This window comes from Streptomyces europaeiscabiei (assembly GCF_036346855.1).
Classification (GTDB): domain Bacteria; phylum Actinomycetota; class Actinomycetes; order Streptomycetales; family Streptomycetaceae; genus Streptomyces; species Streptomyces europaeiscabiei.
Genome location: NZ_CP107841.1, coordinates 6946014 through 7001794 on the forward strand (window position 1 = coordinate 6946014; position 55781 = coordinate 7001794).

The window sequence follows — 55781 nt, forward strand, 5'->3', positions numbered from 1 at the left end:
GATCGACTCGGTCGGCAGACCACCGGGCGTCACGTCCCACGGCTCGACCCGGCCGACATCGCGGACGTCGACCTCGCCGACGCCGGCCGCCGAGAGCAGGGAGGCGAGCACCGCCCCCACCCGGCCCGCGCCCCGTACCTGCACTCTCAGTGACCGGCGGGCGGCCAGGCGCTGCATGGCGTCGCCCGGCTCGGGCTCGATCAGAGAAAGCGCGGCAGCGTCTGGGCGCAGGCGGTCCAGGACCTCGGGTTTGGCGCGCAGGTCGTCCGCGGCCGGACCGCCGCCCGTCGCGTCGTCCAGCAGGCCGGATCGGGAGAGGCGGTCCACCAGACCGTCCACATGGCCGTCCGGCAGGCCCATGCGGCGGCCCTCGTCGCGCAGGAGCGGCAGTCCGCGTGTGCCGTCGAGCAAGGCGAGAAAACTGCCTGTCGCCGTGTCCATCGGGCCCAGCACCATGGCATGTGCCGGTGCCAGACCGAACTGCACGGTGTTGAGATCCCGCCAGCCGCGCCGAAGCGCGGGCTTCACCATCGGATGCATGATCGGCCCCCGTAGCCAGAGATAGGTCCCCGTGTGCCGACGGTGCGAGTGCCTGATCCGCCGACGAGTGCCAGCATGCACGGACTGCGACGACGCCTGTCGAGAGTTGTCCACAGGTGACGGCATCCGTAGTACAAATCAGGCGCTCGGGGTGCGGATCGATATCGAACCGTCCCGGAGGAGGGACTTTCCCCGTGTGCAGCGGGTAACGTCGGGGCGTGCCCGCCGACCCCCTGCACCGCGCCGGAAAGCCACAGCGCAGCACGACGAGCCAGCCGCCAAGCGGCTCGCGGGCTAGCGCGATCGAAGTCCGCAGGAGCGCGCGACGGCGCAGAACGGTCTCCGCGTACCGCGAGGGCGATCGCACCGTCGTGCTCATCCCCGCTCGGATGTCCGAGGCGGAGGAGCAGCGCTGGGTGACCGTCATGCTCGACAAGCTGGCCGCGCAGGAAAGCAAACGACGCCTCGGCGACGCCGAACTGGCGGAGCGCGCCGCGCGGCTCTCGGACCAGTACTTCGGCGGTCGTGCCCGTCCCACCACGGTCCGCTGGGTCACCAACCAGAACACCCGCTGGGGCTCGTGCACCCCCGCCGAGGGCAGCATCCGCCTTTCGCACCGGCTGCAGGGCATGCCCGAGTACGTCGTCGACTACGTTCTCCTCCACGAACTCGCCCACCTGCTCGTACCAGGTCACGGGCCCCGTTTCTGGCAGCTGCTGGAGGCCTATCCCCGCACCGAGCGTGCGCGCGGCTACCTCGAAGGGGTGGTCGCCGCCGACCGGCTGCCGCATCTGCCGGTCGGCGGGGACGAGTGACACCGCCACGCGGCCGCTCGGCGGAACGCGGTTCGCGAACTGCGGCCTGAAGGCGGGGCACGGCCTCCGCCCCGAGAACGAGCGATGCGGAACGGGTGTCCCACGCGCGCGTGTGCGGTTGTGAGGCCCATGGCCGAAGTCGCGCTTTTGTACCGGATCTGTACCAGCCTCGTACGTCTCAGGACTTTGCGGTTAGCCTGGCGCGACGCACTCGCAGGCGCACGCACTTTCGGGATGGGGGACGGTCGTTACGCATGGCCAGGGAATTCCAACGCGGCCACAAGGCCAAGATCAGTGACCTCACCGCGGGTACGGACCTGTACGTAGGTGTACAGATCTCCGGCCCCGGGCTGAGCTTCGACATCAGCTGCTTCGGTCTGGACGCCGACGAACGGCTCTCGGACGACCGCTACTTCATCTTCTTCAACCAGCCGAAGTCCCCCGAGGAGTCGATCCAGCTCCTGGGTACCCAGTCGGGTGACACGGAGTCCTTCCGCGTCACTCTCGACAAGATTCCGCCCGGGATCCAGAAGCTGTCCTTCACGGCGACGATCGACGGCAACGGGCAGATGTCGCAGATCGCCCCCGGCTACGTCCGAATCGTCGCGGGTGGCGAGGAGGTGGCCCGGTACCCGTTCGACGGCTCGGAGTTCTCCACCGAGCGTGCCGTGATGCTGGGCGACTTCTACCTGAAGGACGTGTGGCGGTTCGCGGCCGTCGGGCAGGGCTTCGACGGCGGCCTCGACGCGCTGCTGAAGAACTTCGGCGGCGAGGTCGCCGAGGAGGAGCCCGCCGCCGCACCGCAGCAGCCGCAGGCCGACGCGGCGCCCGGCTTCGCTCCGCCCGCGTTCGGTGCCCCGGCCGCTCCGGCCCCGGCGCCCACGCAGGGATTCGCGCCGCCGGCGCCCTCACCCTCCGTGCACGCAGCTCCGACCATCGCTGCGCCTTTGCACACGCCGCCCGGCGGCTCCGTTCCGCCCCCGGCCGCGCCCCCGCAGGGCGGCCCCTTCACCCCGCCCGGCGCGCCGCCTCAGGGCGGGCCCTTCACCCCTCCGGGTGCCGCGCCTCAGGGCGGGCCCTTCACCCCTCCTGGCGCAGCTCCGCAAGGCGGCCCGTTCACGCCCCCCGGGGCTCCCGGGGCATTCCCGGGGCAGGCTCAGCCCTTCGGCGGCGGTACGCAGCTCGCGCCGGTGCCACCGGAGGCGGGGCTGCGGGTAGTTCTGACGAAGTATTCCGAGGCACCCGTCGGAGACCGCTGGACCGAGCAGAACCCGCAGCTGGTGCGGACGACGCTCACCAAGGGCGCCAACATCCTGGCCAAGCAGGGCAGCATGGTCGCCTACCAGGGCGACATCGACTTCGCCCACAAGGGTTCCGGCCTTCTCGGCAAGTTGACGGGCCAGCTGACCGGCCAGGGCATGGCCCTGATGCGCTGCTCCGGGGACGGTGAGGTGTTCCTCGCGGACGAGGGCAGCCACCTCTTCGTCATCCGCCTGGAGAACGAACAGCTCTACACCAGCGCACGCGGAGTCCTCGCCTTCGACGAGGCGCTGGACACCGAGATCCGCCGTATCGAGGGCGCTGGCCTGCCCGGGGGTGGCCTGTTCAGCATGCTCTTCTCCGGCACGGGAGCGGTCGTCGTCAAGACGCGCGGCGTTCCCGTCGTCCTGCCCGTCGGCCCGGCCACCTACGTCGACGGCAACGCCGTCATCGCCTGGTCCGCCGGCGCACAGGCCGTCACCACGACCTCGCTCAGGCTGCGCCGCTCCGGGTACGCCCGGCAGACCCAGGAGGCCGTCAACCTCCAGTTCCGCGGTGCCCCCGGCAACTTCGTCGTCGTCCAGCCCTTCGAGGTGTGAGGCAGAGCATGGACCTCCAGACACTCAACGCGCACCGCTCCACCTCCACCGGCGTCCGTATGAGCGTGCACAGCTCCAAGACGCTCAAGGTCACCATGGTCAGCGGCCAGGACCTCCTGGCCAAGGCCGGCTCGATGATCGCGTACGACGGCTACGTACAGTTCGACGGCCCACCCGCCACGCTGCGGCGCAGCGCGGAGGAGATGGTCAGCGGCGAGGGCGGCAAGCTGATGCTCTGCCGGGGCGACGGGGACCTGTACCTCGCCGACTACGGCGGTGACGTCCTCATTCTCCACCTGAACAACGAGGCGCTGTCCGTCAACGGTCCCACCCTGCTCGCCTGCGACGCCTCGCTCCAGCTCACCATCGAGCCGGTCAAGGGCCTGGCCAAGCTCTCCGGCTCGGGCCTCACCAACCTCGTGATCCGTGGCACCGGATGGGTCGCACTGGTCAGCCGGGGCGTGCCGATCTCCCTCGACTGCGCCGAACGGGAGACGTACGTCGACCCGGACGCGCTGATCGCCTGGACCGACGGCCTCGACATGAAGGCCCGCCGCACCATCAAGGCCAGTGCGCTCATCGGCCGGGGCAGCGGGGAGGCCTTCCAGATCGGTTTCAAGGGGCGGGGCTTCGTGGTCGTCCAGCCCAGCGAGGACACCGGCGACCGTTTCAAGATCCGTGGCTGACCGGGGCTGAGAGGAGAACAGCACACCATGCACAGCACACTCTTCGCGCACATCCCGGTGAACCACACCGAGCGCTACACACTGCAGAACCCACAGCTGCTCAAGACCGACGTCACCATCGGCAGCAGTCCCGTCCTGGCCCGCCAGGGCGCGATGGTCGCCTTCGAGGGGCAGGTCGACTTCGACAGCCAGTACCGCAACCGCAGCTGGCGCAACGCCGAGCGGATGACCGGTGAGCGGCTCGAACTCATGCGCTGCAAGGGCAACGGGATCGTGTATCTCGCCAACTTCGCGCAGTACCTGCACATCATGGAGGTCGGCCGCGGCATCACCGTCGACTCCTCCGCCGTGCTCGCCTTCGACGGCTCCCTGAACGTCGGCATCGTCGCGGTGGACAGCGCCGTCGAGGTGGCCTCGGCCGGGGCGTACAACCTGGAGCTGTCCGGTGGCGGCAAGGTCGTCCTGATGACCTCGGGTGCGCCGCTCGCTCTGGAAGTGACGCCCGAGAAGAACATCTGCGTCGACTCGGACGCCGTCATCGCCTGGTCCACCTCGCTGCGTACACAGCTCCAGGCACCGACCTCCACCTCCGCCGTGTGGCGCCGCAGGGGCTCCACCGGTGAGGGCTGGGAGATGCACTTCGGTGGCCAAGGACATGTCCTGGTGCAGCCGAGCGAGCTGCTGCCGCCGCAGCACCTGCGTACGTCCGGGGTGCTCGGACAGTTCGGCATGGGTGGCGGTGGACTGAGCGGAAACTCCCTCGGGGGCAGCCGCAACTGATCAGTGGGTGCAGGGGTAAGGGGCGTCCGTCATTGCGGACGCCCCTTACCGCGTCCGTCCCCCCGGCGGGGGCCTTCCCACAGCCCGTCGGCGGCACACCGTGGGACCGCCGACTCCACGCGAAAGAGCGAGGTCAGAGCCGTGCACGCGCGGCGTCCAGCAGGCGTACGACCGAGTCGTCGGCCACGGCCGGCACCTCGTCGTAGGCGTACCAGCGCAGGTCGAGGGACTCGTCGCTGATCGCTTCGACTGCTCCGACGGGGGCAAGGGCCGCGTACTGGACGTCGAGGTGCCAGGCGCACGGGGTGTGATGGCGGTCGAGGCGGACCGGGCCGCCCGGCAGGAGCGTCAGACCTGCGATGCCGGACTCCTCCGTGGCCTCGCGGAGGGCGGAACCCGCCAGGGTGGTGTCCTCGGGCTCGCAGTGGCCGCCCATCTGAAGCCACATGCGCAGCTTCCTGTGGAGAGTGAGCAGCACCCGGCCGCGCTCGGGATCGATCACCAGGCCGCTCGCCGTGATGTGCCCGGCGCCGCACGCCTTCCACATGCCGTCCGGATGGGCCGCCAGGTGGTCGAGGTACGCCTGGCGCAGCTCGGACTGGTCCTCGTAGCTCTTCAGTACGAGGACCGTGTCGTCGTGCAGGGTCACTCTGTGTCGTCGTCCTTCTTCTTGAGGTCCGGCTTCTCGGTGGAGCCGCCCGCGGCCTCGCCGAGCATCTTGTCCAGCTCGGAGAAGTCCATCTGCTCGCGGTGGACGAAGCCGTCCGGGTCGTCCAGGTCGGACGCGGTCGGCAGCATGTCGGGGTGGGCCCACAGGGCGTCGCGGCCGTCGACACCCCGTGCGTCCGTGAGGGACGCCCACAGGCGGGAGGCGTCGCGCAGACGGCGGGGGCGCAGCTCCAGGCCGATGAGCGTCGCGAAGGTCTGCTCGGCCGGGCCACCCGTGGCGCGACGGCGGCGCAGCGTCTCGCGCAGCGCGTCCGCGGACGACAGGCGCGGCTTCGCGGCGGCGTGCACCACCGCGTCCACCCAACCCTCCACCAGCGCCAGAGCGGTCTCCAGACGGGCCAGGGCGGCCTTCTGCGCCGGAGTGTCCTCAGGCTGGAACATGCCCTGCTGGAGTGCCTGCTGCAGCTCTTCCGGGTTCTGCGGGTCGAACTGGCCGACCACGTCCTCCAGCTTGGCCGTGTCGACCTTGATCCCGCGCGCGTAGCCCTCGACCGCGCCGAACAGGTGCGAGCGCAGCCAGGGCACATGGGCGAAGAGACGCTGGTGGGCGGCCTCGCGCAGGGCCAGGTAGAGCCGCACCTCGTCCTTGCCGATGCCCAGGTCCTTGCCGAACGCCTCCACGTTCAGCGGCAGCAGCGCGGCCTTGCCGGCCGGGCCGAGCGGCAGGCCGACGTCGGTGGAGCCCACGACCTCGCCCGCGAGCACGCCCACGGCCTGCCCGATCTGCTGGCCGAACATGGCGCCGCCCATCGACTTCATCATGCCGATCAGCGGGCCGGCCATGGCCTGCATCTCCTCCGGCAGGATGTCGCCCATGGCGCCGCCGACCCGCTCGGCCACCGGGTCGACGAGCTCCTTCCACGCTGGCAGGGTGGCTTCGACCCACTCCGCGCGACTCCACGCCACGGCGGAGCCCGCGCCGGACGGCAGGGAGGTCACGTCGTCGAGCCACAGGTCGGCCAGGCGGACGGCCTCCTCCACGGCGGTGCGCTCCGCGGGGCCGATGCTGGCGTCCTTCGTGCCGTCGGCGGTCCCCTGGGATACCGTCTGGCGGGCGATCTGCTTGGCCATGTCCCAGTTCACCGGGCCGCCCTCGTACGAGAGCATCTGGCCCAGCTGCTGGAAGGCGGCGCCCAGGTCGGTGGGGTTCATGGAACCGAACATCGCGGCGAACGGATTGTCGGCGCCGGCGCCGGGGCCGCCGGCTCCGGGGAACCCGAAGCCGAACGGGTTGGCCGGTCCCTGACCACCACCGCTCTCCTGGTCCTTCTTCTTGCCCTCGTCGCCGTCGTCCGGCTCCTCCGGCGGAAGGCCGAATCCGAATGGGGTGTCACTCACGGGATTCCTCGGCTGATAGGGCCATCGGTTTTCTCCGACGGCACGGCTGCCCGAACACCACCCAGCGTAGACACCACGGCGGGTTAAGGCCTCGGTGCTCCGCCGACCGAAGGCCTGCGGCAGGATGGATGCCACCTGGTACGTGCGCGGTCACCCGCGTTCGTACTGAAGACAACCGCTGGAGACGCCCGGTGAGTTCCCCAGATCCACAGGTTCGCGCAGCGCGAAACCACTCAACCAGTCCCGCCGCGCGCGGGCCCGTCGTCGCGGTCACCGGTGCCGCGTCCGGCGTAGGAGCGCTGCTCACCGAGCGGCTCGCCGCGTCCGACGAGATCCGGCAGGTCATCGCCATCGACGAGCGGCGCGGCGAGTGCGCGGCCGCGCAATGGCACATCCTGGACGTGCGGGACCCGGCGATCGCCGAGAAGCTGCGCGGGGCGGACGTCGTGGTGCACCTCGCCGTCGACCTCGACCTGGGCACCGACTCGGCGGCACGCAGCGCGTACAACGTACGCGGCACGCAGACCGTGCTCACGGCGGCCGCGGCGGCCGGGGTGCACCGGGTCGTGCTGTGCACGTCGGCGATGGTCTACGGGGCGCTGCCCGACAACGAGCTGCCGCTCTCGGAGGATGCCGAGTTGCGGGCGACTGCCGAGGCCACCGGGGTCGGCGATCTGCTGGAGATCGAGCGGCTCGCACGCCGGGCACCGCGCGCCCATCCGGGCCTCAATGTCACCGTCGTGCGCCCGGCAACCCTCATCGGAGGGACGGACACGGCGCTGACCAGGTACTTCGAGTCGCCCCGGCTGCTGGTGGTGGCCGGGTCGCGGCCCGCCTGGCAGTTCTGTCACGTCGAGGATCTGTGCGGCGCGCTGGAGTACGCCGTGCTGGAGAAGGTCGACGGGGAGCTGGCCGTCGGGTGCGAGGGGTGGCTGGAGCAGGAGGAGGTCGAGGAGCTCAGCGGGATCCGGCGTATGGAGCTGCCTTCCGCGGTCGCGCTCGGGGCCGCTGCCCGGCTCCACCGGATCGGGCTGACGCCGTCGCCGGCCGGGGACCTGGCGTACACGATGTATCCGTGGGTCGTGAGCGGGAGTCGCCTGCACGACGCCGGTTGGCGACCGCTGTGGACGAACGAGGAAGTGCTCGCGGAGCTGCTGGAGGAGGTCGCCGGGCGGCACACCGTGGCCGGGCGGCGGCTCGGGCGCAAGGACGCGACCGCCGCGGGTGCGGCGGGGGCGACGGTCGCGCTGCTGGGTACGGCGGCGTTGGTGCGGCGGGCCCGGAAGGCTCGGGGGCGGCGCTGAGAAGCGGCATGGGGCGCGCGTCGGAGATTCCGCCCCCCGCCGCCTTTACCCGTTCAGTCCCGTAGCCCGTAACTGTTCCTCTTGCGGCCCCATCTGCCATCGGCCACCGCCTCGACCTCGAACGCCGGACGGGCTGAGCACTTGAATCTCCCGCCTGTAGGAGGATCCAAGCCACCACGCGCGCGTGACAGCGGTTTCGACCATGCCGGGTCGGGGGCGGGTGGGGCACGATGGGGGTATGGCACTGAATGATGATCATCCCGGTGAGCAGGGGGCTGCGGAGCCCATCAGACTGATCGGGATTCGAGAGACGGCGCTCTCCGTCGACGAGGTGTTCCGGGCGGTCGGGGAGGACGCGGCCGGGGGGACCGCGCTGTTCGTGGGGACCGTGCGGAACCATGACGGGGGAGCCGATGTCGACGGGCTCGGCTATTCGTGTCACCCGACGGCCGAGGCGGAGATGCGGCGGATCGCGGAGAAGGTGGTCGCCGACTATCCGGTGCGGGCGCTCGCGGCCGTGCACCGGGTGGGAGACCTTCAGGTCGGGGACCTGGCCGTGGTGGTCGCCGTGTCGTGTCCACACCGGGGCGAGGCCTTCGAGGCGTGCCGCAGACTGATCGACGACCTGAAGCACGAAGTCCCCATCTGGAAGCATCAGAAGTTCTCCGACGGCACCGATGAATGGGTCGGCGCATAGCGCCGTCGGTGAGGGGTGGCGGTCGGGCGGAGGGAGAGCTGGTGGGAGCCTTTTGAAGCCGTGACCGGAACGCGCTCGTGCGCGTTCCGGTTGCGTAACCTGCCCCCCGGCGCGAGCGTTGACAAAGCGGACGGATAATCTGCTGATCAGTCAGTTGTGGTTGCTTGATAGGGGTTGGGAGGCCGGCATGGCGGCGCTCGCCTGGTTGCTGATTCCACTTGTGGCCGCGATCGGTGCCGGACTGTGGGGCGGCTGGGCCAGCCGGAACCGCAGGAGCATCGAGGACGGCAGCGAGCTCGCGGGGTACTCGCGCTTCCGCGAGGCCATGGAGCGGTCCCACTCCGGCGGCTAGTGCCGCGGCACTGGCGGCCTGCTTCGCCCCAGCCCCGGACGGACGGCCCCGACAGTGCACCGACAGGCCTGTCCCGTACTGTCGTTCCATGCCACGCCGCACCGCGACGATGCTCGCCTCCACCCTGATGCTGATCGCGCTCCTGTGCGCAGGTGTGATCATTCCCGTGCCCTACTCGGAGATGTCACCGGGACCGACGGTGAACACGCTCGGGGAGCACGGCGGCGAGCCGGTGCTGCAGATCTCGGGACGCAAGACGTACGCGACGACCGGCCACCTCAACATGACCACGGTCCGTGTGACCAGCGCCGACTACCGGATGAACCTCGTCGAGGCCGTGTACGGCTGGCTGGCACACGACAACAAGGTCGTGCCGCACGACACGCTCTATCCGGACGGCAAGACCGAGGAGCAGTCGACCCAGGAGAACGCCGAGGAGTTCAGCCAGTCCCAGGAGAGCGCCAAGGTCGCGGCCCTGGAACAGCTGGACATCCCGGTGAAGTCCTGGGTGATCGTCTCCACCGTCCTCAAGGACTCCCCGGCCGAGGGCGAGCTGCACGCCGGTGACGTGATCAAGTCCGTCGACGGTACGGCGGTCAAGGCGCCCGAGGACGTCGCGAAACTGGTCACCAAGCACAAGCCCGGCGAGGACGTCGACTTCCTCATCGTGCCCGCCAAGGCGCAGGCCGCCGCGGAGAAGGCGAACCGGACGGCGACCGAGACCGAGAAGGTCACGATCACCACGGCGAGGTCCGACGACACGGGCGAGGAGCGGGCGATCGTCGGCATCTCCGCCGGAACCGACCACACCTTCCCGTTCACCATCGACATCAAGCTCGCCGACGTCGGCGGCCCGAGCGCCGGACTGATGTTCGCCCTCGGCATCTACGACAAGCTCACGCCGGGCAATCTGACGGGCGGCAAGTTCGTGGCCGGCACCGGCACGATCGACGACGAGGGCAAGGTCGGCCCCATCGGGGGCATCGAGATGAAGACGGTCGGTGCGCATGACAAGGGTGCCGAGTACTTCCTGACGCCCAAGGACAACTGCGCCGCGGCCGCCAAGGACACCCCCGACGGCCTCACCCTCGTCAAGGTGGACACCATCGAGGACGCGCTGGGAGCGCTGAAGGACATCCGCTCCGGCGACACCGCCGACCTGCCGAAGTGCACCACCAAGGGCTGACGGGGACGGACGTACACGCGCGTGGGGGCGCTCCCGAGGACCGGGGGCGCCCCCACCGCCGTACAGCAGCCGGAGATCAGTCCACGAAGGTCGCGGACAGGGCCTCCGCCAGGCCCGGTACCAGTTCGGGGCCGGTGAGGACCTCGGTCGGGGTGTCCTTCTCACGCAGGCGCAGAGCGGAGTCGCGGGAGCCGTCACGGAGGACGGCGACCGTCATACGGACCTCCTGGCGGTCCGGGTGGGAAGCGACCCACTCGGAGAGGCGGGTGTCGTCGAGGTTCTCGGGGACGGATGCCTCGGCGGACGGCGGCAGCATCAGCCGCTCCACGGTCAGCGCGCAGCCGACCACCGCGTCGGGCCAGGCGATGGTGCCGAGGAACTCGTCCAGGGCCTTGCCTGCGGGGATCTCTTCCTGCTCGATCGGGGTGAGACCGACGGTCTCGGACTCGTTCTGCAGACCGAGCTGGGCCGCGAGGGCGGGTTCCTGGGACCGCAGACGCGCGGTATCCACGAGGGCGAAGAGGCGAGCGGGCTGGTCCCAGCCCAGGCCCGAGGTGTACTCGTCGATCTCGAGCACGGCCCGGGTGAGGGGGTTCGCTGCCATGGGAGTGTTGGACATGGTCACAATCCTGCCTCGTTCGTTCCCGGAAGCGGGAACCGAGTAAAGCGTGAGTAAGTTGCATAGGTGAGGCCCCTGCGATCACGGGGCCCGCTGGAGGGTCCGTAGACGCGGGCCTGACGTATCGACAGCGAACTTCGAGGTGCGCACCTTGGCTTTCCAGATGCCGGACCGCGGCGGAGGCCCGACGGGGCCGCGGATCAGAGTGGGCCGACCGTCCCGACGTGTCCGGACGCTGCTCATGACCTTGGGCGTCCTTGCCGTCCTCGGCATGGCGTTCGTCATGTTCGCGGGATTCTGGACGGACTGGCTCTGGTACCGGTCGGTGAGGTATTCGTCCGTCTTCACCACCACACTCTGGACGAAGATCGGGCTCTTCTTCGTCTTCGGTCTGCTCATGTCGGCCTCGGTCGGATTCAACATCTGGCTGGCGCACCGGCTGCGGCCACCGCTGAGCGCCATGTCGATGGAGCAGCAGAGCCTCGACAGGTACCGCATGGGCATCGCGCCCTACAAGAAGTGGCTGCTCCTCGGGATCACCTCCCTGGTGGGCCTCATCGCCGGCGCCTCCGCCTCCGGGCAGTGGCGCACCTGGCTGATGTGGGTCAACGGAGTGTCGTTCGGCCAGAAGGACCCCCAGTTCGGTCTGGACGTCTCCTTCTATGCCTTCGACCTGCCCTGGTACCGCTTCCTGCTCGGCTTCGGCTTCGCCGCCGCCGTGCTCTCGGTGATCGCCGCCGCGCTCACGCACTACCTGTACGGCGGCCTCAGGGTCACCTCCCCGGGCGCGCGTGCCACGGCAGCGGCCACCGGGCACCTGTCGGTGCTCCTGGGTATCTTCGTCACCCTGAAGGCGGTCGCGTACTGGCTCGACCGGTACGGGCTCGCGGTGAAGTCCAGCGACTTCAAGGCGACGGGCAACTGGACGGGCCTCAGGTACGTCGACGCGAACGCGTACCTGCCGGCCAAGACGATCCTGTTCTGCATCGCCGCCATCTGCGCGCTGCTGTTCTTCGCCACCATCTGGCGGCGCACCTGGCAGCTGCCCGTCATCGGCTTCGGCCTGATGGTGCTCTCCGCGATCCTCATCGGCGGGCTGTACCCGGCGATCGTCCAGAAGTTCCAGGTCCAGCCGAACGAGCAGGCCAAGGAAGCGCCGTACGTCGAGAAGAACCTCTCGGCGACCCGGCAGGCCTACGGCATCGACGGGACCGAGGTCGAGGAGTACTCCGGTGTGAGCGACACCACGGACAAGGCCAAGCTCCGTGCCGACGCCGACACCACGGCGAGCATCCGCATGCTCGACCCGAACATCGTCTCGCCGACGTTCCAGCAGCTCCAGCAGATGAGGAACTACTACGCGTTCCCCACGAACCTGGACGTCGACCGGTACGCCAACGAGGACGGTGCGGAGCAGGACACCGTCATCGGCCTGCGCGAGCTGAACCTCGCCGGCATCCCGAAGAACAACTGGATCAACGACCACTTCCGCTACACCCACGGCTACGGCGTGGTCGCGGCCAAGGGCACCGAGGCCACCTCCGGCGGCCGTCCGGTGTTCACGGAGTCCGACCTGCCGTCCAAGGGCGACCTCGGCAAGTACCAGCAGCGGGTCTACTACGGCGAGAAGACCACCCAGTACTCGATCGTCGGCGGTCCCCAGGACGAGATCGACTACTCCGACGACAGCGGTGAGAAGACCACCAGCTACAAGGGCAACAGCGGGATCAACCTCTCCAGCCCGGTCAACCGGGCCGCATACGCGGTGGCGTTCAACGAGCCGCAGATCCTCTACTCCGGTGCCATCGGCGAGGGTTCGCGGATCCTGTACAACCGCACGCCCAAGGAGCGCGTCGAGGCGGTCGCCCCCTGGCTGACCATCGACGGCGACGCCTACCCGGCCGTCGTCGACGGGAAGATCCAGTGGATCGTCGACGCGTACACCACCACCAACGGCTACCCGTACGCCTCCCGCACCACCCTGGGCGACACGACGGCCGACTCGCTGACCGCGGACAACAGCCAGCGGGCGGTGGTGGCCCAGCAGAACCAGGTCAACTACATCCGCAACTCGGTGAAGGCGACCGTCGACGCGTACACCGGCGAGGTCAAGCTCTTCCAGTGGGACACCCAGGACCCGGTCCTGAAGACCTGGATGAAGGCGTTCCCGGGCACGGTGGAGCCGAAGGAGGACATCTCCGACTCGCTCCTGGCCCATCTGCGGTACCCGCAGGACCTCTTCAAGGTCCAGCGCGAGCTGTTGACCCGCTACCACGTGAAGGACGCCGAGACGTTCCTCAGCGGCAGCGAGGTGTGGCAGGTCCCGGACGACCCGACCAACACCTCGGGCAACGCGGTGCCGCCGTACTACCTGAGCATGAAGCTGCCGGGCCAGACGGAACAAGCGTTCTCGCTGACCACCACGCTCACGCCGAACGGCCGGGACAACCTCAGCGCCTTCGTGTCGGTCAACGCCGAGGCGGGCACCGAGGACTACGGCAAGATCAGAATTCTGAAACTGCCGACCAGTGAACCGATTGACGGACCGAAACAGGTCCAGAGCCAGTTCAACTCCGAACAGGACATCGCCGAGACCATCAGCCTCCTCAAGAGAGGTGACTCGCAGGTCGAGTACGGCAACCTCCTGACGGTCCCGCTCGACGGCGGACTGCTCTACGTGGAGCCGGTCTATGTGCGAGGCGGCGGGCTCAAGTACCCGCTGCTGCGCAAGGTCCTGGTCACCTACGGCGGCAACACGGCCTTCGAGGACACGCTCGACGCCGCGCTCAACAAGGTGTTCGAGACCGAGGGTTCGCCCACCGAGCCACCCGTGGACGACGGCGACGAGGGCACCGACGAGCCGCCGCCGTCCGGCGATCCGACCGTCCAACAGGCCCTGGAGGAAGCCCAGAAGGCGTTCGACGAGGGCCAGCAGGCGCTCAAGGACGGCGACTGGGAGAAGTACGGCCGCGCCCAACAGGACCTGGAAGACGCGCTGAAGCGGGCCGAGGACGCACAGTCCAAGACCGACGGGACCGGCGGCAGCGGCAGTGGGAACAGCGACCAGAGCGACGACGGAGGCTCCGGAAACGGCTGATGCAAAGCTCCACCCCGCACCGTGGTACGGTTGCAACGCAACGGCGCGGGGTGGAGCAGCTCGGTAGCTCGCTGGGCTCATAACCCAGAGGTCGCAGGTTCAAATCCTGTCCCCGCTACTGAAGTTGAAGGCCCGGATCCTCTAAAGGATCCGGGCCTTCGACGTGTTGTCGGGAGCAGCTGGGAAATCTGTGTTTGACTTGTCGCTCTGTGGGCATGTCGACAAAACGCTGTAGTGACCTCAATGGCTGCGGTATACCAGGTGTACCCAGGTTGCAGGTGGTGCGACGATGGACGTTATGGGGGACAAGGCAACTCTGTTGGAGACAGGGCGGTTTGCGCAGCCTGCCGACTTTGTGCTGCCCGCCGGGTCCGCTTCGTCGGCCGAGTCCGTGCAGGCGGCGGACGAGGACGAGGCGGGGGGCGCCGTAGAGGAGGCGCGTCAGCGGCTCGCCGCCGAAGCCGGAGACGCCGAGGCGATGAGCGTCCTCGGGGCCATGCTGCTGCGCCGCGGCGACCTCGACGCAGCCGAGCCCCATCTGCGGGGCGCCACCGCCGCGGGGGACCGCGCGGCCGCCAACAACCTCGGTGTCCTGCTGCATCAGCGCGGGTACGCGGACGAGGCCGCCAGCTGGTGGCGGATCGCGGCCGTAGCAGGTTCCGCCGCGGCCGCGCACGCGCTCGGCCGGCACCACCGTGAGCGCGGCGACGAACCGGCCGCCGAGTACTGGCTGCGCCAGTCCGCCGAGCAGGGGCACGCCTTGGGTGCGTACGCCCTCGCCGACCTGCTGGAGCACCGCAGTGACGCCTCCGCCGAGCGGTGGATGCGGGTCGCCGCCGAGCGTGGGCACCGTGAGGCCGCGTACCGGCTCGCGCGGGCGCTCGGCGAACTCGCCGAGCAGGAGGAGCGCGCGGCCGTGCGCGAGGGGCGCAGAATCGCGCGCGCGGCGTTCGAGATCGGAAGCGCGAGCCGTGAGGCCTCCCGCGAGGGCCGTCCCGTCGTACGGGAAGGTCGTGCCGCCGCGCGGGTGGGGGAGCCCGGCGTCGACAACGGTGTCGGGGGAGCCGCCGCCGAGGAGGCCGAGCAGTGGTACCGCCAGGCCGCCGCGCGCGGCCACCGTCGGGCCGCCCTGCACCTCGGGGCGATCCTGGAGCGGCGCGGCGAGCTCAAGGAGGCCGGCCGCTGGTACCTGACCTCCGCCAAGGACGGCGAGCCGCGCGCCGCGTGCGCGCTCGGGTTCCTGCTGCGGGACGCGGGCGACACCGAGAGCGCGGCCGTGTGGTGGCTGCGGGCAGCCCAGGACGGCGACGGCAACGCCGCCAACGCCCTGGGCGCGCTGCACGCCGAGCGTGGTGAGACGCAGACCGCCGAGCGGTGGTACCGGGCCGCGATGGACGCCGGTGATGTCAACGGGGCGTACAACCTCGGGCTGCTCTGCGCCGAGCAGGGGCGGACCGCTCAGGCCGAGCAGTGGTACCGGCGGGCCGCGTACGCCGGACACCGGGAGGCGGCGAACGCGCTGGCCATCCTGCTGCTGCAGGTCGGTGACGCGTCCGGGGCCGAGCCGTGGTTCTCCAAGGCCGCGGAGGCCGGCAGCGTGGACGCAGCCTTCAACCTGGGCATCCTGTTCGCCGGACGGGGCGACGACGTGAAGGCGCTCGTCTGGTACGAGCGGGCGGCAGCCGCCGGGCACACCGAGGCGGCGCTCCAGGTCGCCATCGCGCGGCTGCGGGACGGCGACGAGCGGGCCGCCGAGCGGCATCTTCGGTGTGCCGCCGGCGGGGGCAGCGCGGAGGCCGCGTACCGGCTGGCCGCGGTGCTCGACGCGCGTCGGCCGCCCGCGCCCGCACATGAGCTGGGGGAGCCGGTGCGGGAGAAGAACGAGTGCGAGGAGTGGTACGAGAGGGCCGCGTCGCAGGGGCATCGGCGGGCGCAGGTGCGGGTCGGGATGCTGGCCGCGGGGCGGGGGGACGTCGTGGAGGCGGCGCGGTGGTACCGGGTCGCGGCGGAGTCCGGGTCGCGGAACGGGGCGTTCAATCTGGGGCTCCTGCTCGCCCGTGAGGGGAGTGAGCCGGAGGCCGCGTTGTGGTGGGCTCGGGCCGCCGACGCGGGGCATGGGCGGGCGGCGTTGCGGCTTGCGCTCGTCTACGCGCGTCGGGGTGAGCTGGTGGAGGGGAAGCGGTGGGCCGACCGGGCCGTCGCGCTCGGGCCGGCGGAGGTCGCGGAGCGGGCCGCGCGGTTGCGGGATGCGTTGCGGGACGAGATGTCGGCGTAGCCGTTCTCGGCCGGGGCGGCTGTGCGGGCCGGTGGCGTGACGGTGCCCCGGGGGCGGTGCTGTGCGGGATGGGTGTCGCTCACCGGCGCTCACCGGGTGCCGTCGCGCCTCCCGTGGCGCCCACGGCGACACGACTGCGCGCACCGTGGCAGATGGGCGCGCGCCTGCCGCGGCCGGGCCGCTCTCAAGGGATTTGCGCTGGTCGGTGGCCGTGACGTAGTGTTCAGTCTGTCGACGCGGGGTGGAGCAGCTCGGTAGCTCGCTGGGCTCATAACCCAGAGGTCGCAGGTTCAAATCCTGTCCCCGCTACTGAAGACCTAGGGCCCGGAACCGATCAGGTTCCGGGCCCTAGGTGTATCGCTGTGGCGATGTGTCGATCAGTTGTCATGGCGGGCAGAGAGAAGCCCCCGGCGGTTCTGCTGCCGGGGGCTCTGTCGTGTGTCGGTGGGGCTATGCCGTCGTGCAGGTCGGGCAGACACCTCGGTAGGTGACCTCCACGTCCGAGACGGTGAAGCCGAAGCGCTCGGAGGAGGGCAGGTCGGCGAGAGGGTTCCCGGTGGGGTGGACGTCCCGGATCGTGCCGCACCGGGCGCAGACCAGGTGGTGGTGCGGGCGGTGCGCGTTGGGGTCGTACCGCTTGGCCCGCTTGTCCGTGGCCACCTCGAGCACCTCGCCGAGGACGACCAGTTCACCCAGGGTGTTGTAGACGGTCGCCCGGGAGATCTCGGGCAGCTTGGCGACAGCGCGTGTGTGCACCTCGTCGGCCGTCAGATGGACGTGTTCGCCGTCGAGGACCTCGGCCACGACGCGCCGCTGCGCGGTCATACGCCATCCGCGTCCGCGCAGCCGCTCCAGAAGGTCACTCATACCGGTCAGCGTAACAGCATGAGAGAACAGATCCCGAACAGATGTGACTTTAGAAGATGGATTGACTTGGATTTAGTCCAATGTGGGATCGGGCGTGATCGGTGGAGGCTTTCGATCGGTCAAGGCCTCGGCAGGCGCCTGGAGGCCGCCGTCCAGGCCCTGTGTGGCTGACCGGGGTTGGACCGCTTGTCGTCGAGGGCGGGCCGGGATCTCGTTGGAGGTTCCCGGCCCGTTCGTGTGTTCGGGGTCGGCTAGGCCGTCGCGTGCTGTCGGGCCGGGGTCCAGCAGCGGATGATGTCACGGACCGAGACGATGCCTATGGGGGCGCCCTGGTCGAGGACGATCAGGTGGCGGAAACCGCCGTGGGTCATCGCGCGGGCCGCTTCCTCCAAGGTCCAGGACGGCGTGGCGAACACGACGTCGGTGGTGGTGTGGGCGTGGGCCCGCTCGGCGTCGGGGCTCTGGCCCAGGCCGACGGAGTTGAGGACGTCGCGTTCGGTCAGTATCCCGAGTCCGCCGGCGTCCGGGTCGAGGACCACGGCCGCGCCGATCCGGCGGGCCGACATCAGGGCGGCGGCCTGCCGGAGGGTGTGATCGGGGCCGATGGTCAGGACCACTGTGCTCATGGCGTCGCGGACGAGCATGGAGTTCAGCCACCTCCTAGGGAATCCCGGCGAACGGATAGTTCAGGGATTCACAAGTTCACAAGTGGGGGGACTCTCAATGTGACAGGTAAAGCGGAGGTCAACAAGGGGGCGTGCGTGGTCAGTTCGGGGCGCCCTGGGATCACTCCGGGGTCCTGAACGCATCTGAAGGGGACGGGAGGTGACGGGAGGAGAGGAGGCGGGAGGAGGCGGAAGGAGACGGCGTGGCCGGTCAGTAGCGCTGATTCAGGTAGCCCAGCAACTCGTCGTGGAGCAGGCCGTTCGAGGCCGCCGCGTTGCCGCTGTGCGGGCCGGGGCGTCCGTCGAGTCCGGTGAAACTGCCGCCCGACTCGGTGACGATGATCGCGTTGGCGGCCATGTCCCAGAGGGAGAGCTCGGGCTCGGCGCAGATGTCCAGGGAGCCCTCGGCGACCATCATGTACGGCCAGAAGTCGCCGTACGCGCGTGTGCGCCACACCTCGCGGGTCAGGTCCAGGAAGCCGTTGAGGCTGCCGCGCTCCTCCCAGCCGCCGAGGGAGGAGTACGCGAAGGAGGCGTCCGACAACTCGGCGACGCCGGAGACGCGCAGGCGGGAGGCCGAGCTGAGGCTGCGGCCGGTGAAGGCGCCATGACCCTTCGCCGCCCACCAGCGGCGGCCCAGGGCGGGGGCGGAGACGACACCGACGACGGGCTGGTAGCCGCCCTCTGCCGCCTCCATCAGGGAGATCAGGGTGGCCCAGACGGGAACGCCCCGGACGTAGTTCTTGGTGCCGTCGATCGGGTCGACGACCCAGCGGCGGGGGCCGGTGCCGGCGAGGCCGAACTCCTCGCCGAGGATCGCGTCCCGGGGGCGCGCGCGCTGGAGTTGGCCGCGGATGAGTTCCTCGGCGGCCTTGTCCGCTTCGCTCACCGGGGTCATGTCCGGCTTCGTCTCGACCTTGAGGTCGAGGGCCTTGAAGCGGGCCATGGTGGTCGCGTCGGCGGCGTCCGCGAGGACGTGGGCGAAGCGGAGGTCGTCGAGGTAGTCGGCCATGTGGCGAACGGTATCTGTCGAGGTCGGTGCGGGGCTACAGGGGGCCGGGGGTCGGTTGGGGGCGCTGGGGACGGGGCGGGGATCGATGGGCAGCAGGCGGCTTCGGCTGGGCGGGGGCGGGTTTCGCCCACCGGCGCTTGCCGGGTGCCGCTGCGCCCACCCGTGCCGCCCCAGCGGCACGATGGCCCGCAGTCGAGTACGGGCGGGGTCGGCGGGCGATGGCCCGCAGTCGAGTACGGGCGGGGCCGGCAGGCGATGGCCCGCAGGCGACGGCCCGCAGTCGAGTTACGCGCGGGGCCCGCAGGTGCGTATGAGGGGCGGCGCGAATGTCCCCAGTGGTCGTGGGCACACGAGTTGTGTCGCGTCGCTGCGTGGCGTTCGGCCGGGTGGCCGGGCGGGGTGGGGCCGGAGTGTGCCGCGCACATTGGCTGATGTGCGCCCCTGAGAGCCGCCGCGAACCCTTGACAGTGACTTGATGCGCGTCAAATCTGAGGGCCAGAGCCGCCCGCTCGCTTTTAGGGAGGCGATGATGCCTGCAGCGCGGGAATCCTTGTTGGACGCCGCTTACACGGCGCTGGTGCGTCGGCCGTGGTCCGCCGTGCGCATGGTGGACGTGGCGGCGGTGGCCGGAGTGTCACGTCAGACCTTGTACAACGAGTTCGGCAGCAAGGAGGGGCTCGCCAGGGCCCTGGTCCGGAGGGCGGCGGACGGCTATCTGGCGGGTGTCGACCGGGCGCTGGCCACCCCCGCGGACACCCGGGACCGGCTGGCGGCGACCGCCGAGTGGACCGTGGTGGCCTCCCGGAACAATGCACTTGTTCGGGCCATGCTCACCGGCTGCTGGAGCGAGCGCCTGCCCTCGCCGACACTCTCGGCGGTGCCCTCGTCCTCCGCCGTGCCCGCGCAGCGCCGCGCGGACGGACCGTTGCCCGCGCCCGCCGACTTCGTGGCCCTGGTGCGCGAGCGGGCCGTCGCCGTCCTGTCCGCGCCCGGTACCCCGAAGTCGGACACGATGGAGCTGGCCCGCTCCTGCGAACTCACCGTGCGGCTCGCCCTGTCCTGCGTGGCGGCCCCCCCGGGTGAGGGCGGAGTCACGGATCTCGTGCGCACCGCGCTGCCCCGCCAGCCCAACCGCTCCCTCAACCACCTGTAGACGACAGGCGACACCTGCCGGAGCGGGAACCCGCGCGAACTAGTGTGCCGAACCCGACAGTTGCAGGCCCACGACCCCCACGATCACCAGGCTGATCGAGACGATCTTCAGGATCGACACGATGTCGCCGAGGAAGATCATCCCGTAGATCGCGGTGCCGGCCGCGCCGATGCCCGTCCAGACGGCGTAGGCGGGACCGACGTCGAGCTTCTTCAGGGAGAGGGTCAGCAGGCCGAAACTGCCGAGCGCGAAAACGCAGAAGGCGACCGTGGGCCAGAGTCTGGTGAATCCGTGCGAGAGCTTCAGACAGACGGCGAATCCGGTCTCAAGAAGCCCCGCCACGACAACCAGCAGCCACGCCATGTCTCGTCCTCCCGTGTCCCCACGTTCCGTGACCGCTTCGTGTGCTCTCGTCTGGTCGGGCTCCGACTTGGTGCGATTATGCACTTACCGGGTGGGAGGGGGCGCAAACAACGCGGAGGTCAGTCGCCTTCCCGCCGTTCGCGCGTCGAGAGGAGCCGGCGCAGGGAGTAGAGCCGTGCCGGGTCCGCGTGCCCGTCCGCGACCCACTGGTCCAGCGCGCAGTCCTGTTCGTCGTGACTGCACGCACGCGGACAGCCTTCCGTGCCCGGCACCAGGTCCGGGAAGGCGTTGATGACCCGGGACGGGTCGACGTGGGCCAGCCCGAACGACCGTACGCCCGGGGTGTCCACCACCCAGCCGCCGCCTGAGTCTGCCAGGGGCAGGGCCAGCGCGGAGGTCGTGGTGTGCCGGCCGCGGCCCGTCACCGCGTTCACATGGCCCGTCGTGCGGCGGCGGTCCTCGGGGACGAGGGCGTTCACCAAGGTCGTCTTGCCCACACCGGAATGGCCGACGAACGCCGTGACCTTGCCGGCGAGGTGACCGCGTACGCGGTCGGCGGCGCCGCCCGTCTCCAGTTCCTCGCGGCTCGTCACGACGTACGGGATGTCGATGTCCCCGTAAAGCTCCAGGAGCTTGTCGGGGGAGGCCAAGTCCGACTTCGTGAGCACGAGGAGGGGAGACAGGCCGGCGGCGTACGCCGCCACCAGGCAGCGGTCGATCAGCCGGGGACGCGGTTCCGGGTCGGCGAGGGCCGTGACGATGGCGAGCTGGTCGGCGTTGGCGACGACGACGCGCTCGTACGGGTCGTCGTCGTCGGCCGTGCGCCGCAGCACCGACGTACGGTCGGCGATGCGGACGATCCGGGCGAGGGTGTCCTTCTTGCCGGAGAGGTCGCCGACGAGGGCGACCGTGTCGCCGACGACCGCGGCCTTGCGGCCCAGTTCGCGGGCCTTCATGGCGAAGACCACGCGGTCCTCGACGAGACAGGTCAGGCGGCCCCGGTCGACGGTGAGAACCATGCCCTCGGCGGCGTCCTCGTGCTTCGGACGGATGTGCGTACGGGGACGGTTGCCCTTGCGGTTCGGGCGGCTGGGGATGTCGTCCTCGTCGGTGTGCTTGCCGTAACGGCGCATGATCCCTGTCCGCCCGTCAGTTCTTCCCGAGCATCCCGGCCCACAGTTCGGGGAAGTCCGGCAGGGTCTTGGCCGTCGTCGCCACGTTCTCGATCCGTACGCCCTCCACGGCCAGGCCGATGATCGCACCGGCCGTGGCCATGCGGTGGTCGTCGTACGTGTGGAAGACACCGCCGTGCAGGGGGCGGGGGCGGATGTGGAGGCCGTCGGCGGTCTCGGTGACGTCGCCGCCGAGTTCGTTGATCTCCTTGGTGAGCGCGGCCAGGCGGTCCGTCTCGTGCAGGCGGAGGTGGGCGACGCCGCGCAGGGTCGAGGGGGAGTCGGCGAGGGCGGCGACCGCCGCGATGCCCGGGGTCAGTTCGCCGACCTCGCCCAGGTCCACGTCGATGCCGTGGATCGAACCCGAACCGCTGAACACCAGGCCGTACTCGGTCAGCTCGCAGGTGCCGCCCATCTCCGTGAAGATCTCGCGGAGTTGGTCACCGGGCTGGGTGGTGCGCGTGGGCCAGTCGGGGATGACGACCTTGCCGCCGGTCACCAGGGCCGCCGCCAGGAACGGCTGGGCGTTGGACAGGTCCGGCTCGATCGTCAGGTCGCGGCCGAGGAGCGCGCCCGGTGTGACCCGCCAGACGTTCGGCTCGCCGCCCGACTCCGGGGTGTCCACCTGCGCGCCGACCGAGCGCAGCATGTCGACGGTCATCCGGATGTGCGGCATGGAGGGCAGCGTCGAGCCGATGTGACGGACCTCGACGCCCTGGTTGAAGCGGGGGGCGGACAGCAGCAGCGCCGACACGAACTGTGACGACGATGACGCGTCGATCGCCACCGCGCCGCCGTCCAGCGCGCCGCTGCCGTGGACCGTCAGCGGGAGGGCGCCCCGGCCGTCGTCGTCGATCCGGGCGCCCAGGACGCGCAGGGCGTCGATCACGCCGTTCAGGGGACGCTCGTACGACCGGGGGTCTCCGTCGAAGCGGATGGGGCCGTCGGCGAGGGCGGCCACCGGGGGCAGGAAGCGCATGACCGTGCCCGCGTTGCCGACGTCCACCGTGGTCGGGCCGTGCAGGCCGGTGGGCAGGACGCGCCAGGCCTCTCCGGAGCCGCCCGCGACGGATGAGCTGGACGAGACGGTCTCCTCGATGCCGACGCCCATCGCGCGCAGCGCGGCCGCCATCAGGAGGGTGTCGCGGGAGCGCAGGGGGCGGCGCAGCCAGCCGGGCTCGCTCGCGAGGGCGGCGAGGACGAGGGCGCGGTTGGTGACCGACTTGGACCCCGGGACGTGGACCGTCGCGTCGACGGCTCCGCTCGCGTGGGGGGCGGGCCAGAGGGCGGGCTGTGCGTTCAGGGCCATGGGGCCCACTTTAGTGGGGGTTCGCTTCGCCGGGTTCAGCCGGTTGACGTGCGTCGCCTGCCGGGTCCGATGTCGTCGTGGCCGGTCGCGCGGTTCCCCGCGCCCCTTACGGGGCGCACCTCGGCCGCGGGTGAAAAGTTCGGGCATCAAAGAGTTTCACAGGCTCAGCAGCCAGCGGCCACCGCCGAGCAGAGCGCAGACCGACACCACGTGGAACATCACGAGCCATACCGTCGCCGGTACGTGGGTCAGGCGGGACAGTTGGTCCGCGTCCGAGTCGCCGGCGCCTCCCCGGCGGCGCTTCGCCTGGAGTTCGAACGCCGGGCGCACGCCCCCCAGCAGCAGGAACCAGACCACCGCGTAGGCGAAGGCGGCCTGGACCTGGGGGCCTGCCAGCCAGGAGACGACCACGAAGGTGCCGCCGGTGAGGACGACCGTGAGGGCGCCGTAGGCGTTGCGGATCATGACCAGCATGGCGATCAGCAGGATCGTGGCGAGCCAGAGGAGGAGGGTGATGCGGCCGGAGCCGAGTAGGGCGGCGCCGCCGAGGCCGAGGAGCGGGGGAGCGGTGTAGCCGGCGGCGGCGGTGAGGATCATGCCGAGGCCGGTGGGCTTGCCTCGGCTGACCGTGAGGCCGCTGGTGTCGGAGTGCAGCCGGATGCCGGTCAGGGTACGACCGGTGAGCAGCGCGATCAGACCGTGGCCGCCCTCGTGCGCGATGGTGATGGCGTTGCGCGAGAGCCGCCAGACGCCGTGCGGGACGATCGCCGCGAGCGCGGCGACGGCGGTGGCTATGACGACCCAGAGGTCGGGGTCCGGCTGAGTGCCGAAGACCTCGTCCCACAGGCTCGCCAGCGAGGTGACTGCGGTGCTTTCCATGTTCTGCGGTGACTCCTCGGGGTCGCGATCGACAGGGGTCGGCGCGGAGCGCCGTCGTCGGGGGGTGGTGGTCGGGTGACGGGTGGGCCTGGCAGTGTGGCACTTATGTGCGGACGGTATCTGAGACGCCGATGTAGCAGCGATCGTTCCTGGGGGCAAAAGGGCAGGTCACAGCAGGAGGTCCCCGGAATGATCCGCAGTTCTTGCTCTACCCGTGCTGACTGTGTGCTGACCTGGGGGCACCTGTGATCACCCCAGGAAACCTGTCCCGTGCTGGGCCGGTGCTGATCTCGTCTTCGAGTCGAGGAGGAACCTCTCACGGGATCCATGTGTCAAGCGGCTGCAATGAGGACGTGGGGAAGGCGACTCGTTCATCGAACAGGGTGCGAGTCTTGAGACGGTGGTGGAGCCCGCCGAGCATGCGGTTGAAGAGTTCCGGAGTGCGCCAGCATGCCAGCCACCGCTGTTCCCGGCACCGGTAGTGAGCGTTCGCTCCGCCGGACGCGGTTCCAGAGCCGAGAAGGCCAGAGGAATCCGGCATCATGCAGGCGGTTGTTCTTGAGCCGCCTTCTGCCGGCGTAGCGGCTGTTCTCGGACGCTCGGGTGATCGGTGCCGCTCCCGCGTACGCCTTCAGTCCTCGCGTGTCTGCGAACCGAGCTGGGTCGCCGCCAATTTCGGCGAGGATGCTGGCACCGAGTTGGAAGTCAGGCCCGGAAGGCTGAGCAGCACCTCAGCGTCGGGGTGCTGGCGGAACGCCTTCTCGGTCTCTTCGACCAACCTCGGGCAGCGGGCCTGCCGCTGCTGGAGGACCTCCAGCCAGCGTTCTGCCTGGGCCTTGACGCCGCGCACGCGGCCAGGCCGTCTTCAGGGACGCGCAGAACTTCCTGCGGGTCGCTGTGGCCGCTTTGGCCGGTGTCGGTGCCACCACCACGATCGCGCGGGCCTGCGGGCGGCACAGACTGTTTTGTCAGCCCGCCACGGCCGCCAAGGCTGGGCAGTACCTCCCGCAGCAGGCATCGGAGCCGGTCGGCCAGCTGCTGGCGTTTCCGGTGGCATCCTGCTGGGCCGATCTCCCGCAGTGGCGCGTTTCCTCTGTGATTCGCTGTACCAGGCCACCCACCACGTCTTCCTCGGGTTGATCGTGCCGGCTGTACTCGGGATCGGTGCGCAGCTGCTGCTGCTGCTGACGCCGCGGCGCGGCGAACCGCTCATTCTGGACTGACGGTCGGCGGTCCGCAGAAATCACTGACGAGCGAGCGGAACCACTGGTGAGCGGGGTGGTTGTGCAGCCGCTCGTGCCAAATGAGTTTGTAGCTCAGCTTCTCGGCTTCGAAGGGCAACGGGCGGATTTCCAACTCGTGCTGCTTGATGAGTGATTGGCCATGCCCGTCGATGAAACCGTTCGGCACACACGTCAACAGGTCGCTTTCCTCGACGATCCGCAAAGCGTCGGCGAAGTGGTTGACGACGGCCATGATCGTCCGGGTACGACCCTGCAGGCCGAGCCAGCCGTCGATCACACCCAGATCCATACCGGACGGTGTCACCAACACGTGGTCTGCCGAGGCAAACTGATCCAACGTCATGTCCCGCGCCAACAGGTGTCCGCGGCGCATCACGCACATGTAGTGCTCTGTGCGAAGAACCCGCACGTGGATGTCGCGAGGAAGCGCGGGAAACATCCCGACCGAGCAGTCCAATGTGCCGCGTTCGATCGCGTCCAGCGAGCTGGCGTTGGTGTGGAACGCGAAAGCGACGCGGGCATAGGGCGAGGTCTCCCTCAGTTTCAGCGTGATACCGCACACCGCTTCGGCCGCGAGGCTGTCCGTGACCGAGAGACGGAAACCGGTCGGATCCGTACGGGGATCGAAGTGCTGGGGCGCGATCGAGGACCTGATCGTCGCCAGTGAACGATGGAGCTCGGGCCAGATGGCCAGCATCCGCGACGTCGGCTGAACGCCGTCGGGGGCCCTGAGGAACAACTGGTCCTGCATCAGCTTGCGGGCACGCCGAAGCGCGTTGCTGACGGCCGGCTGGCTCATCGACAGGCTGTTCGCAGCGCGCGTCACGTTCCGCTCCAGCATCACGGCTTCGATGACCAGGAGCAGGTTGAGATCGAGGCGCATGTTATTCACCTGGGTTATGGCGATCCCCCCAGACTGTGAATTGGACCCATTCCGAGCATTGAGCCACGCTATCAGCACTAACGCGCCGGACTTGCCGGGCTGGGGTCGCCCGGATTCCAGTCAGCGACTGGCGTCCGAGATGCGAGACGTGGAAAGGATATTCGCCGAGATGATAGACGCTCCTCTCGGAGACGTGCTACCGAAGCTGACCGGAAAGATCAGTCCGGAGCGCATTCGTCTGATGCGCACCCCACGGCCGCCACAGGGCCTGATCGAGGGGTTCAAGCGCATCACCGACGCGACCAGCGTCGTCTCCGACATCATGGACGAGCTGGGGATCACCGGAGCGATCGGCACCTCGGTTCTCAGGCCGACCCTGCCGACCGCAAGCATCGTCGGACCGGCGCTCACGGTGCGCAACATCGTGCAGCGTGAGCCGGTTCATGAAACGGCGCCCGGCCATGTGAATCGCATGGCGGAGTTCGAGGCGCACAACCTGGCCCTGCCCGGCGACATCGTTGTGATCGACGGTGTCGCAGGCATCTCGAACATGGGCGGGATTTCGGCGCAGACCGGAAAGCGGCAAGGTGAAGCCGGCGCCGTCATCTCCGGCGGAATCCGCGATGTCGGCCATTCCCGGCGGGTGGACTATCCGATCTGGGCCACGGAGATCACCCCGGTGACGGGCAAGTGGCGCATCGAGACGGTGGAGATCAACGGCGACGTCGAGATCGCCGGTGTGCGCGTCTCGCCCGGTGACATCGTCATCGCGGACGAGACCGGTGTGTGTTTCATCCCGATCGCCAGGGCGGCGGAGGTGCTGGAGCGGGCTCTGGCGAAGGCCACCTTCGAGGAGCAGAAGTGCGCGGCGATCGACGCCGGCATGTCCGTAGCCGATCTCCCGACGAATGCGTGAGGCCATGACCGACTCCACCCGGAGACTGCGTGTCTCCGTCCTCGACGACTACCAGGACGTCGTCCGCACCCTCGACTGCTTCAGCAAGTTGCACGGCCATGACGTCATGATCTGGAACGACTCCGTGGCCGACGTGGACGTGCTGGCCGAGCGCCTGGCCGACGCCGACGTACTGGTCCTTCTGCGCGAGCGCACCAAGATCGACGAAGCGCTGCTCAGCCGTCTGCCGAACCTCAAGCTCATCAGCCAGAACGGCCACATCCCGCACATCGACCTCGACGCCTGCACGCGGCACGGCGTGGTCGTGGCCTCGGCCCTGACCTCCCGTCCGTCCTACCCCACCGTGGAGTTCACCTGGGGTCTGATCCTGGCCGGGATGCGCAACATCCCGCTGGAGAGCACAGCGCTGCGCGAGGGCCGCTGGCAGAGCACCGTCGGGCTGGGGCTGCGTGGCCGGACGCTGGGCATCTACGGCTTCGGTCGGCTCGGCTCGATGGTGGCGCGGATCGGTGTGGCGTTCGGGATGGAGCTGCTGGTCTGGGGCCGGGAGGGCTCCCTGGACCGGGCGAAGGCCGAGGGCTTCGCGGTCGCGGAGAGCAGGCAGGCCTTCTTCGCACAGTCGGATGTGCTCAGCCTGCACCTGCGCCTGAACGAGGCGACCACCGGCCTGATCGGTCCGCAGGACCTCGCCCTCATGAAGCCGACCGCGCTGTTGGTGAACACCAGCCGGGCGGAGCTGATCAAGCCCGGAGCGCTGGCCGAGGCGCTGCAAGCCGGCCGGCCCGGTAAGGCGGCGGTCGACGTGTTCGAGCGCGAGCCGCTGACCGACCCGAACGATCCCCTGCTTCGGCTCCCGAACGCCCTGTGCACGCCGCACCTCGGCTTCGTCGAGCGCGACAACTACGAGTTCGCCTACGGCAACGCCTTCGACCAGATCGTGGCGTTCGCCGAGGGCGCCCCGAGCAACGTCCACAACCCCGATGTGCTGAAAAAGGACCACGTGCGATGAACCTTGAGCTCGATGGAGAAGTCGTCCTGATCACCGGCGGGAGCAAGGGCATCGGCCTGGCCTGTGCCCGCGCCTTCGGCCGGGAGGGCGCCCGCGTGGTCATCGTGTCGCGCAGCAAGGACAACCTGTCCGCCGCCCGGGAAGTCCTCGCGGAGGACGGCATCGAGGTCACTACGTTCTCGGCCGATCTGTCCGATGCGGCGCCGGCACAACGGGCGGTCATCGCGACCGAGGAGCAGGTCGGACCGATCGGCGTGCTGGTCAACTCGGCCGGCGGCGCCAAGCGCGTGCCCCCGGCCGAGCTGACGCCGGAGAAGTGGCGCACCGCGATGGACGCGAAGTTCTTCACCTACATGAACGTCATGGACCACGTGCTGCCGCGCATGGTGGAGCGGAAGGCCGGCTCGGTCGTCAACATCATCGGCACCGGCGGGAAGGTCGCCTCGCCGATGCACGCCCCCGGGGGTGCGGCGAACGCGGCGCTGATGCTGGCTTCCGCGGCGCTGGCCGCGGCCTGGGGGCCCGCCGGTGTCCGCGTCAACGTCATCAACCCGGGAGCGACCATGACCGACCGGGTGCAGATGTCCCTGGACACGGAGTCGCGCATGACCGGAAAGCCGCCTGAGGAGCTGCTGCGCCGCAACCAGGAGCGCATCCCGCTCGGGCGGTACGCCGCTCCGGAGGAGGTCGCCGACGCGGTGCTGTTCCTCTCCAGCGCCCGTGCGTCCTACGTGACCGGCGCGTCGCTGACCATGGACGGCGCGCTTACGCCGCTCGTCGTGTGAACGACCGAGCCGAAAACACAATCCGACAATCGGAGGAACAACGATGTTCTCCTGGTACCGCGAGCTCACCAAACGGGAGCGCAACACATTCTGGGGATGCTTCGCCGGATGGGCGGTCGACGCGATGGACGCGCAGCTCTTCAGCTTCGTGCTCCCCGTGCTCATCACCGCCTGGGGCCTGACGACGGCGGAAGCCGGCTACCTGGCCACGGCGACGCTCCTGTCGGCGGCCATCGGCGGCTGGGCCTGTGGCTATCTGGCGGACCGCTGGGGCCGCGCCCGCGTCATGCAGTTCACGATCCTCTGGTTCGCGGTGTTCACGTTCATCGCGGGCTTCGCACAGAACTTCGAGCAGCTCATTGTCGTGCGTGTGCTGCAGGGGCTCGGCTTCGGCGGCGAGTGGGCCGCCGGCGCGGTGCTGATGGGCGAGATCATCCGTCCCGCCCACCGCGGTAAGGCGGTGGGCTCCGTCCAGAGCGGCTTCGGCATCGGCTGGAGCATGGCCTCGATCATCGCCGGTGTGGTCCTCGCCCACGTGCCGTCGGAGTACAACTGGCGGGTTCTGCTGATGATCGGGGTGCTGCCCGGCCTGCTGGTGCTGTGGCTGCGGCGCACCATCGAGGAGCCGGAGCTGTACAAGCAGACGCGCGCCGCCATCACGGCCGGAGGCCGCGGCCCCGGCCTCGGGGCGATCTTCAAACCGGGTGTGCGGGGCGTCACCATCAAGGCGTCGCTGCTGGCGTTCGGAGTGGTCGGCGTCGGCGGGGCGATCGTCAACTGGCTGCCGACGTTCATGAAGACGGTCCGCGAGCTGTCGCCCAGCGCGTCCGGCTACTACCTGTTCCTGGTGACCGGCGGTTCCTTCTTCGGCTTCCTGGCGAGCGCCTATCTCGCCGACGTCCTCGGCCGTCGACGTACGTTCCAGCTGTTCCTGGCCTGCTCCTGGCTGGTGACCATCGGTTACATGTTCCTGCCGCTGTCCGGGTGGGGGCTGGTCCTCATGGGTGTGCCGTTCGGCTTCTTCACGATCGGCAACTACGCCACGCTGGGCCCGTTCTTCACGGAGCTGTTCCCCACCGCGATCCGTGGCAGCGGGCAGAGCTTCGCCTACAACTTCGGCAAGGCGGCCGGCGCCCTCGCGGTCACCTGCATCGGCATCCTCGCCCAGTACATCACCCTGGCCGAGGCCATCGGACTGATCGCACTGCTCGGTTACAGCGTCGCGATCGTCATCACCCTGCTGCTCCCCGAGACGAAGGGCATGGACCTCAAACCGGGTGTCGATGCGATGCCCGCAAGCGCGACACCCAGCGAGTCCCCAGCCGTGTAGGACGGCCGATTCACCGCCTTCCCCACTCCGCTCCAACCGCAGACCGCGCTCTTGATGCTCGCGTCCCGGCTCATCGCCCTTGGGACCAGGCCCTTTTGAGGCCGTAATCCAGCACCGCGGTCGGTCAGGCCACAAGGCCTTCACCGAACGGTTCACCAGGCAGCGACCCCCTAGGGATCGTACGACCCGTCAACCGCTCGTTTCCGCACCACCGTTCAGCGAGGCGAACGCACCCGAAGCCTCGCCCTTCCCGACCAGGCACGCGCGGTCGATGACGCCTGCCCCAATCCCCTGACGGCAGCCCACGTCGCTGTCGGCCGCGCAGGTCGAGGAACGCACGCTTCCCCTCACCGACGCCGAGTGCCCGCCCCACCGAGCGGGCCCGGCGTCCCTCACACGACCGCCCCCGACTGACAAGGAACACAACATGGTCGCCCACATCACGCACTGGATCGGCGGACAGCCGTGGAGCGGCGCCGCCGAGCGCGCCGGGGACATCCATGACCCGGCGACCGGCAGGATCACTGGCCGTGTGGACTTCGCGTCGGCCGCCGAGGTCGACCAGTCCGTGGCCGCCGCCGTCGACGCGTTTCAGGACTGGCGCCGGACATCGGTCGCCAAGCGCGTACAAGTTCTATTCGCTTTCCGGGAGTTGCTCAACGCCCGGCGCGGCGAGCTGGCCGCGATCATCGTCGCCGAGCACGGCAAGGTGCATTCCGACGCGCTCGCCGAGGTGGCCCGCGGCATCGAGGTCGTCGAGTACGCCTGCGGCATCCCGCAGCTGCTCCAGGGCGGCTTCACCGAGCAGGCGTCCACCGGCGTCGACGTCCACTCCGTGCGCCAGCCGCTCGGCCCGGTCGTGATCATCTCGCCGTTCAACTTCCCCGTCATGGTGCCGATGTGGTTCTTCCCCCTCGCGATCGCTGCCGGCAACACCGTCGTCCTCAAGCCGTCGGAGAAGGACCCGTCGGCCGCCAACTGGCTGGCCGCCCTGTGGAAGGAGGCCGGACTGCCGGACGGTGTGTTCAACGTCGTACACGGCGACAAGGCGGCCGTCGACCGGCTGCTGGAACACCCCGGCATCAAGTCCGTGTCCTTCGTCGGCTCCACCCCCATTGCCCAGTACGTCTACGAGACAGGTACCCGGCACGGCAAGCGGGTGCAGGCCCTCGGTGGAGCCAAGAACCACATGCTGGTGCTCCCCGACGCGGACCTCGACCTGGCCGCCGACGCCGCCGTCAACGCGGGCTTCGGCGCGGCCGGCGAGCGCTGCATGGCCGTGTCCGTCCTGGTGGCCGTCGACCCGGTCGGCGACGAACTGGTCGCGAAGATCAAGGACCGGATGGCGGGACTGAGGGTCGGCCCCGGCTGCGCGCCCGCCTCCGAGATGGGCCCGCTGGTCACCGGCGCGCATCGGGACCGGGTGACGTCGTACCTGGAAGCGGGCGTGGCCGACGGCGCAGATCTGACGGTCGACGGCCGCGAGCACCCGATCGCAACCGAGGCCCCCGACGGCCGCAACACCGCGGACGGCTTCTGGCTGGGCCCCACGCTCTTCGACCACGTCAAGCCCGGCATGGCCGTCTACGACGACGAGATCTTCGGCCCGGTGCTGTCCGTCGTCCGGGTCGGCTCGTACGACGAGGGCATCGAGCTGATCAACGCCAATCCGTACGGCAACGGCACGGCGCTGTTCACCAACGACGGCGGCGCCGCCCGCCGCTTCCGGTACGAGGTCGAGGTCGGCATGGTCGGCATCAACGTGCCCATCCCGGTGCCGGTCGCCTACTACTCCTTCGGCGGCTGGAAGGCGTCGCTGTTCGGCGACACCCACGCCTACGGCGAGGACGGCGTGAAGTTCTTCACCCGTACCAAGGCTGTCACCCAGCGCTGGCTCGACCCGTCGCACAGGGGAATCAACCTCGGCTTTCCTACGAGCGATTGAGCACTCCCCACCGCGTATCCACTCGTATCCACAGGCATGGCTCAGCAATTCGGACAGGAACCGCAGGGCCGAACGCGAAGAGTGTGAGCACCGTTGGATGGACAAGCATACGTAACGCCGGGCGCACAGGCCCCACAGCAACATGTTCACGACGAGAGAGGAAGACCATGGCCGCTGCGGAAGCGGAACCGGAATCCCAGCGGATAGGCGTACCCGCCGAGTCCACCGCGGGGGAGACCAGGGTGGCGGCGACACCGGCCACAGTGAGCCGACTTGTCGCGCTGGGGTACCACGTGGTCGTCGAACCGGGAGCGGGCGAGTTCGCCCGCTTCTCCGACGCCGCCTATGAGGAGGCGGGAGCCCGGCTCGGCGACCCCTGGGCGGCCGAGATCGTCCTGAAGGTCAACGGCCCGTCGAGCGAGGAGATCGGCCGGCTGCGCGACGGCGCGACTCTGATCGCGCTCATCGGCCCCGCGCTGAACCCGGAACTGGTCGAGGAACTGGCGCGACGGCCGGTCACCGTGCTCGCCATGGACGCCGTCCCGCGCATCTCGCGCGCCCAGGCCCTGGACGTCCTCAGTTCGATGGCGAACATCGCCGGGTACCGGGCCGTGGTCGAGGCCGCCCACGCCTTCGGCCGCTTCTTCACCGGCCAGGTGACCGCCGCCGGCAAGGTGCCGCCCGCCAAGGTCCTGGTGGCCGGTGCCGGCGTGGCGGGGCTCGCGGCTATCGGCGCGGCGCGCAGCCTGGGCGCCGTGGTCCGCGCCACCGACCCCCGGCCGGAGGTCGCCGAGCAGGTGCGCTCCCTGGGCGGGGAGTTCCTCGCGGTGCGGCCCGAACAGGCCGAACAGGAGGCCGGCGGCGACGGTTACGCCAAGGCCACCTCGGACGACTACAACCGGCTCGCCGCGCGGCTCTACGCCGAACAAGCTGCCGACGTAGACATCGTCATCACCACCGCGCTCATCCCCGGCAGACCGGCTCCGAAGCTGTTCACCGCCGAGGACGTTGCGTGTATGAAGCCCGGCAGCGTGATCGTCGACATGGCGGCGGCGCAGGGCGGTAACGTCGAGGGAACGGTCGCCGGAAAGGCGGTCGTCACCGACAACGACGTGACGATCATCGGCTACACCGACCTGCCCGGCAGACTCCCGACCCAGGCGTCACAGCTGTACGGCACCAACCTCGTCAACCTGATGAAGCTGCTCACCCCCGCCAAGGACGGCCGACTCGTCCTCGACTTCGACGACGTGGTGCAGCGGTCGATGACCGTGGTCCGCGGCGGCGAGAAGACCTGGCCGCCGCCGCCCGTGCAGGTGTCCGCCACGCCCGCGGCCACCCCGGCCCAGGGCCCGGAACCCGCCGCGGTCGCCGCCCCGGCGAAGCCCGTACGCTCCGCGCGGTCGGGATACATCCTCGTCGGCGCGGGAGCGCTCGTGCTCTTCCTGGTGACCGCCTTCTCGCCGAGCGAACTCATCGGCCACTTCACGGTCTTCGTCCTGGCGATCGTCATCGGCTTCTACGTCATCGGCCAGGTGCACCACGCGCTGCACACCCCGTTGATGTCGGTCACCAACGCGATCTCCGGGATCGTCGTGGTCGGCGCGCTGCTGCAGATCGGGCACGGGAACACCGCTGTCACCGTGCTGTCGTTCGCCGCGATCCTGCTGGCGAGCATCAACATCTTCGGCGGATTCGCCGTCACCCGCCGCATGCTCGGCATGTTCTCGAAGGGCTGATCACGGATGACCACCACCACGGCTGCAGAGGCCGCCCATGTAGTCGCCGCGCTGCTGTTCATCCTCAGCCTCGCCGGACTCTCGCTACACCGCACCTCCCGCTCGGGAGTCGTCTGGGGCATCGCGGGCATGGTCATCGCGCTGACCGCCACCATCGGCCTCGCCTCCCGGAGCATCACCGCCCTCGGTCTCGTGCTGATCGCCGTCGCCACCGCCGTCGGCGCGGGCATCGGACTGTGGCGTGCCCGGGTGGTCGAGATGACCGGCATGCCGGAGCTGATCGCCATCATGCACAGCCTCGTCGGCCTCGCCGCCGCGTTCGTCGGCTGGAACGGCTACCTCGACGTCGAAGCCGGGGGCCACTCCGGGCAAGAGATCACCGGCTCGCTGCTGGGCATCCACCACGCCGAGGTCGTCATCGGCGTGTTCATCGGTGCCGTCACCTTCACCGGTTCGGTCGTCGCCTACCTGAAGCTGTCGGCGCGGATCGATTCCCGCCCGCTCGTGCTCCCCGGCAAGCACGTCCTCAACCTCGGCGCGCTGGCCGCGTTCGCCGTACTCACCGTCGCATTCGTCGCCCGCCCCCACACGGGACTGCTCATCGCGGTCACCGTGGTGGCGCTCGCCCTCGGCGCGCACCTGGTCGCCTCCATCGGCGGCGGGGACATGCCGGTGGTCGTCTCCATGCTCAACAGCTACTCCGGCTGGGCCGCCGCGGCCTCCGGTTTCCTCCTCGCCAACAACCTGCTCATCGTCACCGGCGCGCTGGTCGGCTCCTCCGGCGCCTACCTCTCATACATCATGTGCAAGGCGATGAACCGTTCCTTCCTCTCGGTGATCGCGGGCGGCTTCGGGGCCCAGGCGGTGGCGAGCGGCGACAGCGACCACGGTGAGCACCGGGAGATCAGCGCCGAGGACACGGCGGAACTGCTGCGCGACGCCTCCTCGGTGATCATCACGCCCGGCTACGGCATGGCGGTCGCCCAGGCCCAATACCCGGTCGCGGAGTTGGCGCGCAAGCTGCGCGAGCGCGGCATCGAGGTGCGCTTCGGCATCCACCCGGTCGCCGGACGGCTGCCCGGTCATATGAACGTGCTGCTCGCCGAGGCCAACGTGCCGTACGACGTCGTCCTGGAGATGGACGAGATCAACGACGACTTCGCCGCCACCTCGGTCGTCCTGGTCATCGGCGCCAACGACACCGTCAACCCGTCCGCCGCCGAGGACCCGGCCAGTCCCATCGCCGGGATGCCGGTGCTGCACGTGTGGGAGGCGGCGCAGATCGTCGTCTTCAAACGCTCCATGGCCGCCGGGTACGCGGGCGTGCAGAACCCGCTCTTCTTCCGGGAGAACAGTCAGATGCTCTTCGGTGACGCCAAGCAGCGAGTGGAGGACATCCTGCGCAGCCTCGACGCCACCGACGCGCCGGCCCCGGTCATGGTCGGTGCGAACCGCTGAGAAACCCCATCCCACCAAGAGGTACACAGTGACCACGCTGACCGTTCTGCACCCCGGCGCGATGGGAGCGGCCGTAGCCGCCGAGGCGTCCCGGTCGGGTCATCAGGTCCTGTGGGTGCCGGCTGACCGCAGCGCCGCGACGCGGGAACGGGCGGGGAAGGCCGGACTGACGGCGAGCCCCTCCCTCGCGGAGGCGCTCGACTCCAGCGAGGTCGTGTTGTCCCTCTGTTCTCCGCGCGCGGCCGAGGACGTCGCCGTGTCGGTCGCCGGGCACGGGTTCACGGGGCTGTACGTCGAGGCCAACGCCGTCAGCCCTCATCGCATGGAACGCATCGCGTACGAGGTTCGGCCCGCTTCCTCGATACTTGACGGTGCCGCCATCGGCCCACCGCCCGGCGACCAGCGCACGTGCGTCTCCATCTGGCGGGGGACGGGCAGTCGGTGGATCTGCTCCGCTCCATCTTCCGGGGCTCCCGCGTCCGGGTGGAAACGGCAGGGGACCAGGTCGGTGCGGCATCGGTGCTGAAGATGTCCTACGCGGGCTTCCAGAAAGCCGCCCGCACGCTCGCCGCCGTGTCACACGCCCTGGCGGTCAGCCACGGAGTCGCCGCTCTCCTCACCGCCGAGGCTCAGCGCATGCCGTCGGACTTCCTCTCCGATCCCGGCGCTCTCCCCGGCGTCGCCGCCCGAGCCTGGCGCTGGGCTCCCGAGATGCACGAGGTCGCCGAGACCCTGCGTGCCTCCGTGCTGCCGCCCCAGATGGCCGAAGCCGCGGCAGCGGTGATGCGCAGGTGGGAGCGGGACAAGGACCAGTACGACCTGCAACTCGCCGAGGTTCTCACACACTTGCGGGACATCTCGCACGCCGAGTGAGCAGGTGCACAACCCCTACAAGAATGCCGCCTACCGCAATGACCCATTGAGGAGAAACCGAGATGCCGGAAGTCCATGTGTTCATGGCCGCGGGCAAGACCGACGAGCAGAAGAAGAACATGATGAGCGACATCACTCACGCTTTGGTGGAGAACCTTGACTGCGCGCCGGATTCCGTCACGGTGCAGATCGTCGAGGCGCAGTGGAGCCACAAGATGAAGGGTGGTCGGACGTTCGAAGAGCGACGTACCGGCAAGCCGCCGTACGAGCATGGCCAGGTACTGCGAGGAGGCCGGCCCGACCTCACCCGACAGGGGCCGGGAACGCAGGCCGACCGCTCCTGACGCAGGGCACAGTGCGGTGGCTGCCCGTGCGGAGCACGGGCAGCCCGTGTGGCCTGCGCGTGGGAAGGACCAGGGGCGTGCGAGCGCCTTTCATACGCGCTGGCGTCCTGCGCGCTGCTCCATGACCCGTTCGAGCAGGTTCAGCGCCTCCACCACTCGGTCGCGGTCGGCGCCGAGACCCTTGAGCAGCGCTGCCTCGACCGCGAGCTGGCGGGGGAACATGGCATCGACCGCGTCGCGCCCTGCCGCCGTCACGGTGACCAGGGCGGCGCGACGGTCCGCAGGGCTCGGGCGGCGTTCGACGAACCCGCGTTTCTCCAGCTTCGCCAGCGTCTTGCTGACGGCTGCTCGGGAGCAGCGCATGTTCTCGGAGAGCCGCCGCGCGATCACCGGGCCCTCGGTGTGCCGGAGCTGCACCAGCACGTCGAGCTCCGGCGCGGTCAGTGGGGCACCCTCATACAGCGCTTCCACGGCGGTGGCGAGCAGCCGTTCGATGCGTTTGATGGGGCCTACGACTTCCATTGCGGAGGTGTCGAGGTCCGGGCGCGCGGCCGCCCACACCGCACGAGGGTCGACGGAAGTCGAGGAGTAGGTCATTGCCGCCACCTATTGTTAACCAGTAGACTAATTGTTACCGTTCTTGTTCATGGTATCCACACAGCGGACTTCTCACTCCGGTTCCTTGCCGGCGAACGTCTCCATCCCGTTGACGGATCCGCCGCGACGGGCCGTCGGCCTCATTGCCCTCCTCGGCGCGCTGACCGCCGTGGCGCCGCTCGCCACGGACATGTACGTGCCCGGCTTCCCGGAGATGGCCCGCACGCTGCACGTGAGCGACTCGGCCGTGCAGCTGTCCATGACCGCGTTCCTGGCCGGTCTCGTCATCGGCCAGTTCCTCGTTGGACCGCTCAGCGACCGCCTCGGACGCCGACGTCTCCTGATCACAGGAACCGTGCTGTTCGCCGTGCTGTCGCTGGCCTGTGCTGCCGCTCCCACCGTCCAGACACTGACCGTCGGCCGGTTCCTGCAGGGCGTCGCGGGAGCCGCCGGGATGGTGCTGGCGCGGGCGGTGCTCACCGACCGGTTCCACGGTCCCGAGCTACCGCACTACTTCTCACTGCTGTCCATGGTGCTGGGTGTGGCGCCGGTCGTGGCCCCGGTGATCGGCGGCGCGATCCTGTCGGTCGGAAACTGGCGGGGCATCTTCGTAGCGCTCGCTCTCTTCGGGGTGCTGCTCTTCCTGGCGGTCCTGCCGGGCGTCCCCGAGTCACTCCCAGCGGAGCGCCGCCACCAGGGAGGCATGGCCGGCGCCTTCCTGGCCATGGGCGGACTGCTCGGCCGTCGCTCCTTCCTCGGCTGCACCCTCACCCTGGCGTTCGCCGCCGCCGCACTCTTCGCCTACATCGCCGGGTCCAGCTTCGTCTTCCAGGACGTGTACGGGGCGTCCGCGACGCTGTACAGCCTGATCTTCGCGACAAACGCGTGCGGCATGCTGCTCGCCGGCGCGGTGTTCGGCAAGCTCTCACGGCGCCTGAGGTCAGGAACGCTGCTCAGCGCATCGGTTGCGGTCGCGTCGGCCGCAGCACTGTTCCAGGTGGTCCTTCTGCTCACGGTCGGCGGCAGCCTGACCGGCACCTGGGTCTGCCTGTTCTTCGTCGCCTTCGGTATCGGCGGCATCTTCCCGGCCAGTATGAGCCTCGGACAGTCTCTCGGACGGGAGACGTCCGGAGCCGCGTCCGCGCTGCTCGGCGGGACCCAGTTCCTCTTCGGCGCCCTCGCCTCACCGCTCGTCGGCGCGTTCGGCACCAGCAGTGCCATGCCCATGGCTGCCACCATGCTGGGCGCTCTTCTGTCGTCCGCTGTCTGTCTGGTCTTCCTCGTACGCCCGCGGCAGGAGCGGGACGCGCCGACCGGACGGCCCAGGTAGCAGCAGTCCAGCCCGCTCGCCGGATCGACGACGGCTGAGCCACCACCTCGGCGGTCGGCCTCTCGCACGCTGCCGCGTGAACGCCGCCCCCATCAGTGAACTGCCGGCGGAGTTCGAACGTGTGCGCCTCACGCGCGGCTGCCGGCGCACCTTCCGCGAGCAGGTGCTCGGGGTGCGCGAGCGTTACGGCTGATCGCCTCACGACCTGCGTCACTGGTCCGCCTCGACCGCGCTGAGCAGCGGTCTGCCACACTTGGACGTGCCTCGGTGGCCGGCACAAGAGCATTCGAGGAAACAGCGAAGACGTACGGGCACCTCACCCTGGACGCCACCGGCCGGGGCCAGAGTGATGAATGTGGCGCTGCCCCCCATCGCCGTGCTGACTGGTGCTGACTGAGGCGGCTTGAGCGGACGTTTCCGCAGGTCGGAGGGTAATTGCAATATGTGCGGACGGTATGCGTCGAGTCGTAGGCCCGAGGATCTCGCAGGAGTCTTTGAGATCGAGAAGTGGGAGCCGGAGGAGGCCTTGGAGCCGGATTACAACGTGGCTCCCACCAAGGAGGTCTACGCGGTTCTCGACCGCCCTTTGAAGGACGCCGACGACAAGAGGCCGGTTCGCCAGCTGCGGAAGCTGAAGTGGGGTCTGGTCCCGTCCTGGTCCAAGAGCCCCGAGGGCGCCGCCCGGATGATCAACGCCCGTGCGGAGACCGTGCACGAGAAGCCGTCGTTCCGCCGTGCCTTCGCCACCCGGCGCTGCATCCTGCCCGCCGACGGCTACTTCGAGTGGGTCACCGGTACGGGCGAGCGGGAGCTGGAGGTCGAGGGGAAGAAGAAGCGGCCGCGCAAGCAGCCGTACTTCGTGCTCCCGGCCGACGGTTCGGTCTTCGCGATGGCCGGGCTGTACGAGTTCTGGCGGGACAGGACGCTGCCGGACGATCATCCGCTGGCCTGGTGGGCGACCTGCTCGGTGATCACGACGGAGGCCGAGACGTCTCCGCTGGCCGTGGCCCCGCAGGACGGTCCGCACGCGTTGGCCGAGATCCACCCCCGGATGCCCCTGATGCTCACGCCCGACCGCTGGGACGGATGGCTCGATCCGGCCCGTACGGACCTGGACGACCTGCGCGGTCTGCTCGCACCGCCGCCCGCCGGGCTGATGCGCGCCTACCCCGTCTCCACGGCCGTCAGCAACGTCCGCAACAGCGGACCGGAGCTGCTGAAGGAGCTGGAGGGGCCCGAGGAGGGCACACTCTTCTGACGTGAGCGACAACAAGGCAGGGGACGAGAGCAGGGCAGTGGGAGAAGAGGTCGACACCGAGGCCGGTACGGCCCGCGTCACCTGGTGCGAGGCCGAGCGGCCGGAAATCGTCCTCGCGGTCGGTCACGGCGCGGGTGGTGGGATCGAGGCGCGTGATCTGCGGGCCCTCGCCGCCGTGCTCCCGGAGCACGGCGTGACCGTCGCCCTGGTGGAGCAGCCGTGGCGGGTGGCCGGAAAGAAGCTCGCGCCCGCACCGAAGACGCTGGATCTGGGCTGGCGGGGGCTGTGGCCCGCGCTGGCGAAGCCGGGGCTGCCGGTCATCGCGGGCGGGCGGAGCGCAGGGGCCCGGGTGGCCTGCCGTACGGCGACTGAGCTGGGCGCGGCGGCCGTACTGGCGCTGAGCTTTCCGCTGCACCCGCCGGGCAAGCCGGAGAAGTCACGGGCCGACGAGCTGCTCGGGGCCGGGGTGCCCACGCTCGTCGTCCAGGGCGGGAACGATCCGTTCGGGAGGCCGCAGGAGTTCCCGGAGGGCTCGTACGGGCTCGTGGAGGTGCCGTACGGCGATCACGGGTTCGCCGTACCGAAGCGGGCGCCCCTCGGGCAGGAGGAGGCGCTGAGGGCGCTCACCGACGGTGTCGTGGAGTGGATTGCGTCACTCGGATGACGGGTCGGGCGGTGGCTGGGAATGCTGAGCGGCGGACCTCTGTTGTGCGGATCAGACAGCGCGAAAGACCGTGCTGACCCGTCGTAGGAGAGGAAGTCCGCCGCATGGGTTCGACCTATTGCCCGAGCCGCAGCAGCCGCGCCGACCTGGACTGGACGGTGCTGCACGCGGCCAAGAGCGGCCCTGTTCGGGCGGCGGCGGGCATGGATCGTCGTCTATCCTCCGATTCTGGTGGTACCGGTTTCGGTATCGCACAGACGCTGGAGGAGGTGGGTCCGGTCACTGGGACCGACGCAGGGACCGAACGGGGCCAGGCGGAGCAGCCCGAGGGCACCGAGACCGCAGCGGAGCGCAGCGCCCGTTTCGAGCGGGACGCTCTGGAATTCCTCGACCAGATGTACTCGGCCGCGCTGCGCATGACGCGCAATCCGGCCGACGCCGAGGACCTGGTGCAGGAGACGTACGCGAAGGCGTACGCGTCCTTCCACCAGTTCCGTGAGGGCACCAACCTGAAGGCCTGGCTGTACCGCATCCTCACGAACACCTTCATCAACTCGTACCGCAAGAAGCAGCGCGAACCCCAGCGCTCCGCGGCCGAGGAGATCGAGGACTGGCAGCTGGCGCGCGCCGAGTCGCACATGTCGACCGGGCTGCGTTCCGCCGAGTCGCAGGCGCTCGATCACCTGCCCGACTCGGACGTGAAGTCCGCGCTGCAGGCGATCCCCGAGGAGTTCCGCATCGCCGTCTATCTCGCCGATGTCGAGGGCTTTGCGTACAAGGAGATCGCCGACATCATGGGGACACCCATCGGTACGGTGATGTCCCGGCTGCACCGGGGCCGCCGTCAACTGCGCGGCATGCTCGAGGACTACGCCCGTGACCGTGGGCTTGTCCCGGCCGGTGCCGGAGAGTCGAACGAAGTGAAAGGCTCGGGCTCATGAGCTGCGGAGAGCCGCATGAGACGGATTGCAGCGAAATCCTCGATCATCTCTACGAGTTCCTCGACCGGGAGATGCCCGACGCCGACTGCACCAAGTTCGAGCACCACTTCGAGGAGTGCTCGCCCTGCCTGGAGAAGTACGGGCTCGAACAGGCCGTCAAGAAGCTGGTCAAGCGGTGCTGCGGGCAGGACGACGTGCCCACCGACCTGCGTGCCAAGGTGATGGGCCGGATCGATCTGATCCGGTCGGGACAGACCGTGCCAGAGCACGATGTGACGGCCTCACCGGCCGCACCGCAGGAGACCTGATCACTGAGCCCGTTCCGGGAGCGGCCGTTCGGCCGTTCATGGAACGGGCTCAGTCGTCGGGTCGTGGTGGGGTGGAACGGGCTCAGACCTCGAGACCGTTCTCGATGCGCTTCAGGCCGTGGCGGGCCAGTGCCAGGTTGCTGCGGCCGCGGTCCAGCGCCAGGTAGAGGAAGAGCGAGCCCTTGCTGCTGGTCAGCGGGCGGATCAGGTGGTACTGCCGGCCCAGCGTGATCAGGATGTCCTCGATCACGTCGTTCATGTCCAGCGAGGCCAGCGTGCGCATCTTGGAGCGCACCACCTCGGTGTTTCCGGCCGCCGCGAGTTCCAGGTCGAGGTGCTGCCCGCCGCCGAGGGTGCCGAGCGACATACCGCTCTCGTAGTCGACCAGCGCGACACCGATCGCACCGTCGAGGGTCATGGCTTCCTTGAGCGCGGTCTCGATGTTCATCTTGCTGCCCCAATTCCTCAGTGCTGCTGACCGGTCACTGTCCGGCCAACTACGATCGAACGCGAGTGACCCTCTGGTCACAAACATCAACTTTTTTGTGTGTTACGGAAGTTGGCGTTCAAAATACTGTGCGGCGCGTGCACGTGGAGGGCGAATGGGGGAAAGGGTGACAGCGCTCCAGGCCTCCCTGAACCGGCTTCTCGACTCTCCCGGCGTCACCGGTGTCGCCCTCGTCGACGCGGTCACGGGTCTCACCTACGCCGCGGCGGGTGACGACACCCAGGCGGGGACGGGGGCGGAGTGCTCCGATCTCGCCACCCTCATCTCCGAGCGGCTCGGCGCGGCGGGGGCCGAGGGGGAGTTGGAAAGCGTGGTCATGACCAGCAGGAGACGCCATCAGGTGCTGCTCCGCGTGGACCGGTCGGCCGGCGACCCGCTGCTGCTGGCGGCCGGTCTCGACCGCGACCGGGCGAACGTGGCCCTGGCGCTGCGCAGCCTCGGCGACCGGGCCCGAGAGGTGCTGGCGTGAAGACTCCCTCGGCGCGCAACGTACCCGCGCTTCTGCAGGCACTGCACCAGGAGGGTCATACCGGCACGGTGCGGGTCTCCGGTGCCCCTGGTGGCACGATTCACCTGCGGAACGGCCTGATCGGCGCGATCGAGACACCGGGTGCGCCGACCGCGACGTCCACGCTCCTCGCCTCGGGCCGGATCGACGACGACGTCTGGCTGGCGGCCTCCGCGGCCGAACCCGATGCCGACCGGCTCGACCTGCACCTGGCGGCAGCCGGTCTGATCGGCGCCGCCGAACTGGAGGTCGTCTGCACGGCGGCCGTGTTCGACGGGGCCTTCGCGATGGCGCTCAGTCCCCCCGGCGGCTGGGAACTGACCGAACGGCAGCCCACCCTCCTCGCCCGGCCGGGCGTCGAGCCGCGGCCGCTGGCCGAGGAGACCACCCGCCGCATGGCGCTGCTGACCCGGCTGTGGGGCCCCGCGGGCGAACTGGCCCGCGCCCGGCCCGAACCGGTCACCGGCCGCGCCACCCCGGAACACGACGGCCGGCTGACCCGACGCCACCGCGACCTCGTCGAGAGCGTCAACGGCCGCCGCACGCCACGTGACATCGCCTTCGCCCGGGGGCGCGGCCTCTACGCGGTGATGCTGGACCTCGTCCGGCTGGAATCTCTCCAGGCCGTCCGATGGGAGACCAGGACCGAGCCCGACAGCCGGCCCAGCACCGCGCCCCGGATCCCACAGGGGCAGCCGCCGTCCGACGAGCCGTCACCGAGAGCCGGTCCCCTGCCCAGACGCAGGCCCGGCGGAGGCTCTCCCAGCGGAGACCTCGGAGCGAAGGACGGGCAGTGAGCCCCGACAAAGACCCGGCCCGCAAGCGCCGCATACGCAGCAAGGCCGCCCGCCTCCGACGGCGTTCGGCCCCGAGAACAGCCGCGGACGACCAGCCGGTCCCACCCCCCGAGATCCCACCGTCCGCCGCGCCCGTCCGCGCGACCGAGATCCCACCGTCCGCCGCGCCCGTCCCCACGGCAGTGGCACCACCGCCGTCCACCGAGCCCGGTGGCACGACGGCCGACCAGCCACCTTCCGTTCCGTCCGGCGTCGCTGCCGCACCACGGCCGTCGCGCGCCGAGCCCGGTGGCGCTGCCGCGGGACCGCCGCCGTTACCCGTCCGGGGCGCCGCACAGGTTCCCGCGAACGCCGGGGACGACACGCCGGACAACCCGGCCGTGCCGCCCTCCTTCCCACCCCTGTCCCTGCTGTCGGCCGAGGAACTGCTCGCCGACCGACCCTCCCTCGAAATGCTGCGGCGTGTCCGCCGCGGGCTGCGGGCTCTTCCCGAGTCCGACCGGCACATCTCCGACTGAGGGGGTGCTGTGAAAGTCCCGCACAGCACCTGCGGCGCCCGGCACGCACCCTCGCCGCACCGGCCAGGGGCCCGAGTAGCCCGGCTACGAGGACCTCGGTCCGGCACACCGAGGCCATCCGCCGGACACCGCGGGCAGCGCACAGGACTTTCACGCCACCCCCTGCCGCTCGGACCGCACACCCCACTGCAGACGTCTGGACCAAGGAGCACGTGCCCATGACCACACACGCATCGACCGAATCGCTGACCGGCATCCTGGCCTCGTTGCGTGACCGGGTCATGGGCGTCTCCGAGAGTGTCCTGTCCACCGTGGACGGGCTTCTCGTCGTCGCCGACGTCGACAAGGTTCACCCCGAGTCCGTCGCCGCGCTCGCCGCCGCCACCCTCGGCGTCAGCCGCCGCATGGCCGACCAGTCCGGCGTCGGCGCGCTCCGCGAGGTCGTCGTCCGGTGCGGTGCCGGGCACGTCATCGTCGTCGCCGTCGGCGAGCGCACCCTCCTGACCGTCATGGGTGACGACGGCCTCGACTTCGCCGCCTTCCAGCGAGAGTCCCCGGCGATTGTGGAGCAGCTCAACAAGGTGCTCGCGGCGGACGTGGCGCACTGAGCCGAGCGCTGTCGACGGTTTCGTGGACCGCCGGTGCGGTGCCGGCCGTCGGATCCCGTCGCCTGCGCGGTTCGTCGTGGGAGGACGGCGTAGCCGCTTTCGGAAGGGCCGTCAGGGGAACGTCATCGGACCGGAGCGCCGCTTCACCGACACGGTGCTTCACTCGAAAGAGCTAATCCGGCCGCGGTGGCTTCATGGATTCACCCGCAGGCGGCCCCTCCCGGTCCTGCTTGCCGTCGCGGTGTGGGCCGCCTCCCGGGCGCATGAGGCACCCGGTGGCCGGGACGCGGTCGCCGGCCCCGACTTCCCGTACGCGCCGCTGGCCGCCGGGCCGCGGCGCTGATGTTCCGCGCGGTACTCACCCTGCTCGACGGCGGCATCCTGGCCCTCAAGGCCGTGGGGGCACCTCCCACGCCCTTGAGGCAGTGGGGGAGGGCGCCGCTGCGGGGAGCCTGGAGGTTTCGGCCCGCTGTCGAGGACGAGCCGCGGACGCTGCCGGGGATCGGGTCGGGGCTGTACGACCGGGGTCGTCATGGCGCTCGCGGTCGGTGTCGGTGTCGGTGTCGGCACTGCCGGTCCTCGCCGTCCCTCTCCTGCCGGCCCCGGCCGTCGTCCCGGCGGTAGCGGCCGCGCTCAGCCCTGAGGTGGGGCGTGAGCCGGTGCTCGGTGAGCCCGAGCCGACCGTCCGCGACCGCGCGGCGCTGACGCACGGCAGCGGCCGGCTGAGCCTCCTCGACCCCGTGCCGGCCGGGCCGCCGCCGGGCTCCGGGCGGCCGCACGGCGCCGGATCGCGCTGCCGTGCGGCGCGGTCGTACGGCGGACCGGGGTGGACGCCGAGGTCGTCGCGGTGGTGGAGCGGCAGGCGGATCCGTACCGTGAGCAGCCGGGCGGCGCGCAGATCGCACGGGCTGTGAACGCATACGAGGGGAAGGTCCGGGAAGCAGGGCCCGGTGGGCCGCTCAGGTTGCTGGAGGAACTGCGGCCGGGGACGGCGCGGGACTGTCGCCCGGAGGTGGTGGAATCGCGCGCGAGGGTACTGTCGAAGGACTGTCTGACCCTGCCCACTGTGGGGTAACCCATGGGTAATGAGCGGCCCTCCGCGCGGTCGTGGTTGGATGCGAGGGAGAGGGTGTACCGGGGGGCGACGGCCAGCCCACTCCGACGGAACTGGCAGGCGGGAACCGTAACTGGCAGGCGGGAATCGTGAGGATCTTCGGCAAGGGACGGCATCGGCCCTCCGCCTCTTGGCGGCAGGCCACCGATCGTGCGTTCACGCTGATCGGCGACGGTCGGTACGAGGACGCGGGCGCGCTGCTGACACGTGCCGCGGACCTGGAGCCGTGGCTGTCCGAGTCCTGGTTCAACCTCGCCCTGCTGCACAAGTTCCGGCACGACTGGGAGCAGGCGCGGGCGGCGGGTCTCAGGGCCGTCGCACTACTGGACCGGGAGACCGGGGCGCCCGACTGGTGGAACGTGGGCATCGCCGCGACCGCCCTGCAGGACTGGCCGCTGGCCCGCCGCGCCTGGCAGGCGTACGGCCTGCGGGTGCCCGGCGGTGCCTCCCGGCCGAGGCCCGGGAGCGGCCCCGGCGACAACGGGGAGCCGGTGGGCATGGACCTCGGCAGCGCGGCCGTACGGCTCTCGCCGGAGGGCGAGGCCGAGGTCGTGTGGGGGCGGCGGCTCGACCCCGCCCGGATCGAGGTCCTCTCCATTCCGCTGCCGTCGTCCGGACGGCGCTGGGGCGAGGTAGTCCTGCACGACGGAGTGCCGCACGGGGAGCGGACCACGGCCGTGGGGCACGCCTATCCGGTGTTCGACGAGATCGAGCTGTGGGCGCCTTCTCCTGTCCCGACGTGGGTGGTGTTGCTGGAGGCCGCGACCGAGGCGGACCGGGACGCGCTGGAGCGGCTCGCGGCGGACGCCGGGTTCGCGGCGGAGGACTGGTCGTCGTCGGTGCGGTTGTTGTGCCGGCTGTGTTCCGAGTCGCGGATGCCGTCCGACGAGGGGGACGGGGAGCATCTCGATCCGCACGATCACAGTGAGCCGGGGCATCCCGGGCCGCTGGGGCATGTGACGGACGGGCAGTTGTGGGCGCCGGAGCGGGAGTGCGGGATCGCCGCGCCGGCTTCGTTGGTCCGGGGGTTGCTGGACGGGTGGGTCGCGGACAGTCCGGATTCCCGTGACTGGCGGGATCTGGAAGAGGTCTGTTAGGCGCTCGTCCGGGTGCGTGCCGCATGTGGCTGGTCGCGCAGCTCCCAGAGCCCCTTACAGAGCGCTACCTGACAGGGCGCCCCTCGACCGGCGCGCTCCCCGTACCCTGTAGCAGCATCACAACCCCCTGTTTTCTAGGAAGGCGTACGTCTGTCATGGCCCAGCAGGACACCGATCAGCAGCACGTGGGCGTGCTCCCCGTCGATGACGAGGGATTCGTCGTCGACACGGAGGACTGCGAGGAGCGCGAGCAGGCGTACCGGGAGCGTGGCACGTCGCTGCCGATCACCGTGGTCGGGAACCCGGTGCTGCACAAGGAGTGCAAGGACGTCACGGAGTTCGGCGACGAGCTGGCGAAGCTGGTGGACGACATGTTCGCCAGCCAGCGCACGGCGGAGGGTGTGGGCCTGGCCGCGAACCAGGTCGGCGTCGATCTGAAGGTGTTCGTGTACGACTGCCCGGACGACGAGGGCAAGCGGCACACCGGTGTGATCTGCAACCCCAAGCTGGTCGAACTGCCCGCCGAGACGCGCCGGTTGGACGACAGCAACGAGGGCTGCCTGTCGGTGCCGACCGCGTACATGCCGCTCGCCCGCCCCGACTACGCCGAGGTCACCGGGCAGGACGAGAAGGGCAACCCGATCAAGGTGCGCGGCACCGGCTACTTCGCGCGCTGCCTGCAGCACGAGACCGACCACCTGTACGGCTACCTGTACATCGACCGGCTCTCCAAGCGCGACCGCAAGGACGCGCTGCGCCAGATGGCGGAGAGCGAGCCCCGGTACCCCGTGGTCGCGAACGACTGAGCCGCGTCGGCCCTGCCCTCAGGCGGCTTCCGGGCCCCGGAAGGTCCGGCGGTAGGCCTGCGGGGTCGTGCCCAGTGACCGTACGAACTGATGGCGCAGGGCGGCAGCGGTGCCGAAGCCGCTGCGCCAGGCGATCGCGTCCACCGTCTCGTCCGTCGCCTCCAGCAACCGCTGGGCCAGCAGCACCCGTTGGCGCAGGATCCAGCGGTACGGCGTGGTCCCGGTCTCCTGCTGGAAGCGGCGGGCGAACGTGCGCGGGGACATGTGCGCCCGGGCGGCGAGCTGCTCGACGGTGACCTCCTCGTCGAGGTGCTGCTCCATCCACACGAGCACCTCGCCGACCGTGTCGCACTGCGAGCGGGGCAGTGGTCGCTCGATGTACTGCGCCTGGCCGCCGTCGCGGTGCGGCGGCACCACCATCCGCCGGGCGATCTTGTTGGCGACCTCCGGTCCCTGCTCCTTGCGGACGATGTGCAGGCAGGCGTCGATGCCGGCGGCCGTGCCCGCCGAGGTGATCACCGGATCCGCGTCCACGTACAGCACGTCCGGTTCGACCATCGCCCGCGGGTACTGCCGGGCCAGCTCCTCGGCGTGCCGCCAGTGCACCGCGCACGACCGGCCGTCCAACAGGCCGGCCGCGCCGAGCACGAACACTCCCGAGCACACGCTCAGCACCCGGGCGCCCCGGTCGGCGGCCCGGCGCAGCGCGTCCAGCAGCTCGGCCGGGTAGATCCGCCGCACATAGCTCTCGCCCGCCGGTACGACGACCAGGTCGGCCTCTTCGAGCCGGTCCAGGCCGTACGGCGTGGAGATCGTGAACCCGGCGTGGGTCCGCAGGGTCGGTCCCTCCGCCGACGCGACCGCGAAGTCGTACACGGGCAGACCCTCATCGCTGCGGTCGAGGCCGAAGACCTCGCAGACGACACCCAGTTCGAAGGGATGCACGCCCTCCATGAGGACGGTGGCCACGTTGTTCAGCATGCTGCCAGTGTGCCTCGGATGTGGCAGTAATTCGAGGGGGTGCGGCAGTCCTGCCACTGTTTGTCAGGAGCGTTCGGCCCGACAGTGGTGTCCATGGATACGACACAGCTGCAAGGACTCATCGGAACTCTGGCCGTACTCGGACTGCTCGCCCTGGTCGCGCTGCCGGCGATCGTCGGCGTCGTGCACGACTGGCGCGTGGACCGTCAGCTCAGGAGGGCGGAGGAGCGGCGGACGTCGCACGGCATCGCCCGTGCGGCCTGATCACACATCTGTGCGACAGCGGTCGACCCCCTCTGTAGCCTCTCCTCGCCCCAAGGGGAGGACCGTGAGACACCAGAACGCGCCCCGCGCACGGCCGGACCCTGGCCGTGCGCGGGCGGGGCGGCGGCTCTGGCGCTGCCGGCGGCGACAGGGGCCCACACGGAGGGCAGGGGAGACGTCCGCGTCACCAGGACGGCCGTCAACGGCGGCAGGAACGTGATCATCGGGACGTCGAAGATCATCAGATCCCCGGTCCCCGGTCCCCGGTCCCCGGTCCCCGGTCCCCGGTCCCCGGTCCCCGGTCGCCGGTCGCCGTCAAGGACAACTCGGGCGCCAGGAAGATCACGGATCTCGGCACGTTCAACAGGTCCAACGGCTATGGCTTCACGACCTGGGACGGCGACTCGTCCTGCGCCAGGAAGAGCTCGACGACATCGGTGTGCACGGGCACCATGACGGTGGATCCCGGCTGGATCGCCGACAGCGACGACATCGATTCCCATCGCGTCGCCGGTGTCTGGCAGGCCAACGCCACCGTCAAGGCGAACGACGGCGACTACTGGATCTCCGACGACATCGCCCGGTTCAAGGTCAAGCGTGTCTCGACCCTCACGACGGTCATCAAGCCCGAGAAGGTCGCCAAGGGCACGAAGATCACCGTCGCCGGCAGTCTGGCCCGGGCGCCGGCTGGGAGACCCTCAGGTACCACGGGTTCACCGGGCAGCCGGTCCAGCTCCAGTTCAAGAAGAACGGCGCCGCCCGCTACACCACCGTCAAGACGGTGAGGACGGGCAGCGCCGGGAAGCTCGGCACCAAGGTCACCGCCACGGCGGCGGGCAGCCGGCGCTGGTACTTCCCCGGCACGACGACGGCCGCGAGGGTCACGTCGGCCGGGGACGCGGTCGCACTCAAGTGACCTCGGCGGCCTGGAAGTGCCTAGAACTCCTCGTCCAGGTCGACGGTGCCCTCCACTGCGACCTGGTACGCGGACGGGCGCCGCTCGAAGAAGTTGGTCAGCTCCTGGACGCCCTGCAGCTCCATGAAGGAGAACGGGTTCTCCGAGCCGTAGACCGGCGCGAACCCCAGGCGCGTCAGGCGCTGGTCGGCGACGCATTCCAGGTACTGCCGCATCGATTCGGTGTTCATGCCCGGAAGGCCTTCACCGCACAGGTCGCGCCCGAACTGCAGCTCGGCCTCGACGGCTTCCTTCAGCATGTCCGTGACCTGCTGCTGGAGCCGGTCGTCGAAGAGCTCCGGCTCCTCCTTGCGGACGGTGTCCACCACCTCGAAGGCGAAGGACATGTGCATCGTCTCGTCGCGGAACACCCAGTTGGTGCCCGTCGCCAGACCGTGCAACAGGCCCCGGCTGCGGAACCAGTAGACGTATGCGAAGGCGCCGTAGAAGAACAGGCCCTCGATGCACGCGGCGAAGCAGATCAGGTTCAGCAGGAAGCGGCGGCGGTCGGCCTTGGTCTCCAGCCGGTCCAGCTTCTCGACCGAGTCCATCCACTTGAAGCAGAACTCGGCCTTCTCCCGGATGGACGGGATGTTCTCGACGGCGTCGAAGGCCGCGGCCCTGTCCGCCGGGTCGGGGAGGTAGGTGTCGAGCAGTGTCAGATAGAACTGGACGTGCACGGCCTCCTCGAACAGTTGCCTGCTCAGGTACAGGCGCGCCTCGGGGGAGTTGATGTGCTTGTACAGCGTCAGCACGAGGTTGTTCGCCACGATGGAGTCGCCCGTCGCGAAGAATGCGACCAGCCGGCCGATCATGTGCTGCTCACCCTCGGACAGCTTCGCCAGGTCGGCGACGTCCGAGTGGAGGTCGACCTCCTCGACGGTCCAGGTGTTCTTGATCGCGTCCCGGTAGCGCTCGTAGAAGTCCGGGTAGCGCATGGGACGGAGAGTCAGCTCGAAGCCGGGGTCGAGGAGATTCTGGTTGCTGGGCATTACTGGCAGGCCTCGCAGGACTCGGGGTTTTCCAGGGAGCAGGCGACGGCATCCGGGTCGGCCGCCTGCTGGAGGGGGATGGTCTTCTCGGGCTGTGCCGGGGCCTGCGCCTGGGCCTGGCCCTGGGCGGCGCGGGCGATGCGGGTCGCCGGGCGGGAGCGCAGGTAGTACGTGGTCTTCAGCCCCGACTTCCAGGCGTACGCGTACATCGAGGAGAGCTTGCCGATGGTCGGCGTCTCCAGGAACAGGTTCAGCGACTGCGACTGGTCCAGATACGGGGTGCGGGCGGCGGCCATGTCGATGATCCCGCGCTGCGGGATCTCCCAGGCCGTGCGGTACAGGGCCCGTACGTCGGCCGGGATCCACGCGAAGTCCTGCACCGAGCCGTTCGAGTCGCGAAGCGCCTCACGGGTGCGGGTGTCCCAGACGCCCAGCTCCTTGAGGTCCTTCACCAGATACGAGTTGACCTGGAGGAACTCGCCGGAAAGCGTCTCGCGCTTGAACAGGTTGGACACCTGCGGCTCGATGCATTCGTACACACCTGCGATCGAGGCGATGGTGGCCGTCGGCGCGATGGCGAGGAGCAGGGAGTTGCGCATGCCCGTCGTCGCGACGCGCTCGCGCAGGGCCGCCCAGCGCTCCGGCCAGGTGGACTCGACGCCGTAGTGGTCCGGGTGCAGCACACCACGGGCCGTGCGGGTCTTGTCCCAGGCCGGCAGTGGGCCGTTGCGCTCGGCGAGGTCGGCGGAGGCCTCGTACGCGGCGAGCATGATGCGCTCGGCGATCCGCGTGGACAGCGCCTTGGCCTCGGGGGAGTCGAAGGGCAGGCGCAGCTGGAAGAAGACGTCCTGCAGGCCCATCGCGCCGAGGCCGACCGGGCGCCACTTGGCGTTGGACCGGCCCGCCTGCTCGGTCGGGTAGAAGTTGATGTCGACCACGCGGTCGAGGAAGGTGACGGCGGTGCGGACGGTCTCGTCCAGCCGCTGCCAGTCCATGTCGCCCGCCGCCCGGTCGACGAACGCGCCCAGGTTCACCGAGCCCAGGTTGCAGACCGCCGTCTCCCCGTCGTCCGTGACCTCCAGGATCTCCGTGCAGAGGTTGGACGAGTGCACGACATGGCCCGGCTCCGCCGTCTGGTTGGCCGTGCGGTTGGCCGCGTCCTTGAAGGTCATCCAGCCGTTGCCGGTCTGCGCGAGGGTGCGCATCATGCGGCCGTACAGATCACGGGCCGGGATGGTCTTCTTCGCCAGGCCGCCCGCCTCCGCCTTGCGGTAGGCGGCCTCGAACTCCTCGCCCCACAGGTCGACCAGCTCGGGCACGTCGGCCGGGGAGAACAGCGACCACGGCTCGTCGGCGTTCACCCGGCGCATGAACTCGTCCGGGATCCAGTGCGCCAGGTTCAGGTTGTGCGTACGCCGGGCGTCCTCACCGGTGTTGTCGCGCAGCTCCAGGAACTCCTCGATGTCGGAGTGCCAGGTCTCCAGGTAGACCGCGGCCGCGCCCTTGCGCCGGCCGCCCTGGTTCACGGCGGCGACCGAGGCGTCCAGCGTCTTCAGGAACGGCACGATGCCGTTGGAGTGTCCGTTGGTGCCCCGGATCAGCGAACCGCGCGAGCGGATACGGGAGTACGACAGGCCGATGCCGCCGGCGTGCTTCGAGAGGCGGGCCACCTGGTGGTAGCGGTCGTAGATGGAGTCCAGCTCGTCCAGCGGGGAGTCGAGGAGGTAGCAGGACGACATCTGGGGGTGGCGTGTACCGGAGTTGAAGAGCGTGGGGGAGGAAGGGAGATAGTCGAGGCGGCTCATGAGGCCGTAGAGCGCGGCGACTTCGTCCACGGCACGGGCGGTGTCGTCCTCGGCCAGACCGCTCGCCACGCGCAGCATGAAGTGCTGGGGTGTCTCGATGACCTTGCGGGTGAGGGGGTGCCGGAGCAGGTAGCGGCTGTGCAGGGTGCGCAGGCCGAAGTAGCCGAAGCGGTCGTCGCCGGCCGGGTCGACCAGGGCGTCCAGACGCTCGGCGTGCACGCGCGTGAACTCCGCGGTGCGGTCGGCGACGAGGCCCTCCCGGTGGCCCACGGCGATGGACCCGGTGAACGTCGTGACGCCCTGCGAGGCGGCCTCGGCGCGGATGCCGATGGCCAGCAGACGGGCGGCCAGCTTCGAGTAGGCGGGGTCCTCGGAGATGAGGCCCGCGGCCGCCTCCGTGGCCAGCTCGCGCAGCTCCGCGTCGTCGGCCCTCGCGGACCGGCCGCGCAACGCGGCGGCGGCGACCCGGCCGGGATCGGCGTCGGGGAGGTCGACGGTCAGCTCGGTCAGGGTCCGCAGCAACGCGGTACCGGGACCGTCGGTCTCCGTCGCCGGGGTGGCTGAAGCCAGGTGGGCTGAAGCCAGGTCGGCTGAAACCGGGTCGGCTGGCGCGATGGTCACGTGGGGGCTCTCCCTCGCTCGGCAAGGGGCCTTGCGGAGGGCAGGCGGCAGCACACGAACGCGCGGGGGCGTCGCGTCCACCGGCCCATTCCACGAGGCCCGGACGTCAGGCACCCGGACCGGACGGCCGGGCGCGCTGTCGGCAGGTGTTCGGACTGAACAGGCGTGCGCAAATAGGTATGTACGCACGCGAGTACACCGTTGCGGGACAGTTCCGGATTCGCACCGGATTCCCCTGCGGCGACAGCGAGCATGAGCATACATCTAGTGCCGGGTCGCGGTGGCACCCCCACATGTTGTGTCGCATTCGGCTTCGCAGGGTGTCAGAGAGTCAACTCATAGGTGATCAGCGAGATGTCGAGGACGTCGGGGAGGGGGTTCCAGTCGCGCTCCGGCGTGCGAGTGAAGCCCAGGCGTTCGTAGATCCGATGGGCCGCGCGCATGGTGCGCTGCGTCGACAGCACGACGCGTGCACAGCCCTCCACGGTCCGGGCGCGCTCCACACAGGCCCGTACGAGGGCCTCGCCGACACCCCGCCCGCGCGCTTCCGGGGCAACCGCGAGCATCCGTATCTCGGCCTCTCCCGCGGCGGCGATGTCCGCCATGGGGCCGCCCGCCGGGACGAAGGTCACACCGCCGAGCACCCGGCCGTCCGCCAGGGCCACGAGCACGTCGGCCTCGTCGGCCCGCTTCGCCACGTCCCGCAGCTCACCGAGGTACACATCGCTCTCCCCGAAGTCCAGCAGTCCGTCGCCGAGGTAGGCCTGCGCGGTGATCTCGCCGAGGGTGGCGTACTCGTCGGGGGCCACGTGCCTGATCGAGATGTCCATGCGTCGCAGTTTGCATCAGTGGCGACGTTGCGGGGCTGCGGCTTTCCACAGGGGCCGTCGCTTGTCGGATGATCCGATCTGCTCGTCCCTGGGCGATCCGAGCCGTTCGGATCCATGGGTGACTTGAGCTGTCGGTCCACGGACGAGTCGAGCCGTCGGTCCATGGGTGACTTGAGCCGTCGGTCCATGGACGATCGGACCGGGTCAGCCCACCGCAGGCCACCGCGGCAGCGTGGCCACGAAGTCCTCGGTGAAGTCACGGGTGCCCGGCCCCAGGGCGACGCGGCCGGTGGCGCGGAGGCGGGCGGTCAGGGCGGGGGACTCGGAGTAGTGGACGCGCCGGGCGGCGGCCGGCACGAACACGGTCTGGCCGCGTGTGAGTTCGCTCGCGCACTCCACGACGACGGCCCCCTCGGCGGCCTCGACGAACGCCTCGTCCCCGCAGACCCCCACGGCCAGCGGATCGTGCAGCGGACATGTGCCGTCTCCGCCGTGGCGGGTGTAGGCGTCCATGTAGGTGCGCATCAGCCGGGCGGCGAGGGCCGTGCCCGGGCCGGCGGCCTCCAGTGCGGCGAGGTCGGCGGGGCGGAACAGCCAGCGGTGCGAGGCATCCAGGTCGACCATGGTGAACGGGATGCCGGAGGAGAGCACGATCTCGGCGGCGTCCGGGTCGGCCCAGATGTTGAACTCGGCGACCGGGGTGAAGTTCCCCGGCACCTGGGCGGCGCCGCCCATGAACACGAACCTGCCGACGCGGTGGGCGAAGTCCGGGTCCTCCAGCAGGGCGATGGCCACGTTGGTGAGCGGGCCGGTCGCGCAGACCGTCAGCTCGCCTTCGTGCTTCCGGGAGAGCCTCAGGAGGGCCTGGGCGGACGACTCCGCGAGGTGGGGGGCCGTCGAGTCGGGGAGGGTTTCGTTGCCGAGGCCCGCCGGACCGTGGAAGGCGGATGCCTCGCGGTAGGGGAGGCGGGAGAGGGGGCGGCCCGCGCCTCGGTGTACGGGGACGTCGGCGTCGATGCGTAGGGCTCGGGCCAGGGCGCGGGCGTTGGTGTACGTCGCTTCTGCGGGGAGATTGCCGCCGACCGAGGTGTAGGCCTTGAGGTCCCACAGGCCGGTGCCGAGCAGGTACTGCAGGGCTACGGCGTCGTCTATACCGGGGTCGCTGTCGAGCACGATCGGGGTGCGGGCGGTCACGTGGTCAGCGTAACCGGAGGGGTTTCGCCCCCGCCGCCCCTACCCGTCCCATCCTCCAGGGGCTGTGCCCTTTCGAGCCCCCCTTGCGTCTGAGAGCTCGGGGGGGTTGCCGGTTCGTGGGCGGGTGCGGGTTGGGTGGGGTTGCTCGCGCAGTTCCCCGCGCCCCCTAAAAGACTCCGGGCGCGACCCATGTCTTTCAGTGGCGCGGGGAACTGCGCGAGCAATCACGACGGACCTGCGGGTGGGGGTCGAAGGGGCGCAGCCCCTGGGGGATGGGAATGGGTAGGGGCGGCGGGGGCGAAGAAACGGCCCCCGCCGCCCCCGAACCCAACAAGAACCTAGTGGCTCGACCCCGCGGTGGCCGGGGGCAGTTCCACCTTGACGCCCGCGTCGCCCGCGTCCGCCGTGTAGTCCTCCGGCTTGGTCTCGTCGATGCCTTCTGGGGCCTTGAACGCCCGCAGGACGAAGGTGAGGACTACCGTGACCACGACGTTGAGGACGAAGGCCGTCAGGCCGATGTAGCCGATCTCGCCTATGCCGGGGATCTCCGCGGAGGAGCCGCCGAAGTGCTTCTGCGTGGGGGAGGCCACGCCGTAAGCGGCGATCGTCCCGTACAGCATGCCGACGGCCCAGCCGGCGAGGAGGGCCCAGCGGTGGCACCAACGGGTGAAGAGGCCGCCGACGAGGGCCGGGAAGGTCTGGAGGATCCAGATGCCGCCCAGGAGCTGGAAGTTGATGGCGACCGTCTTGTCCATGGTGAGGACGAAGGCCAGCGCGCCCACCTTCACCAGCAGGGACACCAGCTTGGAGACCTTGGTCTCCTGCGCGGGCGTGGCGTCCGGCTTGATGAAGTCCTTGTAGA

Annotated in this window: 57 protein-coding genes, 2 tRNA genes, 1 pseudogene and 1 riboswitch (2 of these 61 cut by a window edge); of the genes and pseudogenes, 38 read left to right on the forward strand and 22 right to left on the reverse strand. The window is 69.9% G+C overall.

Features of this window, described 5'->3' with window-relative positions; all coding sequences use genetic code 11:
- Window positions 1-540, reverse strand: partial view of a TOMM precursor leader peptide-binding protein gene (locus tag OG858_RS30450; protein WP_319262874.1) — the start only. The gene continues 726 nt to the left of window position 1, outside the view; the window shows 540 of its 1266 coding nt (coding positions 1-540); it begins with the start codon at window positions 538-540; its stop codon lies off the left edge, out of view.
- 218 nt (window positions 541-758) lie between these two features.
- Between OG858_RS30450 and OG858_RS30455 the strand changes: the two genes are divergently transcribed.
- From OG858_RS30455 to OG858_RS30470, 4 genes are all read left to right on the forward strand, one after another.
- Window positions 759-1355, forward strand: a complete 597-nt coding sequence (locus OG858_RS30455) for a M48 metallopeptidase family protein (RefSeq protein ID WP_086747580.1) — start codon at window positions 759-761, stop codon at window positions 1353-1355.
- A 254-nt stretch (window positions 1356-1609) separates the two neighbouring features.
- Window positions 1610-3214, forward strand: coding sequence for a TerD family protein (locus OG858_RS30460; protein WP_319066537.1), 1605 nt, complete (start codon window positions 1610-1612; stop codon window positions 3212-3214).
- An 8-nt stretch (window positions 3215-3222) separates the two neighbouring features.
- On the forward strand, window positions 3223-3900 hold the full coding sequence (locus tag OG858_RS30465; protein WP_319262871.1) for an AIM24 family protein: 678 nt from the start codon (window positions 3223-3225) through the stop codon (window positions 3898-3900).
- Window positions 3901-3927: 27 nt separating this feature from the next.
- The gene (locus OG858_RS30470; protein WP_037695045.1) at window positions 3928-4680 is read left to right on the forward strand and encodes an AIM24 family protein; all 753 of its coding nucleotides are present in this window, start codon (window positions 3928-3930) and stop codon (window positions 4678-4680) included.
- Window positions 4681-4813: 133 nt separating this feature from the next.
- Here the strand turns inward: OG858_RS30470 and OG858_RS30475 are convergent, their stop codons facing one another.
- Window positions 4814-5329: an NUDIX hydrolase gene (locus OG858_RS30475; RefSeq protein ID WP_086747262.1), complete on the reverse strand. Its 516-nt coding sequence runs from the start codon at window positions 5327-5329 to the stop codon at window positions 4814-4816.
- On the reverse strand, window positions 5326-6747 hold the full coding sequence (locus OG858_RS30480) for a zinc-dependent metalloprotease (protein ID WP_319262869.1): 1422 nt from the start codon (window positions 6745-6747) through the stop codon (window positions 5326-5328). Before OG858_RS30480 ends, OG858_RS30475 begins: the two co-directional genes overlap by 4 nt.
- A gap of 191 nt (window positions 6748-6938) precedes the next feature.
- On the opposite strand from OG858_RS30480, the gene OG858_RS30485 reads away from it, so the two are divergent.
- From OG858_RS30485 to OG858_RS30500, 4 genes are all read left to right on the forward strand, one after another.
- A complete protein-coding gene (locus OG858_RS30485; protein WP_319066540.1) occupies window positions 6939-8051 on the forward strand; it encodes an SDR family oxidoreductase in 1113 nt (370 codons plus the stop codon).
- Between the two features lie 238 nt (window positions 8052-8289).
- Window positions 8290-8748 (forward strand): molybdenum cofactor biosynthesis protein MoaE, encoded by a 459-nt coding sequence (locus tag OG858_RS30490; RefSeq protein WP_086749860.1) that lies wholly within the window; start codon window positions 8290-8292, stop codon window positions 8746-8748.
- Between the two features lie 187 nt (window positions 8749-8935).
- Entirely contained in the window at window positions 8936-9100 is a 165-nt protein-coding gene (locus OG858_RS30495; protein WP_179201162.1) for a hypothetical protein, read from the forward strand.
- An 88-nt stretch (window positions 9101-9188) separates the two neighbouring features.
- A complete protein-coding gene (locus tag OG858_RS30500) occupies window positions 9189-10286 on the forward strand; it encodes a YlbL family protein (RefSeq protein WP_086749859.1) in 1098 nt (365 codons plus the stop codon).
- Window positions 10287-10362: 76 nt separating this feature from the next.
- Here the strand turns inward: OG858_RS30500 and OG858_RS30505 are convergent, their stop codons facing one another.
- Window positions 10363-10905 (reverse strand): PPA1309 family protein, encoded by a 543-nt coding sequence (locus tag OG858_RS30505; RefSeq protein ID WP_179201161.1) that lies wholly within the window; start codon window positions 10903-10905, stop codon window positions 10363-10365.
- A gap of 163 nt (window positions 10906-11068) precedes the next feature.
- Between OG858_RS30505 and OG858_RS30510 the strand changes: the two genes are divergently transcribed.
- From OG858_RS30510 to OG858_RS30525, 4 genes are all read left to right on the forward strand, one after another.
- On the forward strand, window positions 11069-14002 hold the full coding sequence (locus tag OG858_RS30510; RefSeq protein WP_086749857.1) for a UPF0182 family membrane protein: 2934 nt from the start codon (window positions 11069-11071) through the stop codon (window positions 14000-14002).
- 44 nt (window positions 14003-14046) lie between these two features.
- Window positions 14047-14120, forward strand: a tRNA-Met gene (locus OG858_RS30515).
- A gap of 180 nt (window positions 14121-14300) precedes the next feature.
- On the forward strand, window positions 14301-16277 hold the full coding sequence (locus OG858_RS30520; RefSeq protein WP_409000807.1) for a tetratricopeptide repeat protein: 1977 nt from the start codon (window positions 14301-14303) through the stop codon (window positions 16275-16277).
- 235 nt (window positions 16278-16512) lie between these two features.
- Window positions 16513-16586, forward strand: a tRNA-Met gene (locus tag OG858_RS30525).
- Between the two features lie 141 nt (window positions 16587-16727).
- Here OG858_RS30525 and OG858_RS30530 read toward each other — a convergent pair.
- From OG858_RS30530 to hisN, 3 genes are all read right to left on the reverse strand, one after another.
- Entirely contained in the window at window positions 16728-17144 is a 417-nt protein-coding gene (locus OG858_RS30530; RefSeq protein WP_046706261.1) for a Fur family transcriptional regulator, read from the reverse strand.
- Between the two features lie 251 nt (window positions 17145-17395).
- The gene (locus OG858_RS30535) at window positions 17396-17788 is read right to left on the reverse strand and encodes a CBS domain-containing protein (protein WP_060890755.1); all 393 of its coding nucleotides are present in this window, start codon (window positions 17786-17788) and stop codon (window positions 17396-17398) included.
- A 232-nt stretch (window positions 17789-18020) separates the two neighbouring features.
- Window positions 18021-18821: a histidinol-phosphatase gene (gene hisN / locus OG858_RS30540; protein WP_319066545.1), complete on the reverse strand. Its 801-nt coding sequence runs from the start codon at window positions 18819-18821 to the stop codon at window positions 18021-18023.
- Between the two features lie 526 nt (window positions 18822-19347).
- Here hisN and OG858_RS30545 point away from each other — a divergent pair.
- The gene (locus tag OG858_RS30545; protein ID WP_086748963.1) at window positions 19348-19974 is read left to right on the forward strand and encodes a TetR/AcrR family transcriptional regulator; all 627 of its coding nucleotides are present in this window, start codon (window positions 19348-19350) and stop codon (window positions 19972-19974) included.
- Window positions 19975-20013: 39 nt separating this feature from the next.
- On the opposite strand, the gene OG858_RS30550 is transcribed toward OG858_RS30545, so the two are convergent.
- From OG858_RS30550 to OG858_RS30570, 6 genes are all read right to left on the reverse strand, one after another.
- Window positions 20014-20337, reverse strand: coding sequence for a DMT family transporter (locus tag OG858_RS30550; protein ID WP_037695074.1), 324 nt, complete (start codon window positions 20335-20337; stop codon window positions 20014-20016).
- A 119-nt stretch (window positions 20338-20456) separates the two neighbouring features.
- Complete coding sequence (gene rsgA, locus OG858_RS30555) at window positions 20457-21470, reverse strand: ribosome small subunit-dependent GTPase A (protein ID WP_086748964.1); 1014 nt, start codon at window positions 21468-21470, stop codon at window positions 20457-20459.
- A gap of 16 nt (window positions 21471-21486) precedes the next feature.
- On the reverse strand, window positions 21487-22818 hold the full coding sequence (gene aroA / locus OG858_RS30560; RefSeq protein WP_319066547.1) for a 3-phosphoshikimate 1-carboxyvinyltransferase: 1332 nt from the start codon (window positions 22816-22818) through the stop codon (window positions 21487-21489).
- Between the two features lie 156 nt (window positions 22819-22974).
- Window positions 22975-23697 carry a M50 family metallopeptidase gene (locus OG858_RS30565; RefSeq protein ID WP_086750749.1) on the reverse strand — a complete coding sequence of 241 codons (723 nt, stop codon included), beginning with the start codon at window positions 23695-23697 and terminating at the stop codon, window positions 22975-22977.
- Between the two features lie 371 nt (window positions 23698-24068).
- A complete protein-coding gene (locus tag OG858_RS48245) occupies window positions 24069-24383 on the reverse strand; it encodes a transposase (protein WP_086750751.1) in 315 nt (104 codons plus the stop codon).
- Complete coding sequence (locus OG858_RS30570) at window positions 24329-24547, reverse strand: hypothetical protein (RefSeq protein WP_086750748.1); 219 nt, start codon at window positions 24545-24547, stop codon at window positions 24329-24331. Before OG858_RS30570 ends, OG858_RS48245 begins: the two co-directional genes overlap by 55 nt.
- A gap of 229 nt (window positions 24548-24776) precedes the next feature.
- Between OG858_RS30570 and OG858_RS30575 the strand changes: the two genes are divergently transcribed.
- Window positions 24777-24920: a hypothetical protein gene (locus tag OG858_RS30575; protein WP_179201254.1), complete on the forward strand. Its 144-nt coding sequence runs from the start codon at window positions 24777-24779 to the stop codon at window positions 24918-24920.
- Here the strand turns inward: OG858_RS30575 and OG858_RS30580 are convergent.
- The gene (locus OG858_RS30580) at window positions 24907-25824 is read right to left on the reverse strand and encodes a LysR family transcriptional regulator (RefSeq protein WP_086750747.1); all 918 of its coding nucleotides are present in this window, start codon (window positions 25822-25824) and stop codon (window positions 24907-24909) included. The genes OG858_RS30575 and OG858_RS30580 overlap by 14 nt on opposite strands.
- A gap of 193 nt (window positions 25825-26017) precedes the next feature.
- Between OG858_RS30580 and OG858_RS30585 the strand changes: the two genes are divergently transcribed.
- From OG858_RS30585 to OG858_RS30630, 10 genes are all read left to right on the forward strand, one after another.
- Window positions 26018-26740: an RraA family protein gene (locus tag OG858_RS30585; protein WP_218779652.1), complete on the forward strand. Its 723-nt coding sequence runs from the start codon at window positions 26018-26020 to the stop codon at window positions 26738-26740.
- 4 nt (window positions 26741-26744) lie between these two features.
- Window positions 26745-27749: a D-2-hydroxyacid dehydrogenase family protein gene (locus OG858_RS30590; RefSeq protein WP_218779651.1), complete on the forward strand. Its 1005-nt coding sequence runs from the start codon at window positions 26745-26747 to the stop codon at window positions 27747-27749.
- Window positions 27746-28534: an SDR family oxidoreductase gene (locus tag OG858_RS30595; RefSeq protein WP_086750745.1), complete on the forward strand. Its 789-nt coding sequence runs from the start codon at window positions 27746-27748 to the stop codon at window positions 28532-28534. The genes OG858_RS30590 and OG858_RS30595 overlap by 4 nt, the downstream gene beginning before the upstream one ends.
- 43 nt (window positions 28535-28577) lie before the next feature.
- Window positions 28578-29864: an MFS transporter gene (locus OG858_RS30600; RefSeq protein ID WP_086750744.1), complete on the forward strand. Its 1287-nt coding sequence runs from the start codon at window positions 28578-28580 to the stop codon at window positions 29862-29864.
- A gap of 427 nt (window positions 29865-30291) precedes the next feature.
- Complete coding sequence (locus tag OG858_RS30605) at window positions 30292-31809, forward strand: CoA-acylating methylmalonate-semialdehyde dehydrogenase (protein ID WP_328544239.1); 1518 nt, start codon at window positions 30292-30294, stop codon at window positions 31807-31809.
- 167 nt (window positions 31810-31976) lie between these two features.
- Entirely contained in the window at window positions 31977-33548 is a 1572-nt protein-coding gene (locus tag OG858_RS30610) for a Re/Si-specific NAD(P)(+) transhydrogenase subunit alpha (protein WP_319066551.1), read from the forward strand.
- Between the two features lie 6 nt (window positions 33549-33554).
- Window positions 33555-35006 (forward strand): Re/Si-specific NAD(P)(+) transhydrogenase subunit beta, encoded by a 1452-nt coding sequence (gene pntB / locus OG858_RS30615; RefSeq protein WP_086749451.1) that lies wholly within the window; start codon window positions 33555-33557, stop codon window positions 35004-35006.
- A 28-nt stretch (window positions 35007-35034) separates the two neighbouring features.
- A complete protein-coding gene (locus OG858_RS30620; RefSeq protein WP_256960561.1) occupies window positions 35035-35532 on the forward strand; it encodes an NAD(P)-binding domain-containing protein in 498 nt (165 codons plus the stop codon).
- Between the two features lie 2 nt (window positions 35533-35534).
- Window positions 35535-35879, forward strand: a complete 345-nt coding sequence (locus OG858_RS30625) for a DUF1932 domain-containing protein (RefSeq protein WP_256960562.1) — start codon at window positions 35535-35537, stop codon at window positions 35877-35879.
- Window positions 35880-35941: 62 nt separating this feature from the next.
- Window positions 35942-36223, forward strand: a complete 282-nt coding sequence (locus tag OG858_RS30630) for a tautomerase family protein (RefSeq protein ID WP_086749450.1) — start codon at window positions 35942-35944, stop codon at window positions 36221-36223.
- Between the two features lie 90 nt (window positions 36224-36313).
- On the opposite strand, the gene OG858_RS30635 is transcribed toward OG858_RS30630, so the two are convergent.
- A complete protein-coding gene (locus OG858_RS30635) occupies window positions 36314-36820 on the reverse strand; it encodes a MarR family winged helix-turn-helix transcriptional regulator (RefSeq protein ID WP_086749449.1) in 507 nt (168 codons plus the stop codon).
- 85 nt (window positions 36821-36905) lie between these two features.
- Here OG858_RS30635 and OG858_RS30640 point away from each other — a divergent pair, with 85 nt between their 5' ends.
- The 5 genes from OG858_RS30640 (at window position 36906) to rsrA (ending at window position 41321) form a co-directional block, all read left to right on the forward strand.
- The gene (locus OG858_RS30640; RefSeq protein ID WP_319317015.1) at window positions 36906-38150 is read left to right on the forward strand and encodes a multidrug effflux MFS transporter; all 1245 of its coding nucleotides are present in this window, start codon (window positions 36906-36908) and stop codon (window positions 38148-38150) included.
- Between the two features lie 442 nt (window positions 38151-38592).
- Window positions 38593-39408 carry an SOS response-associated peptidase gene (locus OG858_RS30645; RefSeq protein WP_086749447.1) on the forward strand — a complete coding sequence of 272 codons (816 nt, stop codon included), beginning with the start codon at window positions 38593-38595 and terminating at the stop codon, window positions 39406-39408.
- A 37-nt stretch (window positions 39409-39445) separates the two neighbouring features.
- The gene (locus OG858_RS30650; RefSeq protein WP_319263022.1) at window positions 39446-40072 is read left to right on the forward strand and encodes an alpha/beta hydrolase family protein; all 627 of its coding nucleotides are present in this window, start codon (window positions 39446-39448) and stop codon (window positions 40070-40072) included.
- A 269-nt stretch (window positions 40073-40341) separates the two neighbouring features.
- The gene (gene sigR / locus OG858_RS30655) at window positions 40342-41013 is read left to right on the forward strand and encodes an RNA polymerase sigma factor SigR (RefSeq protein ID WP_046703918.1); all 672 of its coding nucleotides are present in this window, start codon (window positions 40342-40344) and stop codon (window positions 41011-41013) included.
- Window positions 41010-41321, forward strand: a complete 312-nt coding sequence (gene rsrA, locus OG858_RS30660; protein ID WP_086749445.1) for a mycothiol system anti-sigma-R factor — start codon at window positions 41010-41012, stop codon at window positions 41319-41321. The genes sigR and rsrA overlap by 4 nt, the downstream gene beginning before the upstream one ends.
- 82 nt (window positions 41322-41403) lie before the next feature.
- Here rsrA and OG858_RS30665 read toward each other — a convergent pair whose 3' ends face one another.
- A complete protein-coding gene (locus OG858_RS30665; RefSeq protein ID WP_037695087.1) occupies window positions 41404-41769 on the reverse strand; it encodes a hypothetical protein in 366 nt (121 codons plus the stop codon).
- A gap of 187 nt (window positions 41770-41956) precedes the next feature.
- Between OG858_RS30665 and OG858_RS30670 the strand changes: the two genes are divergently transcribed.
- The 7 genes from OG858_RS30670 (at window position 41957) to def (ending at window position 47277) form a co-directional block, all read left to right on the forward strand.
- On the forward strand, window positions 41957-42298 hold the full coding sequence (locus tag OG858_RS30670) for a hypothetical protein (protein WP_086749453.1): 342 nt from the start codon (window positions 41957-41959) through the stop codon (window positions 42296-42298).
- Window positions 42295-43134 (forward strand): DUF4388 domain-containing protein, encoded by an 840-nt coding sequence (locus OG858_RS30675; protein WP_086749444.1) that lies wholly within the window; start codon window positions 42295-42297, stop codon window positions 43132-43134. Before OG858_RS30670 ends, OG858_RS30675 begins: the two co-directional genes overlap by 4 nt.
- Window positions 43131-43652: a hypothetical protein gene (locus OG858_RS30680; RefSeq protein WP_328544238.1), complete on the forward strand. Its 522-nt coding sequence runs from the start codon at window positions 43131-43133 to the stop codon at window positions 43650-43652. Before OG858_RS30675 ends, OG858_RS30680 begins: the two co-directional genes overlap by 4 nt.
- 218 nt (window positions 43653-43870) lie before the next feature.
- Complete coding sequence (locus OG858_RS30685) at window positions 43871-44260, forward strand: roadblock/LC7 domain-containing protein (RefSeq protein WP_086749443.1); 390 nt, start codon at window positions 43871-43873, stop codon at window positions 44258-44260.
- A 560-nt stretch (window positions 44261-44820) separates the two neighbouring features.
- Window positions 44821-45174: a hypothetical protein gene (locus tag OG858_RS30695; protein ID WP_143677260.1), complete on the forward strand. Its 354-nt coding sequence runs from the start codon at window positions 44821-44823 to the stop codon at window positions 45172-45174.
- 289 nt (window positions 45175-45463) lie between these two features.
- Complete coding sequence (locus OG858_RS30700) at window positions 45464-46471, forward strand: tetratricopeptide repeat protein (protein ID WP_046707265.1); 1008 nt, start codon at window positions 45464-45466, stop codon at window positions 46469-46471.
- A 155-nt stretch (window positions 46472-46626) separates the two neighbouring features.
- Window positions 46627-47277: a peptide deformylase gene (def, locus tag OG858_RS30705; RefSeq protein ID WP_037695097.1), complete on the forward strand. Its 651-nt coding sequence runs from the start codon at window positions 46627-46629 to the stop codon at window positions 47275-47277.
- 18 nt (window positions 47278-47295) lie between these two features.
- On the opposite strand, the gene OG858_RS30710 is transcribed toward def, so the two are convergent.
- Window positions 47296-48258: a GlxA family transcriptional regulator gene (locus OG858_RS30710; RefSeq protein ID WP_086749441.1), complete on the reverse strand. Its 963-nt coding sequence runs from the start codon at window positions 48256-48258 to the stop codon at window positions 47296-47298.
- 93 nt (window positions 48259-48351) lie between these two features.
- On the opposite strand from OG858_RS30710, the gene OG858_RS30715 reads away from it, so the two are divergent.
- On the forward strand, window positions 48352-48522 hold the full coding sequence (locus OG858_RS30715) for a hypothetical protein (RefSeq protein WP_162948290.1): 171 nt from the start codon (window positions 48352-48354) through the stop codon (window positions 48520-48522).
- Between the two features lie 129 nt (window positions 48523-48651).
- Window positions 48652-49438: pseudogene (locus OG858_RS48250) on the forward strand (hypothetical protein).
- Window positions 49439-49458: 20 nt separating this feature from the next.
- Here OG858_RS48250 and OG858_RS30730 read toward each other — a convergent pair.
- The 5 genes from OG858_RS30730 to mctP form a co-directional block, all read right to left on the reverse strand.
- Entirely contained in the window at window positions 49459-50469 is a 1011-nt protein-coding gene (locus OG858_RS30730; RefSeq protein WP_086749440.1) for a ribonucleotide-diphosphate reductase subunit beta, read from the reverse strand.
- Window positions 50469-52895 (reverse strand): ribonucleoside-diphosphate reductase subunit alpha, encoded by a 2427-nt coding sequence (locus OG858_RS30735; RefSeq protein ID WP_179201102.1) that lies wholly within the window; start codon window positions 52893-52895, stop codon window positions 50469-50471. The genes OG858_RS30730 and OG858_RS30735 overlap by 1 nt, the downstream gene beginning before the upstream one ends.
- A gap of 124 nt (window positions 52896-53019) precedes the next feature.
- A riboswitch (cobalamin riboswitch) is annotated at window positions 53020-53155 on the reverse strand.
- A 63-nt stretch (window positions 53156-53218) separates the two neighbouring features.
- Window positions 53219-53725, reverse strand: coding sequence for a GNAT family N-acetyltransferase (locus OG858_RS30740; protein ID WP_086749439.1), 507 nt, complete (start codon window positions 53723-53725; stop codon window positions 53219-53221).
- A gap of 204 nt (window positions 53726-53929) precedes the next feature.
- Entirely contained in the window at window positions 53930-54919 is a 990-nt protein-coding gene (locus OG858_RS30745) for a nucleoside hydrolase (RefSeq protein WP_086749438.1), read from the reverse strand.
- Window positions 54920-55257: 338 nt separating this feature from the next.
- A protein-coding gene (gene mctP, locus OG858_RS30750) for a monocarboxylate uptake permease MctP (protein ID WP_086748161.1) crosses the window boundary here: on the reverse strand, window positions 55258-55781 show its 3' end. Its footprint extends 1102 nt past the window's final position; 524 of the gene's 1626 nt are visible here — the last part of the coding sequence; its start codon lies beyond the right edge, outside the window; its stop codon occupies window positions 55258-55260.

What these genes read in the sequence shown, in the direction of transcription:
- OG858_RS30505 (WP_179201161.1), bottom strand. Translation starts at nt 10,905, where the DNA reads ATGTCCAACACTCCCATGGCAGCGAACCCCCTCACCCGGGCCGTGCTC.
- OG858_RS30635 (WP_086749449.1), bottom strand. Translation starts at nt 36,820, where the DNA reads ATGACCTACTCCTCGACTTCCGTCGACCCTCGTGCGGTGTGGGCGGCC.
- OG858_RS30535 (WP_060890755.1), bottom strand. Translation starts at nt 17,788, where the DNA reads ATGCTCGTCCGCGACGCCATGAGCACAGTGGTCCTGACCATCGGCCCC.
- OG858_RS30465 (WP_319262871.1), top strand. Translation starts at nt 3,223, where the DNA reads ATGGACCTCCAGACACTCAACGCGCACCGCTCCACCTCCACCGGCGTC.
- OG858_RS30740 (WP_086749439.1), bottom strand. Translation starts at nt 53,725, where the DNA reads ATGGACATCTCGATCAGGCACGTGGCCCCCGACGAGTACGCCACCCTC.
- OG858_RS30530 (WP_046706261.1), bottom strand. Translation starts at nt 17,144, where the DNA reads ATGAGTGACCTTCTGGAGCGGCTGCGCGGACGCGGATGGCGTATGACC.
- OG858_RS30685 (WP_086749443.1), top strand. Translation starts at nt 43,871, where the DNA reads ATGACCACACACGCATCGACCGAATCGCTGACCGGCATCCTGGCCTCG.
- OG858_RS30590 (WP_218779651.1), top strand. Translation starts at nt 26,745, where the DNA reads ATGACCGACTCCACCCGGAGACTGCGTGTCTCCGTCCTCGACGACTAC.
- pntB (WP_086749451.1), top strand. Translation starts at nt 33,555, where the DNA reads ATGACCACCACCACGGCTGCAGAGGCCGCCCATGTAGTCGCCGCGCTG.
- OG858_RS30490 (WP_086749860.1), top strand. Translation starts at nt 8,290, where the DNA reads ATGGCACTGAATGATGATCATCCCGGTGAGCAGGGGGCTGCGGAGCCC.
- OG858_RS30580 (WP_086750747.1), bottom strand. Translation starts at nt 25,824, where the DNA reads ATGCGCCTCGATCTCAACCTGCTCCTGGTCATCGAAGCCGTGATGCTG.
- OG858_RS30470 (WP_037695045.1), top strand. Translation starts at nt 3,928, where the DNA reads ATGCACAGCACACTCTTCGCGCACATCCCGGTGAACCACACCGAGCGC.
- OG858_RS30630 (WP_086749450.1), top strand. Translation starts at nt 35,942, where the DNA reads ATGCCGGAAGTCCATGTGTTCATGGCCGCGGGCAAGACCGACGAGCAG.
- rsgA (WP_086748964.1), bottom strand. Translation starts at nt 21,470, where the DNA reads ATGCGCCGTTACGGCAAGCACACCGACGAGGACGACATCCCCAGCCGC.
- OG858_RS30715 (WP_162948290.1), top strand. Translation starts at nt 48,352, where the DNA reads ATGGATACGACACAGCTGCAAGGACTCATCGGAACTCTGGCCGTACTC.
- OG858_RS30550 (WP_037695074.1), bottom strand. Translation starts at nt 20,337, where the DNA reads ATGGCGTGGCTGCTGGTTGTCGTGGCGGGGCTTCTTGAGACCGGATTC.
- OG858_RS30710 (WP_086749441.1), bottom strand. Translation starts at nt 48,258, where the DNA reads ATGCTGAACAACGTGGCCACCGTCCTCATGGAGGGCGTGCATCCCTTC.
- OG858_RS30510 (WP_086749857.1), top strand. Translation starts at nt 11,069, where the DNA reads ATGCCGGACCGCGGCGGAGGCCCGACGGGGCCGCGGATCAGAGTGGGC.
- OG858_RS30595 (WP_086750745.1), top strand. Translation starts at nt 27,746, where the DNA reads ATGAACCTTGAGCTCGATGGAGAAGTCGTCCTGATCACCGGCGGGAGC.
- OG858_RS30730 (WP_086749440.1), bottom strand. Translation starts at nt 50,469, where the DNA reads ATGCCCAGCAACCAGAATCTCCTCGACCCCGGCTTCGAGCTGACTCTC.
- OG858_RS30500 (WP_086749859.1), top strand. Translation starts at nt 9,189, where the DNA reads ATGCCACGCCGCACCGCGACGATGCTCGCCTCCACCCTGATGCTGATC.
- OG858_RS30645 (WP_086749447.1), top strand. Translation starts at nt 38,593, where the DNA reads ATGTGCGGACGGTATGCGTCGAGTCGTAGGCCCGAGGATCTCGCAGGA.
- OG858_RS30460 (WP_319066537.1), top strand. Translation starts at nt 1,610, where the DNA reads ATGGCCAGGGAATTCCAACGCGGCCACAAGGCCAAGATCAGTGACCTC.
- def (WP_037695097.1), top strand. Translation starts at nt 46,627, where the DNA reads ATGGCCCAGCAGGACACCGATCAGCAGCACGTGGGCGTGCTCCCCGTC.
- aroA (WP_319066547.1), bottom strand. Translation starts at nt 22,818, where the DNA reads ATGGCCCTGAACGCACAGCCCGCCCTCTGGCCCGCCCCCCACGCGAGC.
- OG858_RS30600 (WP_086750744.1), top strand. Translation starts at nt 28,578, where the DNA reads ATGTTCTCCTGGTACCGCGAGCTCACCAAACGGGAGCGCAACACATTC.
- OG858_RS30545 (WP_086748963.1), top strand. Translation starts at nt 19,348, where the DNA reads ATGATGCCTGCAGCGCGGGAATCCTTGTTGGACGCCGCTTACACGGCG.
- OG858_RS30605 (WP_328544239.1), top strand. Translation starts at nt 30,292, where the DNA reads ATGGTCGCCCACATCACGCACTGGATCGGCGGACAGCCGTGGAGCGGC.
- OG858_RS30495 (WP_179201162.1), top strand. Translation starts at nt 8,936, where the DNA reads ATGGCGGCGCTCGCCTGGTTGCTGATTCCACTTGTGGCCGCGATCGGT.
- rsrA (WP_086749445.1), top strand. Translation starts at nt 41,010, where the DNA reads ATGAGCTGCGGAGAGCCGCATGAGACGGATTGCAGCGAAATCCTCGAT.
- hisN (WP_319066545.1), bottom strand. Translation starts at nt 18,821, where the DNA reads ATGGCCGACTACCTCGACGACCTCCGCTTCGCCCACGTCCTCGCGGAC.
- OG858_RS30610 (WP_319066551.1), top strand. Translation starts at nt 31,977, where the DNA reads ATGGCCGCTGCGGAAGCGGAACCGGAATCCCAGCGGATAGGCGTACCC.
- OG858_RS30665 (WP_037695087.1), bottom strand. Translation starts at nt 41,769, where the DNA reads ATGAACATCGAGACCGCGCTCAAGGAAGCCATGACCCTCGACGGTGCG.
- OG858_RS30565 (WP_086750749.1), bottom strand. Translation starts at nt 23,697, where the DNA reads ATGGAAAGCACCGCAGTCACCTCGCTGGCGAGCCTGTGGGACGAGGTC.
- OG858_RS30625 (WP_256960562.1), top strand. Translation starts at nt 35,535, where the DNA reads ATGTCCTACGCGGGCTTCCAGAAAGCCGCCCGCACGCTCGCCGCCGTG.
- OG858_RS30520 (WP_409000807.1), top strand. Translation starts at nt 14,301, where the DNA reads ATGGGGGACAAGGCAACTCTGTTGGAGACAGGGCGGTTTGCGCAGCCT.